This window comes from Lacrimispora sp. (assembly GCF_046972725.1).
In the GTDB taxonomy this organism is placed as follows: Bacteria; Bacillota; Clostridia; order Lachnospirales; family Lachnospiraceae; genus Lacrimispora.
The window spans coordinates 173,015-230,685 of record NZ_JBKVXF010000002.1 but is presented as its reverse complement, the minus strand read 5'-3'; the positions used below and the strand labels follow the sequence as shown (position 1 = coordinate 230,685).

57 protein-coding genes and 1 riboswitch (1 of these 58 cut by a window edge) are annotated in these 57,671 nt (G+C 45.1%); of the genes, 3 read left to right on the top strand and 54 right to left on the bottom strand.

Translation table 11 applies throughout. The features are described 5' to 3' along the window. The 3 genes from ACLTWA_RS09260 to ACLTWA_RS09250 form a co-directional block, all read right to left on the bottom strand. A protein-coding gene (locus ACLTWA_RS09260) for a glutamine--tRNA ligase/YqeY domain fusion protein (RefSeq protein WP_412327416.1) crosses the window boundary here: on the bottom strand, positions 1–1,118 show its 5' portion. The gene continues 556 nt to the left of window position 1, outside the view; 1,118 of the gene's 1,674 nt are visible here — the first part of the coding sequence; it begins with the start codon at positions 1,116–1,118; its stop codon lies beyond the left edge, outside the window. Positions 1,119–1,191: 73 nt separating this feature from the next. After that, positions 1,192–1,467, bottom strand: coding sequence for a GNAT family acetyltransferase (locus ACLTWA_RS09255; protein ID WP_412327415.1), 276 nt, complete (start codon positions 1,465–1,467; stop codon positions 1,192–1,194). A 156-nt stretch (positions 1,468–1,623) separates the two neighbouring features. Then, positions 1,624–3,330: a L,D-transpeptidase family protein gene (locus ACLTWA_RS09250; protein ID WP_412327414.1), complete on the bottom strand. Its 1,707-nt coding sequence runs from the start codon at positions 3,328–3,330 to the stop codon at positions 1,624–1,626. 193 nt (positions 3,331–3,523) lie between these two features. Here ACLTWA_RS09250 and ACLTWA_RS09245 point away from each other — a divergent pair, with 193 nt between their 5' ends. After that, positions 3,524–4,024 (top strand): hypothetical protein, encoded by a 501-nt coding sequence (locus ACLTWA_RS09245; RefSeq protein ID WP_412327413.1) that lies wholly within the window; start codon positions 3,524–3,526, stop codon positions 4,022–4,024. 62 nt (positions 4,025–4,086) lie between these two features. Here ACLTWA_RS09245 and ACLTWA_RS09240 read toward each other — a convergent pair whose 3' ends face one another. The 26 genes from ACLTWA_RS09240 to ACLTWA_RS09115 form a co-directional block, all read right to left on the bottom strand. Beyond that, positions 4,087–4,608, bottom strand: coding sequence for a transcription repressor NadR (locus ACLTWA_RS09240; RefSeq protein ID WP_412327412.1), 522 nt, complete (start codon positions 4,606–4,608; stop codon positions 4,087–4,089). A gap of 131 nt (positions 4,609–4,739) precedes the next feature. Further along, entirely contained in the window at positions 4,740–6,149 is a 1,410-nt protein-coding gene (locus ACLTWA_RS09235; protein WP_412327411.1) for a L,D-transpeptidase family protein, read from the bottom strand. Between the two features lie 212 nt (positions 6,150–6,361). Beyond that, the gene (locus ACLTWA_RS09230) at positions 6,362–7,105 is read right to left on the bottom strand and encodes an ABC transporter ATP-binding protein (protein WP_412327410.1); all 744 of its coding nucleotides are present in this window, start codon (positions 7,103–7,105) and stop codon (positions 6,362–6,364) included. 17 nt (positions 7,106–7,122) lie between these two features. Further along, the gene (locus tag ACLTWA_RS09225) at positions 7,123–8,133 is read right to left on the bottom strand and encodes an ABC transporter substrate-binding protein (protein ID WP_412327409.1); all 1,011 of its coding nucleotides are present in this window, start codon (positions 8,131–8,133) and stop codon (positions 7,123–7,125) included. Between the two features lie 15 nt (positions 8,134–8,148). Continuing rightward, positions 8,149–8,934 carry an ABC transporter permease gene (locus ACLTWA_RS09220; protein WP_412327408.1) on the bottom strand — a complete coding sequence of 262 codons (786 nt, stop codon included), beginning with the start codon at positions 8,932–8,934 and terminating at the stop codon, positions 8,149–8,151. Continuing rightward, complete coding sequence (locus ACLTWA_RS09215) at positions 8,903–9,199, bottom strand: thiamine-binding protein (protein ID WP_412327407.1); 297 nt, start codon at positions 9,197–9,199, stop codon at positions 8,903–8,905. The genes ACLTWA_RS09220 and ACLTWA_RS09215 overlap by 32 nt, the downstream gene beginning before the upstream one ends. A gap of 59 nt (positions 9,200–9,258) precedes the next feature. Then, positions 9,259–9,370, bottom strand: a riboswitch (TPP riboswitch). Positions 9,371–9,415: 45 nt separating this feature from the next. After that, a complete protein-coding gene (locus ACLTWA_RS09210) occupies positions 9,416–11,494 on the bottom strand; it encodes a heavy metal translocating P-type ATPase (RefSeq protein WP_412327406.1) in 2,079 nt (692 codons plus the stop codon). Between the two features lie 86 nt (positions 11,495–11,580). Further along, positions 11,581–11,853 carry a DUF6110 family protein gene (locus ACLTWA_RS09205; RefSeq protein ID WP_412327405.1) on the bottom strand — a complete coding sequence of 91 codons (273 nt, stop codon included), beginning with the start codon at positions 11,851–11,853 and terminating at the stop codon, positions 11,581–11,583. An 82-nt stretch (positions 11,854–11,935) separates the two neighbouring features. After that, the gene (locus ACLTWA_RS09200; protein ID WP_412327404.1) at positions 11,936–12,571 is read right to left on the bottom strand and encodes an HD-GYP domain-containing protein; all 636 of its coding nucleotides are present in this window, start codon (positions 12,569–12,571) and stop codon (positions 11,936–11,938) included. A 53-nt stretch (positions 12,572–12,624) separates the two neighbouring features. Continuing rightward, on the bottom strand, positions 12,625–13,116 hold the full coding sequence (locus tag ACLTWA_RS09195; RefSeq protein WP_412327403.1) for a transcriptional repressor: 492 nt from the start codon (positions 13,114–13,116) through the stop codon (positions 12,625–12,627). Positions 13,117–13,174: 58 nt separating this feature from the next. Beyond that, positions 13,175–13,315 carry a FeoB-associated Cys-rich membrane protein gene (locus ACLTWA_RS09190; protein ID WP_412327402.1) on the bottom strand — a complete coding sequence of 47 codons (141 nt, stop codon included), beginning with the start codon at positions 13,313–13,315 and terminating at the stop codon, positions 13,175–13,177. A 65-nt stretch (positions 13,316–13,380) separates the two neighbouring features. Continuing rightward, a complete protein-coding gene (gene feoB, locus ACLTWA_RS09185) occupies positions 13,381–15,561 on the bottom strand; it encodes a ferrous iron transport protein B (protein WP_412327401.1) in 2,181 nt (726 codons plus the stop codon). A 73-nt stretch (positions 15,562–15,634) separates the two neighbouring features. Continuing rightward, complete coding sequence (locus ACLTWA_RS09180) at positions 15,635–15,853, bottom strand: FeoA family protein (RefSeq protein WP_412327400.1); 219 nt, start codon at positions 15,851–15,853, stop codon at positions 15,635–15,637. Positions 15,854–15,868: 15 nt separating this feature from the next. After that, a complete protein-coding gene (locus ACLTWA_RS09175) occupies positions 15,869–16,084 on the bottom strand; it encodes a FeoA family protein (protein ID WP_412327399.1) in 216 nt (71 codons plus the stop codon). Between the two features lie 196 nt (positions 16,085–16,280). Next, positions 16,281–18,341: a M13 family metallopeptidase gene (locus ACLTWA_RS09170; RefSeq protein WP_412327398.1), complete on the bottom strand. Its 2,061-nt coding sequence runs from the start codon at positions 18,339–18,341 to the stop codon at positions 16,281–16,283. A gap of 83 nt (positions 18,342–18,424) precedes the next feature. Next, entirely contained in the window at positions 18,425–19,519 is a 1,095-nt protein-coding gene (rpsA, locus tag ACLTWA_RS09165) for a 30S ribosomal protein S1 (protein WP_412327397.1), read from the bottom strand. Further along, a complete protein-coding gene (gene ispH / locus ACLTWA_RS09160) occupies positions 19,500–20,351 on the bottom strand; it encodes a 4-hydroxy-3-methylbut-2-enyl diphosphate reductase (protein WP_412327396.1) in 852 nt (283 codons plus the stop codon). Before ispH ends, rpsA begins: the two co-directional genes overlap by 20 nt. Before the next feature lie 2 nt (positions 20,352–20,353). Next, positions 20,354–21,040 (bottom strand): (d)CMP kinase, encoded by a 687-nt coding sequence (gene cmk, locus ACLTWA_RS09155; protein ID WP_412327395.1) that lies wholly within the window; start codon positions 21,038–21,040, stop codon positions 20,354–20,356. Then, the gene (locus tag ACLTWA_RS09150; protein ID WP_412327394.1) at positions 21,024–22,292 is read right to left on the bottom strand and encodes an NAD(P)/FAD-dependent oxidoreductase; all 1,269 of its coding nucleotides are present in this window, start codon (positions 22,290–22,292) and stop codon (positions 21,024–21,026) included. The genes cmk and ACLTWA_RS09150 overlap by 17 nt, the downstream gene beginning before the upstream one ends. A gap of 66 nt (positions 22,293–22,358) precedes the next feature. Next, on the bottom strand, positions 22,359–23,858 hold the full coding sequence (pap, locus tag ACLTWA_RS09145) for a polyphosphate:AMP phosphotransferase (RefSeq protein ID WP_412327393.1): 1,500 nt from the start codon (positions 23,856–23,858) through the stop codon (positions 22,359–22,361). 25 nt (positions 23,859–23,883) lie between these two features. Continuing rightward, positions 23,884–25,005 carry an aldo/keto reductase gene (locus ACLTWA_RS09140; RefSeq protein WP_412327392.1) on the bottom strand — a complete coding sequence of 374 codons (1,122 nt, stop codon included), beginning with the start codon at positions 25,003–25,005 and terminating at the stop codon, positions 23,884–23,886. 127 nt (positions 25,006–25,132) lie between these two features. Continuing rightward, entirely contained in the window at positions 25,133–26,452 is a 1,320-nt protein-coding gene (locus ACLTWA_RS09135) for an aspartate kinase (protein ID WP_412327391.1), read from the bottom strand. Positions 26,453–26,621: 169 nt separating this feature from the next. After that, the gene (locus ACLTWA_RS09130) at positions 26,622–27,209 is read right to left on the bottom strand and encodes an HD domain-containing protein (protein WP_412327390.1); all 588 of its coding nucleotides are present in this window, start codon (positions 27,207–27,209) and stop codon (positions 26,622–26,624) included. A 26-nt stretch (positions 27,210–27,235) separates the two neighbouring features. Beyond that, entirely contained in the window at positions 27,236–27,694 is a 459-nt protein-coding gene (locus ACLTWA_RS09125) for a DUF523 domain-containing protein (protein ID WP_412327389.1), read from the bottom strand. Positions 27,695–27,781: 87 nt separating this feature from the next. After that, on the bottom strand, positions 27,782–28,369 hold the full coding sequence (locus tag ACLTWA_RS09120) for an ATP-dependent Clp protease proteolytic subunit (protein WP_412327388.1): 588 nt from the start codon (positions 28,367–28,369) through the stop codon (positions 27,782–27,784). Then, the gene (locus tag ACLTWA_RS09115; protein ID WP_412327387.1) at positions 28,366–28,767 is read right to left on the bottom strand and encodes a helix-turn-helix domain-containing protein; all 402 of its coding nucleotides are present in this window, start codon (positions 28,765–28,767) and stop codon (positions 28,366–28,368) included. The genes ACLTWA_RS09120 and ACLTWA_RS09115 overlap by 4 nt, the downstream gene beginning before the upstream one ends. 266 nt (positions 28,768–29,033) lie before the next feature. Here ACLTWA_RS09115 and ACLTWA_RS09110 point away from each other — a divergent pair, with 266 nt between their 5' ends. Further along, on the top strand, positions 29,034–30,233 hold the full coding sequence (locus ACLTWA_RS09110) for an FprA family A-type flavoprotein (RefSeq protein WP_412327386.1): 1,200 nt from the start codon (positions 29,034–29,036) through the stop codon (positions 30,231–30,233). A gap of 152 nt (positions 30,234–30,385) precedes the next feature. On the opposite strand, the gene ACLTWA_RS09105 is transcribed toward ACLTWA_RS09110, so the two are convergent. From ACLTWA_RS09105 to ACLTWA_RS08985, 25 genes are all read right to left on the bottom strand, one after another. Further along, entirely contained in the window at positions 30,386–31,042 is a 657-nt protein-coding gene (locus ACLTWA_RS09105; RefSeq protein ID WP_412327385.1) for a 3-oxoacid CoA-transferase subunit B, read from the bottom strand. Between the two features lie 5 nt (positions 31,043–31,047). Beyond that, positions 31,048–31,704, bottom strand: coding sequence for a CoA transferase subunit A (locus tag ACLTWA_RS09100; protein WP_412327384.1), 657 nt, complete (start codon positions 31,702–31,704; stop codon positions 31,048–31,050). Beyond that, the gene (locus tag ACLTWA_RS09095; protein ID WP_412327383.1) at positions 31,694–32,464 is read right to left on the bottom strand and encodes an acetoacetate decarboxylase; all 771 of its coding nucleotides are present in this window, start codon (positions 32,462–32,464) and stop codon (positions 31,694–31,696) included. Before ACLTWA_RS09095 ends, ACLTWA_RS09100 begins: the two co-directional genes overlap by 11 nt. 27 nt (positions 32,465–32,491) lie before the next feature. Further along, positions 32,492–33,676, bottom strand: coding sequence for a thiolase family protein (locus ACLTWA_RS09090; protein ID WP_412327382.1), 1,185 nt, complete (start codon positions 33,674–33,676; stop codon positions 32,492–32,494). A 227-nt stretch (positions 33,677–33,903) separates the two neighbouring features. Next, a complete protein-coding gene (locus ACLTWA_RS09085) occupies positions 33,904–35,229 on the bottom strand; it encodes an ATP-binding protein (RefSeq protein WP_412327381.1) in 1,326 nt (441 codons plus the stop codon). Positions 35,230–35,237: 8 nt separating this feature from the next. Continuing rightward, positions 35,238–35,981 (bottom strand): LytR/AlgR family response regulator transcription factor, encoded by a 744-nt coding sequence (locus tag ACLTWA_RS09080; protein WP_412327380.1) that lies wholly within the window; start codon positions 35,979–35,981, stop codon positions 35,238–35,240. Between the two features lie 431 nt (positions 35,982–36,412). After that, the gene (locus tag ACLTWA_RS09075) at positions 36,413–37,168 is read right to left on the bottom strand and encodes a LamB/YcsF family protein (RefSeq protein WP_412327379.1); all 756 of its coding nucleotides are present in this window, start codon (positions 37,166–37,168) and stop codon (positions 36,413–36,415) included. A 27-nt stretch (positions 37,169–37,195) separates the two neighbouring features. Beyond that, positions 37,196–38,002 carry a putative hydro-lyase gene (locus ACLTWA_RS09070; RefSeq protein ID WP_412327378.1) on the bottom strand — a complete coding sequence of 269 codons (807 nt, stop codon included), beginning with the start codon at positions 38,000–38,002 and terminating at the stop codon, positions 37,196–37,198. A 20-nt stretch (positions 38,003–38,022) separates the two neighbouring features. Then, positions 38,023–39,063 carry a biotin-dependent carboxyltransferase family protein gene (locus ACLTWA_RS09065; RefSeq protein ID WP_412327377.1) on the bottom strand — a complete coding sequence of 347 codons (1,041 nt, stop codon included), beginning with the start codon at positions 39,061–39,063 and terminating at the stop codon, positions 38,023–38,025. A 4-nt stretch (positions 39,064–39,067) separates the two neighbouring features. Further along, positions 39,068–39,754, bottom strand: coding sequence for a 5-oxoprolinase subunit PxpB (gene pxpB, locus ACLTWA_RS09060; RefSeq protein WP_412327376.1), 687 nt, complete (start codon positions 39,752–39,754; stop codon positions 39,068–39,070). A gap of 5 nt (positions 39,755–39,759) precedes the next feature. Beyond that, entirely contained in the window at positions 39,760–40,833 is a 1,074-nt protein-coding gene (locus tag ACLTWA_RS09055) for a DUF4392 domain-containing protein (RefSeq protein ID WP_412327375.1), read from the bottom strand. Between the two features lie 37 nt (positions 40,834–40,870). Then, positions 40,871–41,728 (bottom strand): aminotransferase class IV, encoded by an 858-nt coding sequence (locus ACLTWA_RS09050; protein ID WP_412327374.1) that lies wholly within the window; start codon positions 41,726–41,728, stop codon positions 40,871–40,873. 12 nt (positions 41,729–41,740) lie between these two features. After that, positions 41,741–42,439, bottom strand: coding sequence for an ABC transporter ATP-binding protein (locus tag ACLTWA_RS09045; RefSeq protein WP_412327373.1), 699 nt, complete (start codon positions 42,437–42,439; stop codon positions 41,741–41,743). Next, positions 42,432–43,235 carry an ABC transporter ATP-binding protein gene (locus ACLTWA_RS09040; RefSeq protein WP_412327372.1) on the bottom strand — a complete coding sequence of 268 codons (804 nt, stop codon included), beginning with the start codon at positions 43,233–43,235 and terminating at the stop codon, positions 42,432–42,434. Before ACLTWA_RS09040 ends, ACLTWA_RS09045 begins: the two co-directional genes overlap by 8 nt. 2 nt (positions 43,236–43,237) lie before the next feature. Continuing rightward, positions 43,238–44,263, bottom strand: a complete 1,026-nt coding sequence (locus tag ACLTWA_RS09035) for a branched-chain amino acid ABC transporter permease (RefSeq protein WP_412327371.1) — start codon at positions 44,261–44,263, stop codon at positions 43,238–43,240. A gap of 10 nt (positions 44,264–44,273) precedes the next feature. Further along, positions 44,274–45,164 carry a branched-chain amino acid ABC transporter permease gene (locus ACLTWA_RS09030; protein WP_412327370.1) on the bottom strand — a complete coding sequence of 297 codons (891 nt, stop codon included), beginning with the start codon at positions 45,162–45,164 and terminating at the stop codon, positions 44,274–44,276. A gap of 87 nt (positions 45,165–45,251) precedes the next feature. Beyond that, positions 45,252–46,454: an ABC transporter substrate-binding protein gene (locus ACLTWA_RS09025; protein ID WP_412327369.1), complete on the bottom strand. Its 1,203-nt coding sequence runs from the start codon at positions 46,452–46,454 to the stop codon at positions 45,252–45,254. Positions 46,455–47,025: 571 nt separating this feature from the next. After that, complete coding sequence (locus tag ACLTWA_RS09020) at positions 47,026–48,672, bottom strand: ABC transporter substrate-binding protein (protein ID WP_412327368.1); 1,647 nt, start codon at positions 48,670–48,672, stop codon at positions 47,026–47,028. 36 nt (positions 48,673–48,708) lie between these two features. Next, positions 48,709–49,704 carry an ABC transporter ATP-binding protein gene (locus ACLTWA_RS09015; protein WP_412327367.1) on the bottom strand — a complete coding sequence of 332 codons (996 nt, stop codon included), beginning with the start codon at positions 49,702–49,704 and terminating at the stop codon, positions 48,709–48,711. A 26-nt stretch (positions 49,705–49,730) separates the two neighbouring features. Continuing rightward, complete coding sequence (locus tag ACLTWA_RS09010) at positions 49,731–50,699, bottom strand: ABC transporter ATP-binding protein (RefSeq protein ID WP_412327366.1); 969 nt, start codon at positions 50,697–50,699, stop codon at positions 49,731–49,733. Positions 50,700–50,712: 13 nt separating this feature from the next. After that, positions 50,713–51,561: an ABC transporter permease gene (locus ACLTWA_RS09005; protein ID WP_412327365.1), complete on the bottom strand. Its 849-nt coding sequence runs from the start codon at positions 51,559–51,561 to the stop codon at positions 50,713–50,715. A 15-nt stretch (positions 51,562–51,576) separates the two neighbouring features. After that, entirely contained in the window at positions 51,577–52,530 is a 954-nt protein-coding gene (locus tag ACLTWA_RS09000) for an ABC transporter permease (protein ID WP_412327364.1), read from the bottom strand. Positions 52,531–52,558: 28 nt separating this feature from the next. Then, complete coding sequence (locus ACLTWA_RS08995) at positions 52,559–53,998, bottom strand: amidohydrolase (protein ID WP_412327363.1); 1,440 nt, start codon at positions 53,996–53,998, stop codon at positions 52,559–52,561. 39 nt (positions 53,999–54,037) lie between these two features. Further along, a complete protein-coding gene (locus ACLTWA_RS08990) occupies positions 54,038–55,447 on the bottom strand; it encodes an amidohydrolase (protein WP_412327362.1) in 1,410 nt (469 codons plus the stop codon). Continuing rightward, entirely contained in the window at positions 55,434–56,087 is a 654-nt protein-coding gene (locus tag ACLTWA_RS08985; RefSeq protein WP_412327361.1) for an AAA family ATPase, read from the bottom strand. Before ACLTWA_RS08985 ends, ACLTWA_RS08990 begins: the two co-directional genes overlap by 14 nt. Positions 56,088–56,546: 459 nt before the next feature. Between ACLTWA_RS08985 and ACLTWA_RS08980 the strand changes: the two genes are divergently transcribed. After that, positions 56,547–57,482, top strand: a complete 936-nt coding sequence (locus ACLTWA_RS08980) for a LysR family transcriptional regulator (protein WP_412327360.1) — start codon at positions 56,547–56,549, stop codon at positions 57,480–57,482. Positions 57,483–57,671 lie beyond the last annotated feature (189 nt).

The window sequence follows — 57,671 nt, the reverse complement described above, 5'->3', positions numbered from 1 at the left end:
AGATTGTTGGCAGCATCTAAATACTCAATGGTATCTTCCGGATAGTTGTCGATTACCAGCTTGACCGGATCCAGAACCGCCATCATTCTCGGCCTTTTTAATTTTAAATCTTCCCGGATACAGTATTCAAGCATGGCATAATCCACGGAACTGTTGGCTTTTGAAACGCCTACCAGATCCACGAACATCCGGAGGGCTTCCGGAGTATAACCTCTTCTTCTTAACGCTGCAATGGATACAAGACGGGGATCGTCCCAGCCGTCCACAATATTGTCCTCCACCAGCTTCTTGATATACCGTTTTCCAGTTATTACATTGGTCAGATACAGCTTTGCAAATTCAATCTGACGGGGAGGATTGACAAATTCGCATTCCCTTACCACCCAGTCATACAGCGGTCTGTGATCTTCAAACTCCAAAGTGCAGATGGAGTGAGTAATTCCTTCAATGGCATCTTCAATCGGATGGGCAAAGTCATACATGGGATAGATGCACCAGGCATCTTTCGTGTTATGATGGGTCATATGGGCAACACGGTAAATGACCGGATCACGCATATTGATGTTTGGTGATGCCATATCGATCTTCGCACGAAGAACCTTTTCCCCATCCTTATATTTGCCTTCCTTCATCTCTTTAAACAGCGTTAAGTTTTCTTCCACGCTGCGGTTCCGGTATGGGCTTTCTTTTCCCGGTGTCTTAAAATCACCGCGGTATTCCCGGATCTCTTCTGCAGTCAGATCGCAGACAAATGCCTTTCCTTTTTTTATTAAAAGAACGGCACGGTCGTACATCTCCTGAAAATAATTGGAGGCAAAGAACAGGCGGTCTCCAAAATCAGCGCCCAGCCACTTCACATCTTCTATAATGGATTCTACGAATTCTGTCTTTTCTTTTGTCGGGTTTGTATCATCAAAACGGAGGTTGAACTTTCCACCATACTTTTGCGCCAGGCCATAGTTGAGTAATATGGACTTTGCATGTCCAATGTGCAGATAGCCGTTTGGCTCCGGTGGAAATCTGGTCTGTACATGATTATAAACACCCTCTGCAAGATCCTTGTCTATCTCCTGTTCGATAAAGTTTTTAGAAACCACTTCTTCCTTGTTCTCTTCCATTTCTCTTCCTCCATGTCAGTATTTCCAATAATACATTATCATACCATACTTCATCCATTTAGAAAAGGGGGGATTATTTTCTTGAAGAAGATTTCCAAATTGACAACTTTTCTTCATACTGCTGATTGATCCAGTCCACGGCCTGTTGTCTGCCTTCCTCGGAAAAAGGAAATATCATTTTTATCTTCTGCTCATCGGGAGTTGCTTCATAGCAGTACGGCTCCGGATATACGGCAGCCTCCAATCCTTCTTCCACCTTATTGATCCGGTAACGCATTCCATTCATGCTTCCGGTATAAGCTTCCTTTTTAAAAAACTGTATAGGTACAAAGGTTTCTTTGTTCAACATAAGCAAATCTCCTTTTCTATGAAACACTTTTTTCTATATTGTTTCATCGGCTCATCTTCCCGTAAGTTTAAGGCTGCTGCATCAGTTTATTTAATGTCTGATGCAGCAGCCTCTATGGTCTTGCTAATTTATATTTCTTTCTCTTGCCAGAACCGATTACATGCCAGGGCCGATTTTATTCTTTCCTGTGCTTTTGGCAGCACCAGGACCGTCTGCCTGCTCCTCAGAAGCAGCGGTCGTGGAAGGTTCCTTCACAGTCTCCCTGACAGGAGGTGCTGTGGTTGGTGCCGCCGTCGTTGGTACCGCCGTCGTGGCCGGAGCAGTCGTTGCCGGTACCGCTGTAGTTGGTGCCGCCGTAGCCGGTGCGGTTGTGGGAGCCGTTGTCTCCTCCGGCTTTCCTGTGGCCCCTGAAGCTGTCTTTGATTCGGTTCCCGGCAGATGATAGCAGAGAACCGGGACTCCGGCACTGATATTTTCAAAAATGGTTTTAGCCACTGCAGGAGGCAGATTGATACAGCCGTGAGAACCTCCGGTCTTATAAATAGAACCTCCAAAGCTGCTTCTCCACTTGGCATCATGAAGCCCGATATTGCCGTTAAACGGCATCCAGTAGGAAACCGGAGTCCGGTAATTTTCTCCTTTCAGTGTGGCGTCTCTTTCTTTATAGGTAAGAGAGAAAGCTCCTGCCGGTGTTGACCAGCCCTTTGATTCATTCCCGGATACAAAATCTGATTCCACCACCAGTTTTCCGTCTTTATAGAAATACAGATGCTGAGCCGTCAGATTGATCTCCACATAGGTGTTTCCGTAGTCTGCCGTACCGTGACTGGCCGCCTTCTGCTTGTAGACCGGTTCTCTTGTCTGGCTGGTTCCGGTCCGGATCAGTTCCGCCAGTTCATCTGCTTCGGCACCCTGATTAATTCTCCAGCCATAGCTTCCGCCAGTAATCTTCACATTCTTCCCATAGGAGGTCTTTAAGTTCTTTGCCTTATATGCCGTGTCATACTGGTCTGCCAGCTCTTTTACGAAGGCGCTGACCGATTTGCTGTCCAGATAGACCTTGCCGCTTTCATCCGTTTTGATCCATTTTGAAATGGTATCTCCGGTTAAAACCTTTTTTGCATCTCCGAATTTATAAGTGATGGTGGTGCTGACATATTTGTTCATGGTCTGAACCTTACTTATCAGTTCAGGGTCATCCGTTGGAATCCTGGGGGTTATGTAGGCACCTGCCTCATCAAGAGAAAGCTCAGGCTTTAAATTCATAACAGCGTCTGAAATCACTGTCTTTACTTTTTCAGGATCTAATTCTCTGCCTTCTTTTGCTGGTATTATGTGATACCCCTGCCCGGAAACGTAATCCGACACGGCAGCATCCTGTGCCTTTTCTTCCGGTTCCTTCGCAAGAAAGGATAAGGCAGAAACAGCTGTATTAAATCTATCCTCATCGTACTTGATCATGGTACCGAGTTCAAAGGATTGAGACTTCTTTAAGTGCTTTCCCCAGGAAAGGGGCTTCTGCTCTGCCAGTAACTTCTCAAGAGTTCCGTCAAACACTGCTTCAAGACCGATATCGCTGCCTTTTAATTCTTCCGTGTTTCCTCCCCGTTCCTGAATGGTCAGCTTATAATCGCCAATACTTGAAGCAATCATATTCTTTACATCCTCCACGGACTTTTTGGATACATTCATCTCATTGATGGTGGTATTAGGGAAAAACACCTTCTCATATGCTCTGCTCATCTGGATATATGCCAAAGCAGTAATTAACCCTGCCGCTGCAACAGCTGCGCCTCCGGCGACTGCCCATCTTTTTAATCCAAAGGACCTTTTCTTTCTGCTGCGCTGTCTTTGTTTTTCCATTTATTTCCTACCTCTTTACCAGCCTTTACTTTCAGGATTAATTATAACTGAAAACCACGAATTATGTCTAAATTTTTCCGGTATATTTCTTAACTTTTTTATTACGATTTCTCATTAAGGAACTTTAAGTTATTTCACAACCGGCCCCTTTCCTTCATAAACTGGAAATAAGAATGTTCCAAAGGACACCTTCATGACACGTTTTTCTCCTATCTACGGAACGGTCATTTCCGTTAATCCATTAGAAACCTCTACCCCCTCCCCCAGATGTTCCCTGCTTATTTCCGTTATGAGCCAAAGCCTTGGTGAGGTAAATTTTGTGGTCAATCCCGATACTTATGTTTTAGACCAGCATACCTTTGAAAGAGGGGATTCAATTACTGCTATTTATGATACAGATGCACCCGTTTTGCTCATTTATCCGCCTCAGTTTGCCCCTTTGATACTTGCGGAAGATGACGACGGATACTTAGCCATGTTTGATTATTTTGATGAGAACCTTTTAAATACCGACGGAACCCTAAGGCTCAATGTCCCATCAGACCCTTCGGATCTTCTGCTTCCCAACGGTCAGATGTTCTTTGATACGCCGGGAGGCCATTACCTGTTTATTTTATACAATTTTACTACCAGAAGCATCCCTGCGGTCACCACACCGGATAAAATAATTGTATTCTGTTCCTCAGAACAATAGTCTCTGACGCAAAAATACCTCCATATAAGACTTTTTATTTCATCGTCCTATATGGAGGTATCTTATTTTGCAAGGTACCCTTTCTTTTTTAATTCCTGCTCAATCCTGTCTAAGTTTTTTTTGGAATCTGCCGCAACCGTATGATAGTGGCAGCCATTGGTGAGAATCTTAAGGGGCTGGTCTCCGGAATGTTTCAGGGCTTCCATGAATTCTTCCGCATCCAGACGGTTATTGATGATTAAATCCACATGGATCTGGCCATAAACTTCATGCTCGATAAACACGTCCAGAAGTCTGCCGCCATAATCCACGATGGTATAAAGCTCGTTTAATGTATCTTCCGTCGTGTGACTGGCACAAAAAACCCTTATACAGTCTGCCTCTTCCTGGGCCGACTGGCGGCGAAGGACATATCCTTTGTTCGTTGAAAGGATTTCTTCCTGCTCCGCCCTCATAAGTGCCACATCCTGAACCACAACCTGTCTGCTTACCCCTACTCTTTTTGCCAGCTCTGCGCCTGAAACAGGCCCTTTTTCCTGATTTAAAATCTCTATAATTTTCTTTCTGCGTTTATTTCCATCCAATTCAGTTTTCCCCGCCTTTTTTTAATGTCTTCGGCCAGTGTCCACACACTTTTTTCACTATCAATGTAACACAAAGAGACTGTCTGGTCAATGAATGATCAGGTGACGAGCCAGCCTCTTTTTCCTTTTATTTAATAATGGCAGATAACCGGAATGCCAGCATAGACAAGACTGTATAAATCCTTTGCCTTTTTCGGGGGAAGGTTGACACAGCCGTGGCTTCCGTTATTTTGATAGATGGTTCCGCCAAACCTATTTCTCCAATCTGCATCGTGGAAACCAATTCCTCCATTGAAAGGCATCCAGTAATCCACATGACTTTCATATTCATAGGTTCCATCTGCCTGTTTGGCACCCCGAAGAATCCGGTCTGTCTGTTTATAGGACAGGGTATAGATTCCCTCCGGAGTGGTGTGATTCTTTGACACATTGCCAGTTACACAAGGGGCATCCCATACAAGAACGCCATCTTTATACATATAGACATGCTGGGCTGCCAGGTCTGCCTCCACATAGGTTCCGCCCCAGTCATTGTTGCGGTCAGCCGCTGCCTTTGCATAAACCGGTTCCCTGGTCTGGCTCTGGCCTGTACGAATGACCGCAACCAGTTCTGCAATCTCCGCAGGCTGATTGATCTGCCAGCCGTAAGCGCCGGAAAGAGTTACGTCCCTTCCGCTTGCCGTGTGGAAATTCCTTCCTCTTCCTGCCGTATCGTACTTGTCCGCCAAAGATTTCACATAAGCTGCCGCTTTGTCTGTGTTTACCTGAATGACTCCGTCTGAAATGCCGGTAATCCAGGAACAGATCTCTTCCCCGCCCAGCACCTCGGACCTGCTGCCAAAGGCATAGGTAATCTGCATTTCTCTTACCCGGTTGAGTGCATCACACTGGGCCTTAAGTCCTTCATCATCCTTTGTAACGGTTACAATGTCATAGCAGCCGGATTCTTCTAAGTTCACTTCTTTCAGTTCCTGGGTCAAGGCACTTTTTACTGCCTCTTCCAGCTTGCCTGCATTCACGCTGTTTCCCTGCACTTCCGGAATAATGGTAAATGGCTCTCCCTGCTTCCAGTCAGATACTCTGGCATTCACTGTGGATACAACACTTTGTCCGCTTACAAAGGATAACCCGTTGAGTTTTTCTTTTAATTTCTGCTCATCAAAAGATACTGTGCTTTTTAACGAATGGCTGTTATCCTCTGCCGGACCTGCCACACGTCCGGAGGCGTTCTGATCTTCCAGAACCTTCTTTAAACCGTCTGTGATCACCACCTGATATCCGATATCCGTTCCTTTGATTACTTCTGTTTTGCTTCCTTTTCCCTTGATGGTAAGGTTGTATTCCCTGCCATAAAACCCCTCTATTTGTACTTTTGCTTCATCGATTGTCATTCCACCCACCAGGACACCGTTGATCTTGGTTCCCGGCACAAACTTTGAAGCATCATCTGCCAGTGCAATCGTAGCTCCTGCCAGCATAAATAATACTGCCAGAAACATAATTTTTCCTATCGTACCTGCATGATTTCGTTTCCTGTTCATTTCCTTCAAATCCTTTGCTGTTTTTTATGGAAATTACTCCCATATTACTTAGATTAACATGATTCAGACGGAATAACAAGCATAATAATCACCTAAATTTAATGACCGGATACCAGATGATTATATTCCCTTAGAAGAAAAACTTCTTTCCGTTCCATTTATGCAGCCATGGAATAAGCAGCAAAAAGCGGGCCTGAAAAGCCCGCCTGTTATTAACTCTGTTCCATATGCCTTATAATCTCTCTCTTATATTCCAGAAATTCTTCTGAGACATGGAAGTCTTTGTTCCTGGGTTTTGCTTCTTTTATGATGATTTCCTTCGTAATATTTCCCGGAGTTCCTGTAAGTATACAGATCCGGTCAGAGAGTAGAACCGCTTCGTCTATATCATGAGTAATAAACAGAGTGGAAAGCCGGATCTCTTCCATCACTTTTAAGTACCATTCATGCATGGTATGCCTGGTCAGCATGTCAATAGCAGAAAATGGTTCATCAAGAAGAGCAATGGGCCTGGAAAATAAATAAGTCCTTAAAAGGGCCGCCCTCTGCCGCATGCCGCCGGAAAGCTGGGAGGGATATTTTTTCTCCGTCCCCTCTAGACCAAACATCTCAAAATACCCGGAAGCTTTTTTTCTGGCTTCTGCTTTTTTCATTCCTGACAGCAGCAGCGGCAGGGCAACATTATCTTCCACCGTGCGGTATGGAAGGAGCAAATCCTTTTGCAGCATGTAGCTGATCTTTCCCGGCTTGCCGGTGACTTCTTCTTCATTTATATATACATGCCCTTCGTCAGGCAGGCTAAGACCCGCAAGAATCTGAAACAGCGTGGTCTTTCCGCCGCCGCTGGCACCGAGAAGCGAAACCAGTTCCCCTTCCCGAAGATTCAGAGAAACTCCCTCCAGTACGGTTCTTCCGTCAAAGGACTTTTTTATGCCTTCCGCCTTTAATTGTACCATTGGCTCCTCCTAACCTTTTACTGGGGCAGATAATCGTTTGAAAAACCGGTATTTTCCGGAATCTCAGCTTTTGAAAGCCCATTTTCATTGAGCCAGTTATAGAACCGGTTCCAACGCTCCGGATCGATATATCCCCAGACATCCACATCATCCTGATATTTGTCCGCCAGATATTTCTGACTTTCCATTACAAGGGCTTCATCAAGCTCCGGTGCTGCCTTAAGTAAAATCCCTGCCGCTTCCTCCGGATTATTTACTGCATCTTCATATCCCCTGCTTAATGCACCAAGGAAGGCTCTTGCCGTCTCAGGATCATTCTTTAAAAAGTCATTGCCGGAGATAATGACAGGTGTGTAATAATCAAATACAGGGTTTAAATCTGCAAATGCAAAATAGTCCGTATCCAGGCCTTCCTGTTCCATCTTTATGCCGGCCCAGGCATAAAAGATCCATATGGCGTCCACGGATTTTGTTTTCAGAGCAGAAACTTCATCGGTCACTGTACTTGGAATCATCTCAATCTTTGAGAAGTCGCCTCCATCGGCCTCTACCACGTCTTTGATCATGGCTTTCTCCACCGGATTGTCCCAGGTCGCATATTTTTTTCCTTCCATCCCTTTGGGCGATGCCATGCCTTCCCCTTTTCGGGATATGATTCCGGAGGAATTATGCTGGATCACCGCAGCCACTGCTGTGATGGGAAGTGCCTGATCCCCTGCCAGAGCCGGTGCCATGGTGTCCTGGAAAGACATGCCAAAGTCCGCTTTTCCTGAAGCGACCAGCACTTCTGCTCCATCCTCCGGCGGCTGGACGATCTCCACGGAAAGTCCTGCTTCTTTGAAATATCCCTTTTCCTGTGCCACATAAAGGCCGGTATGATTGGTGTTAGGCGTCCAGTCAAGGACAAAGGTAACCTTTTTTAACTCTTCTGTTTTTGTTTCTGCTGCCTGTTTTTCAAGCTTCTGGCATCCGGTCAGTGATGCGGTAAAAGCCGCTGCAATTAAAATTGCCAAACCTGTTCTTTTCATTCTTTCCTCCAAAGTTTAGGGCGTATTTGAAAACTGCCTTTTATGGTTATCCCACGGCATACATTTTTTTGCGAGCATGTCCACCCCTTTCATAAGCAGCAGACTGATTACGGATATAAGAAAAATAACTGCAAACATTTTATCAAAGGCATAGGCTTTCCTTACCCGGGTCATATATACCCCCAGTCCCCCAAAGCCTCCCAGCCATTCGGAGATAACCGCCCCCACCACGGCATAGGAAGCAGAGATGCGAAGGCTGGAAAAAAAATGCCCCATGGCTCCCGGCAGCTTGATGTAACGGAATATGCCGATGGTTCCGGCCCCCATGGACCTTAAAAGATTCACAGCATCCGGATCTGCGGATTGAAAGCCGTTTAAGAGGCCAATGGTGACAGGGAAAAATGTGGTCAATACAATTAGAATTACCTTTGGTGTCATCTCATACCCGAACCATAATACCAGAAGCGGAGCCAGGGCCACCGCAGGTATGGTCTGGGTCAAAACAATCAGAGGATAAAATGCCCGGTATAGTCCGTTAAAATGATCCATCAATACGGCAATGAAAAAACCGGTGGCCACACCCAGAAAAAGTCCTGTAAATGCCTCTGTCAGCGTTATCTTCGCATGCTCCATGAGTGCCGGGAATTCGGTTATAAATGCATTCCCCACGCTTATAGGCGATGGCAGCAGATAAGACCCCACCAGTCCAAAGGAAGATATCCCCTGCCATAAGAAAAGAACCCCCAATACCGCAGAACATGACCACAGCTTATTGGTGATGCTTTGTGACTTTCTTCTCAATCGTTAATACCTCTCCTTCCGGCCGGTAAGTAACTTTAATATAAGCGGCCACAGAGGGAGCGCCTGCACGAATGGCTATATGCTGGCATTCCTTTACGATATCCATCAGTTCGTCATAATCTCCCTCTATGGCTGTCTCAAAGGGTCCCACATAATAATTAAGTCCGGTGCTTTTGATATAATCGATGACCTGATCTACAATACGGATCAATTCCTCATCATTTGCTGCCTCCGGAAGTGATTGAATCGCTACGCTTGCATTCATATATTATTCTCTCCTTTTCTTAAATACAGAAAACCCGTCCGGATATCCGGGCGGGTCTACAGGCTGTGCCTTAAAGTCTCCTACGCTGGCATTATCCAGATCAGGTTACAGGGTTCAAAACAATACTGTTTTATCTCAGCCGGACTTCTTCCAGCACCCCTTTTTATTTTCATTGCAAGTATACATCGAACCAGCAGGAAAGTCAAGCTGCTCCATTCACTCCTCTAACAGGTTCTGCATCCCTAAAAGACTGATTCCAAGCGTCGACAGATTGTGTAAAAGGGCAGAAGTCGTTGGAGATATGATCCCTGTTACCCCCAAAAGAATCAGGCTGGTATTGATTCCGACAATATTCCGGTAGTTGCTGTGGATCCGTTTCATCAGGCTGTCACTCAACAGCTTTAAGGTGACAATCTCATAGAGATTGTCCGCAGCAATGGTAATATCTGCAATCTCTCTTGCTATCTCCGCCCCGTCACTGATGGCAATTCCCACATCTGCGGCTGACAGGGCCGGGGAATCATTGATTCCGTCTCCCACCATAATGACTGCGTTGCCTGCCGCTTTCTCCTGCTCAATGAAACGTGCCTTCTGCTCCGGCAGGACCTCCGAGTAATATTCATCCACACCAACCCTGGCTGCTACTGCACTGGCCGTCCGTTCGCTGTCTCCGGTCATCATGACCACCTTGCAAATCCCTGCCTTTTTCAGGGAATTGATTACAGCTCCGGCCTCTTCCCGAAGAGGATCTTCCACACAGATCACAGCTGCCAGCTTCTGGTCCATGGCAAGGTAGAGATGGCTGCAGTCTGAGGGAAGCTGATGAAACGCTTCCTGATAAGCCTGGTCAACCGTACATGCTTCATCCTCAAATACGAAATGATAGCTGCCAATGACCACCTTTCTCCCCTCAATAGAAGAAGCAATGCCATGGGCCACGATATAATCCACCTTAGAATGCATTTCCTCATGCTCTAACCCCATTTCCCTGGCAGCATTTACCACAGCCTTTGCCATGGAATGGGGGAAATGTTCCTCCAGACAGGCTGCAATTCTAAGCATTTCTTCCTTGCTTTCCCTGCCGAACGTTACCACTTCCTTTACCGTTGGTTTGGCCTTTGTAAGGGTTCCTGTCTTATCAAAAACCACCACCGTCGCATCAGCCACTGCTTCCAGGTACTTGCCGCCTTTTACGGTCATGTGATACAGACTGGCTTCACGAATAGCAGAAAGCACAGAAACAGGCATGGCAAGTTTTAAGGCACAGGAAAAATCCACCATAAGAACAGAAAGGGCTCTGGTTACATTTCTGGTGATCAGCCAGGTCAGACCGGTCCCTAAAAGAGTATAAGGGACCAGACGGTCTGCCAGATGTCCGGCCTTGCTTTCCAGGGAAGACTTTAGTTTCTCTGACTCTTCTATCATAGTAACAATCTTTTCAAACCGGGTGGAACCGGATACTTCCCGGACCGCAATGACAAGCTCGCCTTCCTCCACCACAGTTCCGGCATATACATAACCTCCGGCTTCTTTTTTCACCGGAAGGGATTCTCCGGTAAGGGAAGCCTGGTTGACCATTGCCACACCGGAAACCACCGTGCCGTCAAATGGAATTACATTCCCCATATGAACCACGACCTGATCGTTCTGTCTTATGGAGGCTGCTTCTACAAGCACCTCCTGAGAACCACTCAAAAGCCACACCCGGCCCACATGCAGGGACATGCTTCTGGCCAGATCTCCTACCGACTTTTTATGGGTCCATTCTTCTAACAGTTCCCCAATTCCCAGCAGAAACATGACAGAACCGGCGGTTTCAGCTTCTCCCCTTATGAGGGAAACACCTATGGCGATGGCATCTAAAACTGCTACTTCCACCTTTTTTAGCAAAAGGCATTTCAGTCCTCTTATGATATATTTTATCGATCGTATGCCACTGTAAAGGGGCCTTATGGGGGCTGGGATAAACAGCTTTCCTGCTGCTCTGAAAAGTACCTTTAAGACCAGCTTTTCCTGATAGGCTGCATTGAGCTGCCGTCCGGAATGCTCCAGAACCGCTGACGGCACCTTCACCCCATCATAATCAAACTGCTTCAGGGCTTCAATCACTTCATCCCGGCTGCCTGCATAGCGTATGACCGCATCTGCCGTCCGTTCGCGAACCTTTACGGCTGTTATTGTTTTTATTCCATGCAGATAATAAAGCAATGTATCGGCTTCCCGGTAAGTCATCCTTGTCTGAATAAGATGGATCCTTAGCCGCCCTGGTATATCATGTTTTATGATAAATTTCACGTATGCTCCTCCATACAGAAAACGGGGCCACGATTCACCGGCCCCGCTCTGTCATATTCTTTTGTATTCTGGCGGTCTTAACCTTTTTATGCTTCTGCACCCTCAGATACTTCTGCAGCAGCCTCTTTTAATTCACGTTCTTCATTGATCTGCTTTGCTTCCGCAAGAATATCTTCTGCGTTTTCCTGAACGACAGTTGCCGTTTTCATCACACAATCCTTTGCCCGAAGAACCGCTGCGGTGCAATTGGTATATACCTTTTTTGCGTCCTTGCTGGAAAGAAGCTTTATACCGGCTGTTCCAAACAGGATCCCTCCAACAAAAATTCCTGTGTTTTTAATTTTAGTAATATCCCACATCTTTTGTATCCTCCTATTAATTACCAACTTTTCAGTTTATATCATCATATCAACCGTGTTTTCAGTTAGTCAAAGGTAATCTTTATAATTGATAAATTTTATCAATTTTGCGTGCAGCAACTGTCACTTCAGACCAACGCAGCAGCGCCAGAGCTCCGATATCCGGGTCATACATCAGTCCCAGATTCTTTTTGATTTCTTCATAACAGTGGTCTAAGGAATAAGCACCCCGGTAACCCCGGTCAGACGTCATGGCATCAATGGAATCACAGATGGCTATGATTCTGGCACCCACAGGAATTTCTTTTCCTTTTAAGCCGTCTGGATAGCCTTTGCCGTCATAGCGTTCATGATGATATAGAACAATTTCTTTCAGTTCATTCAGATGTCTGGATTTGCTTAAAATTTCGGCACCGATCCTGGGATGCTTTTTCATGGCTTCCCATTCTTCGCCGGAAAGCCTGTCCGGTTTATTAAGAACCGCATCGGGAACACCGATTTTACCGATGTCATGAAGATGAGCCGCAATATGGATCCTCTCCACCTCTGCCTGAGGAAGTTCCAATAACGCAGAAAGGGTCAGCGCCATATCGCTGACCCTTTGAGAATGCCCCGCCGTATAAGGGTCCTTTGCATCCAGCGCACTTACGATGCACTCGATGATTTCATGGTAATCAATACCATTATTGCATAACTCAAATCCTGTTCCTGTATTCATATTCTATATGCTCATTCTATGGGTTAGGAATGACTAACCTCAAATTAATAAAATTAATAGCAACCAGCCTGCTCACATTCGCATGGCTTTACTGATATGGATGAAATCTTCTGGTCATGCAAATAACCGCATGCAGAAAGTCCTGCCCTTACAACCGTATTCCAGCTCTTTGCAGACAGATGATAGGTGGTCTCATCATCCAGTACCACAGTACACGCATCTTCCATGGAACAAGTCTCTGAATAAGCGATCTTATACATGTTCTTGCGGCTGATTGCACCGATTTCTTCCAGGACATTTACCATCCGGTAAACGGTTGCGGCACCGATGCTCTCGTCAACTTTTGATGCTTTATAATATATCTCCTTACAGCTGGAGCATTCATGTTCCAGAATAATATCCAGCAGCGTAAGGCGCTGTTTTGTTATTCTGCATCCTCTTTCCTTCAGCTTTTCAATAATAAGCTCTTTCTGCATTCTTGATCTGTGATAGCTTCTGGAATCAGTCACTTTTCTTTTTTCACTGATAATATTGCGATCTTCCATTTAGGCACCTCCATTTTCCGTAATAGAAATCTTACCATTTACCTTCCGGCTGCAGTCTTTAGTGACTGCAATGCCCTCCACAATGTTCACATGATACGCCGCATTGAATGGATTTCCCGTTCTTTTTGTCTCGAATCATACCCTTAATGATCAATGCCACCACACCGATGACAACCATCAGCACAACAAATGTTCCCATAGAAGTACCTCCTTATATTTCGAGCCTGCACATTCATGCAGGCTCTTGTCTACGTGTTCTGCAGCTTATCTTGCACGTGCTACACCCTTTAAGTTTGCTTTTGTTGCATTCGCTTCTTTTCCAGGTCTCACAAGCATATAAATAAGTCCTGCAAGCAAAGCAAAGGCTACGAAGGTAAAGAACCCGAATGTACCAGTTGTAATCAGCATACCAAACTGATAAACACATAATGAAATCACATATGCGAGGATCGTCTGATAACCGATTGCAAACCAGAACCAGCCAATGTTATTCATCTCTCTCTTGATTGCACCCATAGCGGCAAAACATGGGGCACAAAGAAGATTAAATACCAGGAAGGAATAAGCGGCAATGGTTGTCATGCTTCCTGCAAGAGTTCCCCATATTTCGCTTCCATCTTCCGCTACTTCTGCAAATCCGTAAAGAACACCAAAGGTTCCTACGACGTTCTCTTTGGCAATCAGTCCGGTAATTGCAGCAACTGCAGACTTCCAGTCACCCCAGCCCAGAGGAGCGAATATCCAGCTGACCGCACCGCCTAACGCTGCCAGTATGCTATGGTCAAGCTCCATAGTGTCTAACAATCTGAACTGTCCGTCTACCCAGCCGAAGTAAGAGGTAAACCAAACAAAAATAGTTGCTAAAAGAATAATGGTTCCTGCCTTCTTAATAAAGGACCAGCCCCGCTCCCACATGCTTCTTAAAATATTTCCTACCGTAGGAATATGATATGCCGGAAGCTCCATAACGAAAGGAGCTGGCTCACCTGCAAATCTGCTTGTCTTTTTCAGAAGAATACCGGAGCAGACAATCGCAGCGATTCCTACAAAATAAGCACTCGGTGCAACCCAGGAAGCTCCGCCAAACAGTGCGCCTGAAATCAGGGCAATGATCGGAAGCTTTGCCCCACATGGAATAAATGTGGTAGTCATAACGGTCATCTTACGGTCACGGTCATTCTCAATGGTACGGGAAGCCATAACACCAGGAACGCCGCAGCCGGTACCGATCAGTATCGGAATAAATGATTTACCGGAAAGTCCGAACTTACGGAACACCCGGTCCATGATAAATGCAACTCTCGCCATATATCCGCAGCTCTCAAGAAAGGCGAGGAAAATGAAAAGAACCAGCATCTGAGGCACAAAGCCTAATACTGCACCAACACCAGCCACGATTCCGTCAAGAATCAGGCCCTGGAGCCAGTCTGCGCATCCTACTGCTGTCAAAATGTTTCCGATAACAACAGGAACACCGGGAACATCAATGCCAAAGAAGCTGAAGCCTTCACCAAACACTCCATCATTGGCCCAGTCCGTTGCCCAGGTACCTACGGTTGTTACAGATACATAATACACAAGATACATAATCACTGCAAAGATCGGAAGCGCCAGGAAACGGTTCGTGACAATACGGTCAATCTTATCTGACACCGTAATCGCATTCTTTTTATTCTTTGTATAGCATTCTTTTATAATAGACGAAATATACACATACCGTTCATTGGTGATAATACTTTCCGTATCATCATCCATCTCCCGTTCAATCAGGCTGATCTCTTCGGATACATCAGGAACCTTTTTCAGCTGGCTTTCAATCTTCTGATCTTTTTCCAAAAGTTTGATTGCAAAGAAACGCTTCTGATCTTCCGGAACATCATTTCCTAATTTTTCTTCAATGGATTCCAATACGCTTTCAAGCTCCGGCTGGAACTTGTGAACCGAAACGTTCTTTTTCTGGCTGGCAAGAGCAACCGCTTTCTCAGCCGCCTGCTTAATACCTGTTCCCTTTAATGCGGAGATTTCCACAACTTCACAGCCAAGTTTCTGGCTCAGCTTATTGATATGTATCTTGTCTCCGTTCTTCTCAACAACATCCATCATATTGACGGCCATGATCACCGGAATCCCAAGCTCCATTAACTGGGTGGACAAATAGAGGTTACGTTCGATATTTGTACCATCCACAATATTCAAAATCACATCCGGCCGTTCTCCGATCAGATAATTTCTGGCAACCACTTCTTCCAGGGTATAGGGAGAAAGGGAATAAATACCAGGAAGATCCATGATGATTACATCCTTATGGCCTTTTAACTTTCCTTCTTTTTTCTCAACTGTAACGCCCGGCCAGTTCCCCACAAACTGATTCGATCCCGTAAGCGCATTAAACAGCGTCGTCTTTCCGCAGTTTGGATTACCTGCTAATGCAATTTTAATTGACATACTCTACCTCTTTCTGCCTGTCAGCACTAATTTGTTTGGCATTAGTTTTACCTAACTCTTATGTAAAAAAAAACTACTCCACAACAATCATTTCCGCATCCGCTTTCCGAAGGGATAATTCATAACCTCTCACCGTAACCTCAACAGGATCACCAAGGGGGGCTACTTTTCTTACGAAAACGTCTACGCCTTTCGTGATTCCCATATCCATAATCCTTCTTTTCACCGGACCCTCACCGGTCAGTTTGGTTACCTTAACTGTTTTTCCGCATGGAACTTCCTTTAATGTCATCTTTTTTCTCCTTCTTTACCCTACCATGATTTTATTGGCCATATCTTTACCAATCGCTACTCTGGAATCTTTCACATTCACAATCATGTTTCCTCCGATTTCAGAGACAACAGTAACGATCCCGCCGGTAACAAATCCCAGGTTTTCCAAAAAACGTCTTGTTTCTTCTTTTCCTCCTATTTTTCGGATCACATTAGGCTCACCAGATTTCACCATTGTTAAAGGCATCATTCGTCATCTTCTTTCTTTTTTAAACTATTGATAATCATTTCCATTTCCTGTAGGTTAGTATATGCTAACTTAAGGAAGTTGTCAAGATTTTTATAAAACTTTTTCAAAAATTTTTTATTTGTCACGGCCGGTAAGCTGGTTTTGAAAAAAACCGTATCCCGGTATTTCTTCCGGGTACGGCTTTTTCGATCTTATTTTACCATATCTTCACCCGTTTCCCGGGCACTTCATACATGCCATCTCCCTCCTTTATGTCAGGATAGGCTTTGTAAAAAGCATCCGTGGAGCGGAGAACCGCATTGACTCTCACCTTTGCCGGTGAATGAACATCGGTGTTCAGTCTCTTAATCATGGCTTCCGGCGTATATTTGGATGCCCATATGGTAGCATACTGACGGAACAAAAGCCTTAAGGCTTCCTTATCATCACCTGCAATTGCAGTAATGCATGCCAGGGCGCCAAGATCTGCAATATTTTCATCAAGGGTCTGCAGACCGTTTACCTTGCGCCCCTCAAACCCTTCCTGTTCACTGTAATAAGCCACCACCCGATCCGCCCGTTCCTTAAATTTTGTCCGGTCTTCTTCTGACCACCATACATGAAAATTCCCGTTTTCATCGTACTGGGAACCGGAAGAATCAAAAGCATGGCTGACTTCATGAGCGATGACCATTCCGATCCCTCCAAGATTTGATGCAGCATCTGCATTGGGATCATAAAATGGGGGCTGAAGAATTGCTGCCGGAAAAACGATCTCATTGCCTGTAGGATTATAATAAGCATTGACGGTCTGAGGGGTCATGGCCCACTCTCCTTTATCCACCGGCCTGCGTACTTTCTCCTTTTGCACTGCATTCCTGGCTTTTACAAGGGAAAGGGTATTGTCAATGAAATTTCCGCCCTGTTCTGCCGGAACAACGGATGCAGCTGCATAATCATCGGGCCATATATCCGGGTACCCGATTTTCAGTGTCATGTGATCCAGCTTCCGGATGGCAGCTTCCTTGGTTTCAGCTCCCATCCAGTCCAGGGCCATGATCTGGCTTTTATAGGCATTTAAAATCTGCTGCACCATTTCTTCAATGGCCTTTTTATCTTCTTTTGAAAACTGCTTTTCCACATAAAGCTGTCCAAATTCAAACCCCAGCATATCCTGAGTCATTTCACTTGCCATTTTTTCATCGGATTTTCTTTCTTTGATTCCGTTTTGAAGATTATGCCAGTCTCTGTAATTATCACGGATTTCCGGCGTCAGATAGATTCCGAAATCATTCATCAGACAGAAGATGGTGTAATTTTTAAGAAGGGGCAGAGAATCTTCCGTAAGATAGCTGCTGATGGTTTTCATCTGCTCTTCCTGGCTGACCACATAAGTGTCAAGCCCTGAAAGTCCGGCTGCCTGAATGAAACGGTCCATGGTTCCAGACGGGAAGAGCTTATTCAATTCTTCCAGTCTATAAGGATTATAAATCATTCCCGGATCATTTCTCTGGCTCAAGGGAAGGGCGGTTTTTGCTAAATCTTTCTGAAATGCCAGAATCTCTGCTGCTGCCTTTTTTGCTTCCTTTGGCTCCATGCCGGAATATTCCATGGTTCTTCCAATATACGCCTCATAGCTTTTTATTAAATCCGCCTGTGACTCATCCTCCAGTGTTTCTTTTCCCGGTCCTAAGTCCGCTCCTGCAAAGTACAAGGCGTACCGGGTGGAATCCTTCAAATCCTCCTGCCACTGAGGAAGAATAATGCTTCCAAAGCCGATCTCCGAATAGATGGTTCCGGCAGCATCGAAATACTCGTTAAGACTGGAAGCATCTCTGATGCTTTCTATATAAGGCTTTAACTGTGAAAGACCGGCGGATTCTCTTCCATTCTTATCCAAAGCGGTAAGATATAAATCTGCAATTTTCTGCTGGAGAGATCCAGGCTTTGCACTGCTTCGGTTTTTGACGGCTTCGCTCAGTGTCTCATGAAGAACCTCATACGCCTTTTTGTCCAGATCATAAAAATAACTCCAGTTATTGGAATCCTTTGGTATCTCTTTTTCCTTTAAAACCTTCTCATTCACATAATCATAGTAATCCTCTGCCAATTCTGCCTTGCCTGCCGCCTGTTTTCTCTCATTCTTTGCTTCTCCCTGCACATTGACCGGCTGCGCAGCAGTCTCCTCCGGCAGAACTTCCTTCTGATTGTTACAGCCTGCCATCAGAAGAGACAGTATCCCCAAAATCGTCAGGCAGACACTGGTTTTCCTTTTCATAATTTCCCCTTTCCTGGTTTTTTGTATTCAAAAAGGAAGTGGATCGCTCCACTTCCTTATCTGTAATATATATCTTATTATGTTTAAGCTTCGTCAGAATATGCAGAAGAATCTTCCATATCATCCTGCGCCTGCAGCGCTTTGATGCTTAAACTGATCTTTTTATCATCTTCGTTGAAATCAACGACTCTTGCTTCAATTTCCTGACCGATAGAAAGCACATCGGAAGGTTTCTCTACATGCTCTCTGGAAATCTGGGATACATGAAGAAGTGCGTCCACACCTGGTTCCAGTTCTACGAAAGCACCGAAATCTGTCATACGTGCAACTCTTCCGTTTACAATATTACCTACTGCATACTTCTCAGAAGCATCTTTCCATGGATTGGTCTCAGGGAACTTTAAGCTTAATGCGATCTTATCGCCATTGATGTCCTTAATTAAAACTTTAACTTTTTCTCCGGCCTTGAATGCTTTCTTCGGGCTTTCCACTCTGCCCCAGCTCATCTCAGAGATATGAAGCAAACCATCTGCGCCGCCAAGATCGATGAATGCACCGAAATCTGTTACGTTCTTGATCGTACCTTCTACAACATCTCCTGCATGGATTCTGCTGAATAATTCTTTCTGCAGCTCTGCTCTCTTGGCAACCATGAGCTGTTTTCTGTCGCCGATGATTCTTCTTCTCTTAGGATTGAATTCTGTAATAATGAAATCAATTTCCTTATCTGCATATTTGGATAGATCCTTCTCGTAAGTATCGGATACCAGACTTGCAGGAATAAAGACTCTTGCGCCCTCTACAACAACACTTAAACCGCCGTCAAGCACCTGTGCAACCTTTGCAGTAAGTACTTCGTGGTTTTCAAATGCTTCTTCCAGCTTTTTATTGCCTCTGTCTGCTGCCAGTCTCTTGTAAGACAGAGCAACCTGACCTTCGCCATCGTTTACCTTGATGACTTTGGCTTCCATCTCTTCACCAACCTGTACAACAGTTGTAAGATCAAAATTCTGGACATCCGTGTACTCGCTACGCGGAATAATGCCGTCAGACTTGTAACCTATATTCAAGACTATTTCATCTTCTTTTACGTCGATGACTTTACCAGTGACGATCTCTCCTGTACGTATGGTTTTTAATGATTCTTCTAACATTTGTTCAAAACTTAACTCTGACATTAGTATGAACCTCCTCGATAATATGATTCGGGGTTGAAGCCCCGGCTGTAATACCTACGCTGCGCACAGAATTTACACAATCAGGATCTAAATCACCTAGTGTCTGGATATAGTAAGTATTCTTACATTCCCTTCGGCATATCTCGTACAGCTTCTGGGTATTAGAACTGCTCTTTCCGCCAATGACAATCATGGCATCCACTTCTGAAGCTATCCGCTTTGCTTCCACCTGTCTTTCCTGTGTTGCATTGCAAATCGTATTTAAAACAAGTATATCATACCTCGTTTCAGAAATTTTTTCAACTAAATCTTGAAATTTCTTGTAATTAAATGTCGTCTGTGATACAATACACAGCCTATCTCCTTCTGACAAAGGTAATCTTTCCACTTGTTCGGGTGTTTCCAATACTAAAGTATTGGCATTTCCCCAGCCTTTAATACCTTGTACTTCCGGATGCTTTTCGTTTCCAATGATGACCAGGCGTCTTCCGTCCTTACACTGTTCTTCTGCTATCCTGTGAATCTTGCGCACATAAGGACAGGTGGCATCGATAATTTCGATTCCGTTTTCTTTCATAATTTCGTAAACCTGTCTGCCGACTCCATGGGATCTTATGACGACCACAGCGTCCATGATCTGCCTTAATTCCTCTTCCGTATGGATGACCTTTACTCCCTTTTCTTCCAGATCCTTTACCACTTCTTCGTTATGGATAATGGGTCCATAGGTATAGATGGGCTTATCGTTTCTTTCCAGCTGTTCATAGACCTGCTCTACGGCCCGTTTCACACCAAAGCAGAATCCTGCTGACTTTGCAATCACCACTTCCATGTCTACTTCTCCCCTTTCTCTGTCTTTTGCCTGAATAATTCCACGATCTGTTCTTCCACCTGTCTGGCTGTCATGTTGGATGAATCCACCAGGAACGCATCGTCTGCCTTCTTTAAAGGGGCAATTGACCGGTTCATATCCTGGTTATCCCTCTCGATAATGTCTCTTTCAATGTCCTCCAGAGTGTATTCCCTTCCGCTGTTTTTCAGCTGTCCAAACCGCCTTCTGGCACGCACCTTGCTGCTTGCAGTCAGATAGATCTTAAGATCTGCATCCGGAAGGACACAGGTTCCGATATCTCTGCCATCCATGATGACATTTTCTTTTTCTGCAAGCTTTTTTTGAAGCTCCATCAGTTTTTTGCGTACCGGCAGATAGACCGAAGTTGCGGAAGCCATGGCGCTGACTTCTCCCGTCCGGATGAAACCGGACACATTCTCTCCGTTTAAAAGCACCTGCTGCTCCCCGTTTTTGTAGGAAATGGTCACATCCACATCCTCGGCAGCCCGGGAAATGGCGGCTTCATCGGAAGAAGAAATTCCATTCCTCAAAAAATGGAGCGCCATGGCGCGGTACATGGCACCTGTATCTACATATACGAAATGAAGCTTTCTGGCAACGGATCTGGCAATGGTGCTTTTTCCTGCTCCTGCAGGCCCGTCGATTGCTATATTATAAACCTTTTTCATCTTTCGTTTTCTCCTCTCCTGCAGCACTTCCGGCCGCCCAGCCGGTAGACCAGGCGATCTGCAGATTAAAACCTCCTGTGACAGCATCTAAATCAAGGACTTCCCCTGCAAAATAAAGGCAGGAGACAAGCTTTGATTCCATGGTGGAGGGATTGACCTCCTTGACAGAGATGCCTCCCTGAGTAATGATGGCCTCGTTATAGGCCCGGAGTCCGGTAAGCGTAAGGGTAAATTCCTTGGTCAGCTGAACGATCCGCTGCCGCTCTTCTTTTGTGATCTCATTGACCTTTTTTTCCGGAGATATGCCGCTTCGGTCTACCATGACCGGAACCAGCTTGGCCGGATATAAGTTATTTAAAGAATTCTTAAACTGTTTGTTGATGGACTCTTCAAATTCACGCAGAAGTCTGGCATCCAGCTGTTCTTTAGAAAGAGCCGGCTTTAAATCGATGGAAAGGGTCAGAGGACCTTTTTTTAACTCCTTTGCCGCATAACTGCTGGCACTTAAGAGCACAGGGCCGCTGACACCGTAATGGGTAAAGAGCATTTCTCCGAATTCCCTGTAGATGATTTTCTTTCCTCTGGAAACCGTGGCTTCCACATTGCGCAGAGACAATCCCTGAAGTTCTTTTACCACCGGCTCCTCTGCAACAAAGGGAACCAGGGCAGGAGACAGTGGCGTGACGGTATGGCCTGCTTCTTTTGCCAGCTCATAGCCATCTCCGGTAGAACCGGTGGCCTGATAGGAAAAGCCGCCGCAGGCAACGATTACCGCATCTGCAAGAACCGTTTCTTTTTTTCCCCCGTTCTTTATGACAAGACCGGTCACTGCACCGTTTTCTATGAGAAGATGTTCTGCCTCAGACCGGTAGTGAATGGAAACTCCAAGATCCAGAAGTCTCTGGGTCAATGCCCTGATCACATCCGAGGATTTGTCCGATACCGGAAATACCCGGCTGCCACGCTCTGTTTTTAACGGACAGCCAAGATTCTCTAAAAGCTCCATCATATCAAAATTGGTAAATCCATAAAAACTGCTATATAAAAATTTGGCATTGGTCACTACATGTCCGAATAATTCTTCTGTGTCACAGGCATTGGTCACGTTGCAGCGTCCTTTTCCTGTAATGTAGACTTTCTTGCCAAGCTTTTCATTTTTCTCAAAAATATGGACGGTACTGCCCTTCATGGCTGCTGCTATACCAGCCAGCATCCCTGCAGCGCCCCCGCCCACGACTAAAACCGTATTCATACCGTTTCCTCCTGGTTCATTCACTCTTTTCCTACTTTACACGAAAAAAGATGAAAATACAAGCAGTCACGGATTTTTCTTTGTCTCCCTGATCTTTGCTTCCAGAACATCGACTACCGTTCTTAATATCTTTACCCTGGCATAATACTTGCAGTTTCCTTCCACTACAATCCATGGAGCATAGGTGGTTGAGGTGCGCACCAGCATCTCGTTGACCGCCTCCTCATACTGGTCCCACTTTTCCCGGTTTCTCCAGTCTTCTTCCGTTATCTTCCACTGCTTTTGCGGATTTTCCTGGCGTGCAAGAAAACGGCGTTCCTGCTCGTCTTTATCGATGTGGAGCCAGAACTTTAAGACTACAGCGCCGGCATTGGCCATATGATCCTCCATCTCATTGATCTCCTGGTATGCCTGCTTCCACTCTTCTTCACTGCAAAAGCCTTCGATCCGCTCCACCAGCACGCGGCCATACCAGGTACGGTCAAAGATGGCAATGTGCCCGGCCTTTGGCACATGATTCCAAAAACGCCACAGATAATGATGAACCCGTTCCAGATCGTTGGGGGCTGACGTGGGAAAGACCTTATATCCTCTTGGATCCAGATGGCTGGTCAGGCGTTTGATGGCCCCGCCTTTTCCGGCTGCATCCCAGCCCTCAAACCCAAGAACCACCGGGATTTTACGCAGATATATCTGGCTGTGGAGCCGCTCAAGACGTTTTTGTAAATAACCAATCTCTTTTTTGTAATCCTCCCTTGATAAGGATTTGGTCAAATCCACACCGGAGAGAACTCCGTTTTGATACTGTATGGAACGGACCGGAATTTCTTTTTCCTTACGCTCTCCCCGAATCTCCCGCTGTCTTAACGCTTCCTCTAAGCAGTCCGTCACAAGAGTCATGATCTTTACCGAGGCATACCTCCGGTCCGTAGCTTCAATGATGTTCCATGGGGCATAGTCCATATCCGTCTTTTCAAGCATCTCTTCACAAATGCTTATAAACCGGCTGTAGTCTTTATTCCTCCGCCAGTCATCTTTGGATACCCGCCAGCTGGTATCTTTGGAGCTTTCCAGCTTTTTAAACCGTTGTTTCTGTTCTTTTTCTGAAATATAGAGAAACAGTTTAATTATGACCATTCCGTCATCCGTCAACTGCCGTTCAAAGGACTGGATATCACGCAATGCTCCCGGCATGGCGGCTTCCGGTATTTTGCCGTCGAACCGTTCCATGGTCACCTGCCGGTACCAGCTTCTGTCAAAAAGAGCGATCCTGCCCTGGGCCGGAAGCTTGGTCCAGAAACGCCATAAAAACGGGTGCAGACGCTCCTCTCTGGTTGATTTATCATTGGCATACACATCAAAGCCTCTGGGATCCAGTGCCTGTATCAGGTGATTGATCTGAGTTCCTTTTCCGGATGCTCCCAGACCTTCAAACACGATCATGACGGGAATTCCTGCCTCCTTGCATCTTCGCTGCAATTCTCCCAGCTTTTCACTTTGTTCCCTGATTCTTTCTTTATAGGCATCCTTACCGATCCTTTTTGATAAATCTATTTTTTCCAGCATAAACAGTTCCTCCTTATTAAAGTGATCAGGCTTCCAGTTTTGCAAACACCTTTGCCACCTCCGGCATGACCTGGCTGATCTTTATCATCTGCGGGCATTCCTTTTCACAGTGGTGGCAGGCCCTGCATTCCCTGGCATTGACGGAAATGGAACGGTATCTCTCTTTTGCTTCTTCCTCCTTGTGTGCGGCAGTCATGTTGTAAAGAGTAAAGATATCCGGAATCGGAAGTCCAAAGGGGCAGGGAATGCAGTAACGGCAGCCGGTACAGCCCACCAATGCCATGGAATCATATACTTCCTTTGCCTTTTTGTATATCTCCTTTTCCTCTTCTGTTACCATGTGGACATGGCTTCTGTCTGCATATTGGAGATTGTCCTCTAACTGGGCTTCGTCGCTCATTCCGCTAAGAAGCAGGCTTACCTCCGGCTGATCCCATAAAAAGTCAAGAGCATACTCTACGCAGGACTTATCCTTAGGAAATATCTTTTTTACATGATCCGCCGGATTTGCCAGCTTTCCCCCAAGAAGAGGCTCCATGATTACCACAGCAAGCCCTTTTGCTGCCGCTTCCTTTAATCCTTTTGCTCCTGCCTGATGAGTCAGATCCACATAGTTATACTGGATCTGGCAAAAATCCCATCCATCATAATAATCTAGGATATCCTGAAATACGTCATATGAATCATGGAAGGAAAATCCAAGATATCTGATTTTTCCATCCTTTCTTGCTTTTTCCATCTGCTTTACAAGTTCAAATTTTTTGACCTTCTCTTCAAAGCGTTCCCTGCTCAAAGCATGAAGCAGATAAAAATCCACATGGTCTGTCTGGAGCTTTTCCAGCTGTTCATTGAGAAGAATCTCAAAATCTTCTGCTTTTTCCAGCTTCCATACCGGACACTTGGTGGCAAGATAGGTTTTCTCCCGGTAGCCGTCTGACAGTGCCTTTCCTACGATCCGTTCACTTTCTCCCTGATGATAGGGATATGCCGTATCCACATAGTTGACTCCCTCGTCAATGGCATGACGGATCATGGCAATTGCCCGCGCTTCATCGACCCGGTTGTCTTCCAATACCGGAAGTCTCATGGCTCCAAACCCTAAAGCTGATACGCTCAGTCCTGTTTTTCCAAATTTACGATACTGCATAATTACCTCCGCATGATGTATTTAATACTAAGATTGTACCATAATCTGCAGCAGTTCCATAGACTTTTATCCGTAAAAAATCAAAAGACAGGATAGAAAGCGTCTGCTTTTTACCCTGCCTTATTTTTTATACTTCTGTCATGATGAATATATCATAGATCGCCTTAATAGCTTCTTCAAAATCTGCATTCTTGACACCGATGATGATGTTGAGTTCACTGGAGCCCTGGTCAATCATCTTTACGTTCACTCTGGAATGGGCAAGCGCGGAGAAAATCCTTCCGGCAGTCCCTCTGGTGGCCTTCATTCCTCTTCCTACTACTGCAATCAAGGCAAGATCGGATTCCAGCTCCACAAAATCCGGTTCCACTGCCCGGTGGATCCCGGCGATCACAGCCTGTTCAAATTCTTCAAATTCCGATTGATGGACAAACACGGTCATGGTATCGATGCCAGACGGCATATGTTCAAAGGAAACCCCGTACTTTTCAAATACCTCCAGCACCTTTCTCCCAAAACCGACCTCAGCATTCATCATGGCCTTTTCAATATTGATAGAGCAGAACCCTTTCTTTCCTGCGATTCCCGTAATGGTATAATTGGGCTTTCTGCAGGTGCTCTCCACGATGAGAGTTCCTTTGTCTTCCGGCTTATTGGTATTTCTGATATTGATTGGGATTCCTTCTTTTCTTACGGGGAATATGGCATCCTCGTGAAGAACACTGGCACCCATATATGCCAGTTCCCTGAGTTCCCTGTATGTAATGGTCTCGATCACTTCCGGATTCTTAATGATCCTTGGATCTGCAACCAGAAATCCGGACACATCGGTCCAGTTCTCATACATGTCGGCATGAATGGCCTTGGCAACAATGGAACCGGTTATATCTGAACCGCCTCTTGAAAATGTCTTGATGGTTCCGTCATGCTTTGCACCGTAAAAGCCTGGAATAACCGCTTTTTCCACATGTTCCAGACGTTCTCCAAGTTCCTGGTTTGTTAAATCTGCCTCAAAGTTTCCGTCTGCATCAAAGAAGATCACTTCCGCTGCGTCAATGAATTCAAAGCCTAAATACTCCGCCATCACCATACCGTTTAAGTATTCGCCTCTGGAGGCTGCATAATCCCGGCCGGCTTTTTTGAGAAAATTTTCTTCAATCACGGAAAATTCAAAGTCCAGATTCAGGTTTATATTAAGACCGTCTATGATCTCCTCATACCGTTCTCTGATCTTTTCCAAAATCTTCTTGTAGCTTTTTCCGCCGGAGGCTGCTTCATAACATTGATACAGCAAATCCGTCACCTTCTCATCCTTGTCATTTCTCTTTCCCGGTGCGGATGGAACCACATACCGTCTTGATTTATCGCCGCGGATGATATCGCCTACCTTTTTAAACTGCTTTGCGCTGGCTAAAGAGCTGCCCCCGAATTTCACAACTTTTTTCATAGCGTCTTTCTCCTCTGATACAGGTTATTGTCTGGATATTTAACGGAAATGATATCCCAATTACTACGTGCTGTCAAGTATTTTTGAAAAAGAATGCATAATTTTTCATTTTCATGCATATTTAAACTTTCGTGCAGCAAGGTTTATAATCTTTCTGTTCCGCTCATTTCTACACAAGCGTTTCCAGTTCCTGATTTACGGATTCTTCACAGGAGCGCATGGCAAGAATTGTTTTTTCCATCAATTCCTCCAGGGTCCAGCCCAGATTTTCTGCTCCGGAAGAGATCACGTCTCTGGAACATCCTGCCGCAAATTTTTTATCCTTGTATTTTTTCTTTAAACTGGAAACTTCCATGTCCATAACACTTTTAGAAGGACGCATTTTTGCCGCAGCACCGATGAGTCCGGTCAGTTCATCGGCTGCAAACAGAACTTTTTCCATTTCATGTTCCGGCTTGATATCCACACAGATTCCATAGCCATGGCTGCATATGGCATGAACCAGTTCTTCCTCTGCTCCGATTTCAGAAAGAAGCTCCGGCGCCTTTTTGCAGTGCTCCTCCGGAAATTTCTCAAAATCCACGTCATGAAGAAGCCCGGCCAGGCCCCAGAAATCTTCTTCCTCTTTGTACCCCAGTTCCTTTGCATACCAGCGCATTACCCCTTCCACAGTAAGACCATGGAGCAGATGAAAGGGTTCCTGGTTGTATTTCATCAGTAACTGAAGTGCCTGTTGTCTTTTAATTGCTGTTTTCATGGTGATTCGTCTCCTTATCCGTATGATCAACTCTCTGTTTCAAACTGTTCTTTGACTCCGCTCTCTCCCGTTACGGTAATTCCGTTTTCCTCCAAAAGACCGGCTGTAATCCCGTTTCCAGGAACCTTTGTACCTGAAAATGTTCCGTCATAAATGACCCCATGTCCGCAGGATGGGCTTCGTTCCTTTAGTATGGCCCGCCTGCAGCCGTAAAGTTCTGCTATTTTTAATGTTTCCTTCGCGCCTCTGATAAAGTACTCCGTTACGTCCCTGCCGTTTTTGTCTGTCACAGAGCCTGTCTCCTGTCTCTCCGCCGGTTCCCTTGGGGTCTGAAGACCGCCAAGCTGTTCGGGGCAGACCGGAATTAAGTTGTACCGGTCCATCAGAGAAACCACCCATTCCCTTCTGCCGTTTCCGCCGTCATAACGGCAGTTGACTCCCAGCAGACAGGCGCTTACCAGAATGTTCTCCCTTGTCTGGTCCACTGATCCCGCCTCCTTTCATAAAATCTACTGTACCAAAAATAAGAAAAGGGTTCAATCCCTTTTTCGGATTGAACCCTGAAACCAGTCTTAATTTCTCCGTTCCAATATGTCATCGATGATCCCGTAAGTCTTTGCTTCTGCTGCCGACATATAATTATCACGGTCTGTATCCCGGTCGATCTCTTCGACGGTATGGCCGGTATTTTCAGCCATGATCCGGTTTAACCGCAGCTTATCTGCCTGCATCTTATTGGATAAAATGGAGATATCCGCAGCCTTGCCTCCAATGCTCTGAACCCCGACCTGATGAATCATGACTTCCGAATTAGGAAGGGCAAACCGCTTTCCCCTTGTTCCTCCGGCCAGTAAAAAGGCCCCGAAGCTGGCTGCCAGTCCAAGGCAGATGGTGGAGACATCACATTTGATAAACTGCATCGTGTCATATATGGCCAGCCCTGCGGTTATGGAGCCGCCCGGACTGTTGATGTAAAAGGAGATATCCTTTGAAGGATCTTCCGATTCCAGAAACAAAAGCTGGGCAATAAGAAGCCTGGCGGATTCATCATTTACCTCGTCTCCAAGAAAGATGATCCGTTCCTTCATCAGGCGGGAAAAAAGATCATAGCTGCGTTCGCCTGCTGCCGTCTGCTCAATGACATGAGGAATAAAATTCATGCGGCGCACCTCCTTTGTTCTGTCCGTTTTATGATTTCTTCCATGGTTCTTAATTCCTTGCAGATTCCTTCTTCTCTGTACGTCTTAGGCGTACAGCCATAGGCTTTTTTAAAGGCATAGGTAAATGCCTGCTGCGACTGGTACGAGGCTTCCTGAGCAATCTCTGCGATGGAAGATTCTTCTTGTTTTATGAGCCTTTTTGCGGCTTCTGTAAGCCTTCTCTCTTTGACATACCGGTAAAGCGTACAACCGGTCACTTCGGAAAATATCCGGTTCAAATGAAATCTTGAATAACCGGCATAATTGGCGATTGCCTCAAGATTCAGTCCTTCCTCCAAAGACAGCCGTTCTTCCACATATCCAATAATATCTTTTACCACTTTTTTCTTCTCATCCATGTTCCGTCCTCCATGATCTGTCCCTATTATAACAACTTCCGTTTCAATTGTCTTAATAAAAAAAGCGGTTATTTTTCGTCATTGTCCATATGATATTGTCACAGGCCTGATGATTGGGAAGCAGTATAGAGATAAAATTATTCAAGAAGGCTTATAATACCCGGAAATCCTACTATTTTTGTAGAAAAAACAATGACATTTCCTTAAAAATATAGTATACTTCATAACGATAGGATAGAACGAACGAAAGAAAGGAAGGCTGCAACATGTATTGTGTAAAAAAAATCAAAGACGACTTATTCTGGGTTGGGGGAAGTGACCGCCGTCTCGCTCTGTTCGAAAACGCTTACCCAATTCCGAGAGGGATTTCTTATAATTCTTACGTCCTGCTTGATGAAAAAACCGTTCTTTTTGATACTGTTGACCGGGCAATTGCCGGACAGTTTATCGAGAATGTGGAAGCGGTCCTTGGCGGACGGGACTTAGATTATATCGTTGTCAACCATATGGAACCGGACCACTGTGCCACTTTGGGAGACATGGTAAGCAGATATCCGAATGTAAAGGTTGTCTGCAATGCCAAGACAGTCCCCATCATCAATCAGTTTTATGAATTTGGCGTCGATTCCAGAGCCATTGTCATAAAAGAAGGGGATACCTTTAATACCGGCAAGCATACCTTTACCTTCTACATGGCTCCAATGGTCCACTGGCCGGAAGTTATGGTTACTTATGATATGACAGACAAGATTCTTTTTTCCGCTGATGCATTTGGTACCTTTGGCGCAATGAACGGAAACTTATTTGCAGACGAAGTGAACTTTGAGCGTGACTGGCTTGACGATTCCAGAAGATATTATTCCAATATCGTAGGAAAATACGGGCCGTCCACACAGACTCTTCTTAAAAAGGTGACTCCGCTGGATATACAGATTCTTTGTCCTCTCCACGGCCCGGTATGGCGCTCTGATATTTGCTGGTACGTGGATAAATATCAGACCTGGAGCAGCTATGTACCGGAAGAACAGGCGGTTATGATCGCATACGGCTCCATTTACGGAAATACAGAAAACGCTGCCAATATCCTTGCCGGACACCTTTCTGAGCGGGGCATACGAAACATTGCCATGTATGACGTATCCGTAACCCATCCGTCCGTAATCATTTCAGAAGCATTCCGCTGCAGTCATCTGGTATTTGCTTCCGCCACCTACAATGGCGGCGTGTTCAGCAGCATGGAGCATCTGCTCAATGATATGAAGTCTCACAATGTACAAAACCGTACGGTTGCCCTGATGGAAAATGGCTCCTGGGGCGTTTTAGCCGGTAAGAAGATGACCGAAATCATCTCTGAAATGAAGAACATGACCATACTTGATCATATGGTCACCATCAAATCTTCTGTGAAAAAAGACCAGCTTGCGGATATTATCGCTCTGGCTGATGCCATTGCAGAAACCATGTAATCCTCGGCTGCAAAGATGAAAGCCCTTTTGCGGCTTCACTTGATAAGTGAAACCCACAAAAGGGCTTTTTATCATATTACCTTGGAATTTCCGTGATTTTTTGCATTTTCCGGTAATCCGCTGATATCCATAATAATTGCTTCTTTACTTTTCTAAACTTCAATTACCTTTAGATCCGATGCAATGGAAAGCCGGGCATCGGTTGCTTTTTGAACGTCATCTACCGAAAGACCAGGAGCGATTTCTTTTACCACCAGCCCTTTTTCCGGAACCACATCAATGACAGCCATATCCGTTACGATGGTCTTTACCACATTTACTGCGGTCAGAGGCAGCTTACACCGTTTTACGATCTTTGGTGCTCCGTTCTTATTTACATGCTCCATGGCCAGGATCACCTTTCTTGCTCCTACTACCAGATCCATGGCTCCCCCCATTCCCGGAACCTTTTTCCCCGGTACCATCCAGTTTGCCACATTGCCTTCCTCGTCAACCTCCAGAGCCCCCAAAACGGTTATATCTACATGTCCGCCACGTATGATGGAAAAGGAAAGGGAACTGTCAAAAAAGCTGGCTCCTTTCACCGTAGTAACATAATTTCCTCCTGCATCAATGCAATCCAGTGTTTTTTCTTCAGGACCTGCATTCGGACCTACACCAAGTATCCCGTTTTCGGCCTGCAGCATGATATCAATTCCTTCCGGTATGTAGTTTGCGACCATTGTAGGCAATCCAATGCCAAGATTTACAACATCGCCGTCTTTCAGTTCCTTCGCTATCCTTTTTGCTATAAATTCTCTCTTATTCATCTCCATCATCCCACCTTTACAATAGCGTCTACAAAGATACCAGGTACGTTGACATGATTTGGATCAATTTCCCCTGTTTTCACACATTCATCAACCTCTGCAATCACATAGTCGGCAGCGGTTGCCATAACCATATTAAAATTGCGGGATGAGCCATTGATTATGAGATTGCCTGTTTCATCTGCTTGATTGGCCCTGATCAGGGCTACATTTGCTTTGAGAGGCAGTTCGAGCAAATACTCCTTCTGGTCAATCTTTAATTTCTGCTTTCCTTCTTCTATAACAGTACCGATTCCCACAGGAGTCAAAATACCGCCAAGGCCTGCACCTCCTGCACGTATTTTTTCAGCCAGGGTTCCCTGGGGAAACAACTGGACCTTTGCTTCTTTCGTCATTAACAGCCTTCCGGTTTCCGGATTTGAACCGATATAAGAGGCAATGATATGTTTTACTCTGCCGCTTTTCACCAATTGATAGATGGACAGCTCCGTGGTACCGGTATCATTGGAAATAATAGTCAGGCCAGAAGAAGAATTTGTATTTAAAAGAGCATTTACCAGATGTTCGGGATGGCCTCCTGCCAAAAAGCCGCCAATCATGACCGTATCCCCATCTTTTACCCGTTTTACTGCTTCCCGGGCCGATATCTGTTTATTTATCATCTTTTATATATCCTCCGTCTTCCTTTAGATAATCATGGATCACCCTTGCGTATGGCAATGTTAAATCTGCAATGAAATGCATTCCTTCGATACAGGTTCTTACAGGCAAATCTGCCACAGGAGCATTTGCATGAGGAATCAGGCTCAACCGGGCCGGACCGGACCATGCTCCCTTTACGGTAATGTTGTCCAGATTGTAAGCAGCCAGCTGTGCAATTTTAAGACTTCCATCAACATCAGGGATTAATTTTAAATTCACCTGTGTTTTTGCTATGGTCTTTGCAATGTCATTTCCATCCAGCGTATTGTACTTAAAGGGCATGGTTCCCATTGCCACCAGCATGTTATTATAATATAGGGTTCCGGTTAAGGTTTCCGTTTCTTCCACTCTGAGCGCAGGATGGCCCCACTTTTTTGGAAATCCCCAGATTTCACGTCCTCCAAGAATGGCAGGGCCGTTATTTAAGTACATCTGGGCGGTAAAATTACAGGGTTCTCCATTGAAGGTACAGGGAATTACGTTTCCGCTTTCTTCATAATCACCAAAGCCTGACGAATCGGGCATTTTAATCCATTCATAGAGAACTATATTGCTTCCGTCAGGCTCCAGGGGTTCCGGAACTGCCTGACGGATCGCATCCGGGTCAGATATGTAGCGAATTGTAAAATATTCCCGGTTGTTGAACCGGCATGGAGGACGGCCATAGCTTGGACTGGCTGCGGGCATGGATTGCAATGACAGTATTTCTTTTTGTTTCATAATCATCTTCCTTTCCCTGAAACTTTATTAAACGAGTGCATTTTCCACCAGCATGGCAATTCCCATTCCTCCCCCAATGCATAAGGATGCGACTCCATAATGTGCGGATCTTTCCCTCATTTCGTGTAACAGCGTGACAAGTATCCGTGCTCCGCTTGCTCCCAATGGATGGCCGATTGCAATGGCCCCGCCATTTACATTGAGCTTTTTATTGTCCACTCCAAGTTCTTTTGATACGGCCAGTGCCTGTGCGGCAAAGGCTTCATTTATTTCAAAAAGGTCAATTTGATCTATGGATAATCCCTGTTTTTTAAGAAGGGTCGCAATTGCTTTTAACGGGCCGATTCCCATGTATGCAGGGTCCACACCAACCAGAGAATACCCCTTGATATAAGCAGACGGTTTTAAATCATGCTCCCTGCATTTTTCTTCGGAGGCCACAAGCATTGCTGCTGCACCATCGGTAATGGGAGATGCATTTCCAGCGGTGACGGTTCCATTCTGTTTGAAAACGGTCCTTAATTTGGATAGCTTTTCTATTGAGGTATCTGATTTGACGTGTTCGTCCCTGGAAAAACAGATTTCTTCTTTTTTCTTTTTGACGGTTACAGGAACAATTTCCTTTTCAAATGCATTCCGATTCTGGGCATCCGCTGCCTTTTTATGGCTGATATAGGAGAATTCATCCTGCTCCTGCCTGGTGATATTATATTTTTCTGCAACATTCTCTGCAGTAATCCCCATATGGATATGATTGACCGCGCAGGTAAGACCGTCACTTAACATACTGTCTAACAGTTCTCCATGCCCCAGGCGGTAACCATTTCTGGCATTCTTTAAAAGATAAGGTGCTCCTGACATGTTTTCCATACCACCGGCCAGCACAAGATTTCCCTGCTCTGCCAAAATGGAATCGTATGCCAATGCAACGGCATGAAGTCCGGAACCGCAGAGAGTATTAATGGTTGATGCAGGCGTTTCAATGGGTACACCTGCATTTAATGCAGCCTGCCTGGCAGGATTCTGTCCGTTCCCTGCCTGGAGAACATTCCCCAAAAAAACTTCATCAATGAATGAACTCTCTAATTTACTTTGATCAAGACATGCTTTGATTACGGCTGCTCCCATAGCCGGAGCATCTAAAGATGAGAGAGTTCCGTTAAACGAACCGACAGCGGTTCTTAAAGGGCTTACCAATGCTACTTTCTTCATAGTCGATCATCCTTTCTTTTCGTTATCAGCTGCCTTACATCCTCTTCTTTTTGTAATTCCTGTGTCATATCATTTGCTCCTTTCTGCCTGCACTTTGTTTACAGTTGTATTTTCCTACTGCAGATATTTAATTTCAATATAGGGGAGCATAACTTACAGTTTTCTGTGTCTGATTTACAGAAAAAGGAGCTAATACAAGTATTAGCTCCTCAATTGCAGGCTTCCTTTTACAGGGAATTCTCTGCCTTATTAAAGATGATCTTGCAGCTGAATTCCTGATCGTGCTCTTCCAAAACCATGCTCCCATGATACTTTTTAATTACATTTTCTACATTTATCAGACCGATTCCATGATTTCTGCCTTTTTTTGAAACCGGCTTTCCCATATGCCATTTATCAATGGGCATTGTGCTGTTACTGATTTTAATAACTATAAAATCATGATATTTATCCAGCTTTATTTTAATATATTTATTTTTTTCCACGGATTCACAGGCTTCCATTGCGTTATCCAGTAAATTACCGAAAATGGTGGTAACTTCAATGGGTTCCATAAAGCTTAAATCAACAATGCCGATGTCCAGCTTGAATGCAATGTTACGGAGAACTGCGATTTTCTTTTTATCGTTTAATATGACATTTAAAATCGGGTTGTTTGTATATTCCTCCAAAGTTAAGGGCAGCAGCATCTGGCTGATTTCCTGTGTATAGGTGATTGCCAGATCCTTTTGGTTTGTCTGATAGATGTTTTCTATCATTTTCAGATGCTTATTAACATCATGAAGTATTTGAATGGATTCATTGTATTTTGCCTCCTGCGCTTCGTAAAATTCATACTGGAGCAAGGACTGCTGTTCCAAAAGTTTCAGTTTCACCTTTAACTGGTTGTTTTCTTCCGCAAACCTGGCAAAATATAAAAAATACAAATCTGCGCCCAGCATGCAGCCCATATTCACAAGTATCCATACATGCTCTGCTTTACTGGTCATCTTAGAAATAACCAGAAGAATCACTGCTAAATTGGCACTGCTGAACAAAACGATGATCAGTTCGATCAGGCATTGGGTCCTGGTAAATCTTACGTTAAAATCTTCTCTCCAAATCTTTGTAATTACCAGATAATAAAACACCAGAACTATTAATTTGGAAAATGTTATCTTTATACTTTCAGCCATTATGGTATGGATATCTGATATATGTAATTTATAGAATAAAAAGTTCAATAGCTCCACGCCGGCAGCTTCGGCGATAGCCAATAATAATATTAAAATAATCACTTCCACCAGCCGGTATCGGATTGTTTTGCTTTTATTATTAAAGGCGGAAAGATTCATAATGCTGATCACTGCCATCCAGGTGATTATATTGAGAACTGGCTGTTTAAAAAGGTTTATGCAGACACAGACCAGAAAGACACCTGCTTTTATAAAAAAATACAGCCAGTGACTTTGGTATGACCTTTGATTTCTTTCTTCCACAAATTGAAACGTCACCACACAATCAATCAGGCACGAAACCACAATTCCACATACAAAAAAAATATAATTTTCCATAGTCTCACCTAAATATAACTCAGAATGAACTGATTGAGTTTTTTTCTGAAACTGGCTGACCGTTTCTGCGAAACAGGAATGATTTCATCGTTAGTAAGACAGATTTCATACCCTTTTATTCTTTTTACATGCCGTAAATTCACCAGAAAACATTGATGGCAGATCTCAAAATGATGTTCCATCATCTTTTCTGCAAGATCTTTCATCTGATCTTTAAAAAAATACTCTTTATTTTCCAGCTTTATTTTGATCTTCCGGTCAAAATATTCAAAATAAAAAATTTCCCTTACTTCAAAATCCCTGATTCTGGTTTCCACTTCTCCTTCTGCAGTAATTTCCATTATTTCAAATTTAACTGTTTCTGACTGTTCATGTTCTTCCTGGATATATTGTAAAATCTCGTCAAGCTGCTTTTCTGCCTTATCCCGTGTCACTGGTTTTTCCAGATATGCAAATGCATGCACATGATTGACTGCCTGCTTGCAGAACTGCTTATAGCTGGTAGTATAAATCACTTTCACATTCCGGTTCTCTTCCCGTATCTTTTTCCCAACGATAATCCCATTGATTCCACTTAAACCAATATCAAGAAATATCAAATCAAAAACTTTATGTATCCCCAGCAGTTCTTCTCCCGACTGAAAGGTATCCACTTGACAGGGAATCCGCCTGGCATTCATATAATCTTTAATCAGAGCCACCATTTTTAAAGTATCCTTTTTGTCATCATCGCAAATAGCTATGGAAAACATTCATATCCTCCTGTTGTCTCTTATTATGCTTCGTTTAAGTAAGGGTAGCAGTACTATCTTTTTAAAATCTTTTATAGCTGTACTCTTATTCTAACACTAATTAAGACAAAATTTTAACAACGTAAAAATCAACCGTTTCCATGTAAGTTTTTATTAAAAATACAAATACTAATTACCGTTCGGGGCATGAAAGAACAAAGACAGAACGAATCCTGCGTATGGATAGAAAAACAGAAAGATGAGAAACGAAAGAGCTTTAAAAAATTTTATATGAGTGGATATTTTTATATACCGGAAACATGGGAGTAAAGATTTTTATGAAACAGATATTCAGAAGATGAAAATAGAAATGGTTGATACAAAAGGATCATAAGGGCAAGGCTGGCTGGCAGCCTTTATGGCTGCATCGCCAGCAAACCATTATGCTTCCATTAAAATCCTGACACTTCGATTCCTTTCACCGCCAGACCTTCCCGTATCTTTCTTACAAAAGCAAGGGCTTTTTTCCCATCTCCGTGGACACAGACGGAATCGGCTTCCATGGAAATATCATTTCCATCGATGGCCTTTACCTTTCCCTCCTTTGCCATGCGGATCGCCCGGCTGACGGCTTTTTCCTCATCCTCAATCATCGCACCCTTCTGGCTTCTTGGAACCAGTGTGCCGTCGCTCTGATAAGCCCGGTCTGCAAACACTTCACTGGCATATGTAAGCTCATAATCTTTTGCAGCACGGATCATCTCACTGCCGCTTAAGGCTAAAAGAACCAGGTTTTTGTCAACTTCCCTGACTGCCTGGCAGACAGCCGCTGCCAGCTTGTAATCCTTCGCCGCCATGTTATACAGGGCGCCATGAGGTTTTACATGGTACAGTTTTATGGAAGCACTGCTGCAGAATGCCTGCAATGCTCCGATCTGATAAGTCACACAGGCCTTTACCTCTTTGGGGGAAAGACTCATATTTCTTCTTCCAAACCCGGAAAGATCGGGAAATCCTGGATGGGCTCCCGCTCTCACTCCATGTACCTTGCATAAGGCCACCGTCCGCTCCATCACCAAAGGATCCCCGCCATGGAAGCCGCAGGCAATGTTGGCTGAGGTTATAAGCGGAAGGATTTCTTCATCCATTCCAATCTTATATGCACCAAAGCTTTCTCCCAAATCACAGTTTAAATCAATGGACCCCATAATCCATCTCCTTTCCTCACAGATGCATCAGCTATATTTTAACTTTACATTTTTGACATCCGTGATAAACATATGTCCCGGAGCATGAGTAATCACAAAGGGCGGGCGGCTGTTCATGACGACTGCCTGAGGCGTTACTCCGCAAGGCCAGAACACAGGTACTTCTCCCTCCTTTATGGTGACAGGATCCCCGTAATCCGGCTGCTCCAGATGATTGATGCCAATGGTCTCCGGATAGCCGATCTGTATTGGAGCACCATGTACTTTCGGCATTGCAGCGGTAATGGCAACCGCCATGGGTACCTGGCTGTGGGGAACGGGCCTCATACTTACCACCATATTACCGGAAAATACTCCAGCCGATGCACAGGTAATGTTGGTATTGTACATAGGAACATTTACCCCTTCCTCAATCTGCCTGACCGGTATTCCGGCTTCCAAAAGCTCGGCTTCAAAAGAAAAGCTGCATCCAATCAGAAAACTTACCAGCTTTCCCCTGGTTTTCTGGTATTTTTCAAAGAGTTCGGATACATCTTCCGATTCCCCTGTAAGAACACCGTCTTCATAGATCCGGTAACCGGGAATATCTTTTGTAATGTCACTACCTTCTGCAGTCAGAGGGAAGCTCCTGCTGCCTGCATCCGAGACTTCTAAGAGCGGACAGGCACGGGGATTCCTCTGGCAGAACAGCAAAAAGTCCCATGCCAGCGCTTCGGGAAGAATGACCAGATTCCCCTGGGCATAACCGGCGCACATTCCAGTGGTAGGCCCATTGATGATACCTTCCCGAATGAGTGTTCTTACCTCTGCAGGTTTATGATTCTTATAATCCATATGGCGTTCCTTCCCTTCTGTTAAGTGTTTATCAAGCTGGGGACCAAGTCTGTGAGCCGTTCTTTTAAGAATAAAAGCTTTTTTTCTTCTCTGCGGCAGGCAGCCACCCCTTCCTTTGGTGTCACAAAGCAAAACGTCACAAAATCACCCGGCCGCTGCTGAGCCAGCGCCGGAATGTCTGCGCTGATCACCGTGGCAATCTTTGCATACCCTCCGGTCGTCTGGTGATCTGCCATCATGACCATCGGAAGTCCGGAGGCGGATACCTGGACGGAACCTTCTGCAATTCCGTCTGAAATAATATCTGCCCCGTTCCCCATCTCAATGACCGGACCTTCCAGTCTGCAGGCCATTCGGTCACAATCGTTTGACAGGCGGTAGGGGGTCCTTAAAAAGGTCTTTTTCCCTTCCTCTGTAAATGCCTCATCCTGAGGTCCTTTTACCGCCCTTAAAAGGACAAACCGTTCCTTTCCATAAAACCGCCAGGGGGTGTAAGTCCTTTTCAGCCACGGCTCCTCTTGTCTGATGGATAATTCATTTTCTTTCCCTTTTATAAGTTCCGTAAGCGATCCAATCTGCTCCGCCGTTTTTCCTGTAGGCAGAATGTCCCCGGCACGGAGCGGCCTGCCGTTCAATCCGCCCACTTTGCATTTTAAATTGGTGGAACGGCTTCCCATAATGAGTGGAACAGAAATTCCTCCATATACCCCAAGATACGCTCTGAGGCCGGATGCGGCATACCCAAAGCTTAGAATATCTCCCGCTTTTGCAAGCACCGGACGGTACATGGAAACCGGCCTGCCGTTTAAGGAAGGGCTCATATCCGCACCAGTCAAAGCAAATATCTCCGGGGATGTGAAACGGAGTTCTCCTCCGCTGTATGTAAATTCTATCACAGCAGTCTGGTCATATTCTGTCAGATTTCCTGCAAGCAGACTGGCAAGCTTCATGGAATATTTATCACATGCCCCGCTTTCCTGGAATCCCAGGCTTTGATACCCTCTTCTCCCTAAATCCTGTACGGTGGAAAGAGGCCCGGGCAATACGATTTCTAACGCCATTTTGTCACCTCATTTCCTGTGTGCGCCTGATTTCATCAAACTCCCGGAGACTGATGGGAACAAAGCGGATGGTATCCCCGGCTTCATAAAGCCTTTTCTGCCCATTTTCCGGGTCAAAAAGGCAAAAAGGGGTTCGCCCGATCAACTGCCAGCCCCCCGGGGAGTCCATGGGATAGATTCCGGTCTGTTCTCCGCCGATTCCCACAGAGCCTGCCGGAATCAGGGTTCTTGGAACGTTTAAACGGGGAGTTGCGATCCGTTCATCCATGCCTCCCAAATAGGGAAATCCGGGAAGAAAACCAAGCATATATATGCGGTAATCTCTGCCGGAATGGATTCTTATGACTTCCTCTTCCTTTAAGCCTGCATGTTCCGCTACAAAAGAAAGATCAGGTCCAAAACTGCCGCCATAGCACACGGGTATTTCCACCAGTGCGCCAGACTGCTCCCGGTTTTCTGAGCCGGAAAATGACAGATTGGATATGTAATGGAACACCGCATCGTAATCCGTAACCATGGGATCGTAATAAACCAAAAGGGAGCAAAAGGCAGGTACGGTTTCCAGAATTCCTTCCATCTCTGAGGAAAGAACCTTTTTGTTGAACTCCATGACCTTACGGTTTACGGATTCGTTGATAGAATCCCCCAGTTCGACCAATACGGCACGGTCTCCCACTGCCTTTATTCTCATAAACCTTACCCTCTTTCTCTGAAAAATCCTTTTTCCAGCACAGGACCGAACCAGTGCTCCGAATTCTTGGAATAACGGACTGCGTAAGCGGTGCACTGCCGCATCAGGCTCACGATCCCTGTGTTCATCCTGGTATTGAATCCGTCAATACCAGGGAGAAGGGATCCGGTCATATCCACAAGCCCGCTCCGGGAGGCTACCCGCATTACCTCTGCCTCCATCTCCTCCCGGTGAAGGATTTCCATGTCCCTCTTTAAATAGGCAAGGGCTGCCATCATTCCATAACAGCCCCAGTCCGAGCAGGTGGCTGTGATGATATGATCAGCGCCGCTTGCAGACAGGATTCCTCCTTTGCAGCCGCAGATACATTCTCCCGGCCCGGTAAATGGAACGTATTGAACAATATGGCCGGCGATGGCGCCCATTCCGATCTCATTTCCCAAATCCCCGATGGCAATATTTAAGACTTTTTTTTCCCGGAGCATTTCCCACAAAACATCGCTTTTTGCTTCCAGCTCCGATACATCCTTTCCCACTGCGTTATGGTAAACTCCAAAAAGGTTTGCCCCCGGGGCTTCTACCGATATCACTGCGGACGGCATAGACTCCTTAATCATCCACTCTGCTTCAATCTGTGCTCTTGCGGAATTCTTCGTAAAGGAAAATACTCCCATGCTGTAAGGCAGCTCTTTCACCACGTTTAAATCCTCATAAATATGAAGTCCCACCACTCCTGCACACTTTTTTACCGGTTCCACGCATTCCTCCGGGCACACGATCACCGGTTTTGCATTAAATGCAAGAACCAGGGACCGGGCAAGTAAAAGGGAACTCACCATCCCATCCATCTCCGGCTCTTTATGGGGCAGAAGAACAAATCCCGTAAGAATATAGACCAGATCATTTTCCTTTACGGTTTCACATAGCTTCTGGGCTGCTCTCATAGCCAAAGGTTCTCCCATCTTAGCCCGGCTTCCGGCATAGAGGATCCGGCACACCCCATAGCCTCTGGGATCCAGATTCATTAACGCATCCAGATTTTCTCCTACATTTCTTTTTTCCAGCTCCGCTCTTTCCATAATGTCCTCCAAAAGCGCATGATCTGCGCCATATCAATCAGTCAAACAGGCTTTCCTTTCCGGTGTAAGTCAGATATTCTTTAATGACCTCCTCCTGCAGCTTTTTTAATGTTACAGGGTCCTTTCCTCCTGCAGCTTTTCCGTCCACTTCATTTGCATGGAGGCAGAAATTGGAGGAGGATGTCACAATGATTTCATCTGCCTCCATCAGCTCCCCTAAGGAAAAGGGCCGTTCCAGCACCGGAATGCCCAGATGGTAGCAGGCCTCAATCATATGGGTCTTTGAAATCCCCCTCAAAATCAGATTGTCATTGGGATGGGAATAAAAGATTCCGTCTTTTAAAATGGATACATTGCTGTGGGCACATTCCGTCACAATGTCCCCCCGGTGGAAAACGGTCTCATCAGCTCCTTTTTCCCTGGCCTTTTGGGACGCCATGACAGAGGGGATGAGATTTAGGGTCTTTATGTTGCAGTGAAAAAATCTGGTATCCTCCATGGTGATCAGTTTAATGGGAGCATCGGGATCTTTCAGCTTGTTGGGACGGATCATGACCCATAGCTTCCCTTTCATTTCTTCCTCATACACATGGTTTCTGGCTCCTGCCCCCCTTGTCACCTGCCAGTAAACAAAATGAGTGTTTCCCTCCACTTTGGAAAGAAGCTCTGTCAGCAGCCGGCCAAATTCCTCCTTTTCCATAGGAATCTTAATATCCAGTGCCCTTGCACTGGAATAAAAGCGGTCCAGATGATCCTTAAGCAGATAGACCTGATGGTTTCCTCCTACGGTAGCGTCATAAACGCCGTCTCCAAAGAAATGTACCCGGTCATTAAAGGGGACCGTTAATTCATCCGGAGTTCCGATTATACCATCATAATAAGCAAGTTCTTTCATATTGGTTTCCTCCTATTGTCCCAGATATGCTTTTTTTACCCGCACATCCCGTAATAAATCTCCGGCCTTTCCTTCCATGGAGATTTTCCCCGTTTCCATTACATAGGCACGGTTTGAGATGGACAATGCCATTTTTGCATTCTGCTCTACCAAAAGTATGGTGATGCCATTTTTATTCACTTCTTTGATGATGGAAAAAATCTCTTTGACTAACAAAGGCGATAATCCCATGGACGGCTCATCCATTAAAATCATCTTAGGCTTTGCCATCAGCGCACGGCCAACGGCAAGCATCTGCTGTTCTCCGCCGGATAAGGTTCCGGCAAGCTGTCTGCGCCGTTCCTTTAACCTTGAAAAACGGTCATATACAGAGGCCATTGTGGCAGCCATATCCTTCTGATCCGTAAATGCTCCCATTTCCAGATTTTCCTCCACCGTCATCTGGGGGAAGATATGCCTTCCCTCCGGCACATGGGCAAGCTTTAAGCTGATGATCCGGCTGGGTTCTGTTTTCCTTAAGTCTGCACCGTCAAAAAGGATCTCTCCCTCATCGGCCTTTTTTAATCCGGAAATGGTTCTTAAAATCGTAGTTTTTCCTGCACCGTTGGCTCCGATAAGAGAAACAATCTCTCCGTCATGAACCTCTAAGGAAACACCATGGATGGCTTTAATGGCTCCATAGGAAACTGCCAGATTCTTAACCTCAAGCATCCTCCCCCACCTCCTCTTCTTTTCCCAGATATGCTTCTATTACCTTCTGGTTATTTGCTATTTCTTTTGGAGTTCCTGATGCAATGGTGGTGCCGAAATCAAGCACCGTGATCCGTTCACAGATCTTCATGACCAGGCTCATATCGTGCTCAATGAGAAGGACCGATATCTTAAATTCCCTGCGGATATAGTTTATGATTTCCAAAAGCTCCTCGGTCTCCGTAGGATTCATCCCTGCTGCCGGCTCATCAAGAAGAAGGAGCTTCATATTGGTCGCAAGGGCTCTTGCGATCTCTAAGCGGCGCTGTTCTCCATAAGGTAGATTACCGGCTTCACAGTCTTCCTTTCCGCTTAAATGGACAACCTTTAAAAGTTCCCCGGCCCGCTTTGTCAGCACCTCCTCCTGCTTCCAGTACCTTGGAGTACGAAATACCGCATGAACCAGCCCATAAGACAACCTGGAGCTCATAGCCGCTTTTACATTGTCAATGACTGACATCTTCTTGAATAACCGAATATTCTGGAAGGTCCTGGCAATGCCTGCTTCTACGATCTGATGGGTTTTTTTCCCATTCATACGCTGGCCGTTTAGATAAAAGGATCCTTCCGTTGGCTTATAGACTCCGGTAATCATGTTAAATACTGTAGTTTTTCCAGCCCCATTTGGCCCGATCAATCCGACCAGCTCCGATTCTCCGATCTCTAAGTCAAATCCATCCACAGCCTTTAAGCCGCCGAACCGGATTCCCAGATTCTGAGCCATTAACACAGGAGTCTTTTTTTCTGAATCCGTCATTTTTACGCACCTCCATTCGCTTTCGCTTTCTCTTTTCCGGACTTTTTATCTTTGCCCTTAATCCCGGCCAGATGCTTGAACAAGCGGGTCAGGGAAAATTCCCAGGTTCCAAAAATACCGCCCGGTTTAAAGATCATGACCAGCACCAATACCACGGAATAAGCAAGCATCCGGTATTGGGAGAACTGACGGGTCATTTCCGGCAGGGACGATAAAAATGCGGCTCCGATAATAGAACCGGTGAAAGAACCGGTTCCGCCGATAATGACCTCGGAAAGCAGCTCTGCAGAATACATAAAGTTGAAATTGGTAGGAATCATGGCAGTCATGTAATGGGCATAGATCCCTCCTCCCACTCCTGCAAAAAAGGCGGCTACCGTAAAGGTCAGCACCTTATAGTAGGTGACATTGATTCCCGAAGCGGAGGCTGCGATATAATCCTCCCGAATGGCTTTGACGGTCCTTCCAAACCGGCTTCGTACATACATAAACATCGCGCATACACAGGCCGCCATAATCCAGTAGCACCAGTAAAAGTCAGACAGCTTTAAGATTCCGCTCATGGTCTTTCCTCCTCCGGTGATGGCAAAATTGCAAAAGCAGACCCGGATGATCTCTGCAAACGCCACCGTAACGATGGCAAGATAATCCCCTCTTAAGCGGAGAGCCGGTATGCCAACCAGGATTCCGGTCACTCCGGCAGCAGCTCCCCCTGCCAAAAGTGCCACCATAAACAAAGCCAGATCCGGCAGCCCCTTTCCCGTAAGAGCATTTGATACGATGGCAGACGTATAGGCTCCTACCGATACAAATCCTGCATGGCCCAGGGAGAACTCTCCCATACAGCCAACTACCAGATTTAAAGAAGCTACCATTATAATTGTATAGCAGGCGGTGGTGCATATTCCCTTAATGTACTGGGTGGAGTCTCCGAATATCCTGGATTCAAAGAGAAGGACAAAAAGGAGGAACAAAGAGAGCACACCAAAAAAATTAAGGATATAAGACAACTTATATGATTTTCCCATGGTGCACCTCCTAAACTTTTTCGCCAACATTCTTACCCAGAATGCCGGACGGTTTTACCAACAGGATGACAATTAAAATGGCATAGGTAATGGCTTCATACCATCCGGGAGCAAACAGCTTGACAAATATCTCGATGATCCCTACTAAAACCCCTCCAAGCATGGCTCCCGGAATGATTCCGATTCCGCCCAGGACAGCAGCAATGAATGCCTTAAGCCCCATCATGGAACCCATATCATTTGTGACCCGCGGATATTTTGTGCAGTACATAAGGGCTGCGACTGCCGCTAAGGCAGAACCAATGGCAAAGGTCACGGTGATGACTTTATTGACATTGATCCCTGCCAGTATGGAAGCATCCCGGTCCTGTGGAACCGCACGCATGGCCTTTCCCATTCTGGTATTTTTAATAAAGAGCTGAAGTCCTGCCATCATGACCACACCGATCAATATAGTCAGAATCACATTTAACGGAAGAGCTGCTCCCATCACATCGATGGTGGGGAAATCAAATATCTTCTGGACATTCTGAGGCTTTGCACCAAACAGTACCATTGCCAGATTTTCCAAAAACAGACTTACGGCAAGAGCCGTGATAAGGGCTGACATGGAACCTGCTTTCCGCACTGGTTTATATGCCACCACTTCAACGATAACACCAACTGCAGCACAAACAAGAATTGCCAGGAAGACGGATAGCCAGGCGGGCATACCTGCATGAATCATTAAGGGAATGGTATAAAACAAAGTGTAAGATCCGATCATGATGAAATCGCCGTGTGCAAAATTTATCATGCGGATAATCCCGTAAACCATGGTATAACCCAGAGCGATCAAAGCATAGATGGCCCCCTGGTTCAACCCGTTAATCACGCTTTGTAAGAATAATGAAAATGTCATAGGCGGTTTCCTCTCTCTCTCAAAAGGAAAATGTGCAACAAAGACGCTGTCCGGGCCTTCATGCACATCTCCTGATTTTTTACTCTGTTAATTCTTAGTGCCTTCCGGTGACAGGGTCATAAGCCACTTCACCTTGCCGCTTTCATAGGTATTGATGGCTACGGATTTTTCCGGATCACCATTTTCATCAAGAGTAAAGGTTCCGCCCACTCCGGTAAAGGTCATTCCTGTCATTCCTTTTACCAGGGAGGCCGTATCAGCAGCGCCGCCGTTTTTCGCTGCCTCAACAAGCATGTAGATGGCATCATAGTAAAGGGCTGCACATGCATTCAAACTTTCAGCTCCGTACTTTTCTGTATACTTGGAAACAAAGTTGGAAACTGCCGGAGCCGTGTCTTCGGAGGAATAGTGATTGGTAAAATAGCAGTTAATGAATTTCTCTTCAAATCCCTTCGTATCCGCTCCATCCCAGCCGTCGCCTCCCATGATGGCTCCGTCAAAGCCGGAATCCCTTGCTGCACTTACCAAAAGCGGGACGGTATCAAGAAATGCCGGATAGAACAGGAAATCCGCTCCCTTTGCCACAACCTGAGAAGTCTGGGAGGAAAAATCCGTATCTTTCGTGGTACACTCACCCGTATAGACGATTTCGATTCCGTTTGCTTCTGCATTTTCGATGAAGGCATCTTTTAAGCCATTGGAATAATCATCATCCTTTGCATAGATGACCGCCGCCTTTTTCCAGCCCTTTTCCTTGGCAAACTGAGCCGCCATCTTGCCCTGATAGGGATCGATAAAGCAGTCACGGAAAATCGTAGGACCTTTTAATGTAATATCTTTATTGGTAGCTCCGGTTGCAATCAGGAGCATATTGTCCTTTGATGCCTGCTCCGCCATCGGAAGGGTCACGGATGAGAAAAAGCTTCCTACCACCGCATCCGGATTCTCCTTGATCAGGCTGTTGTATGCATTAATGGTCTGTTTGGCATCGCTGGCGTCATCGGCCATCTTTCCTCCGTTAATGATCTCCACCTTGTACTCCGAATCACTGGCATTAATCTCCTCGACTGCCATGGTAATGGCATTTTGGGCTCCCTCTCCATAGATTGCAGAGCCTCCGGTTACCGGCCCGATGACTCCGACCTTAATAAGTTTTTCTTCAGAAGCCTCCTTTGTCTCCCGGATGGTTTCCTTGCCCGCTGAACTTTGCTGAGCCGATGAGCTGCAGCCGGCAAGAACGGTGGCAGCCATTGTTCCTGTCAGAACGAGAGATAATAATTTCCTTTTCATATACAGTTCCTCCTCTTACTTTTGTCATATAAACGTTTTCAGGAAATAAAAAAGGAGATTTTCCCATCATGATACAGGGGAAAACCTCCTCGTTCTCCTTTTGATCCCGGTCTGAACGCAAAACCAGGCTCTGAAAAGCGAAAAAAGCCGCAACCGCACCTCCTGCGGTTGAGACTCCTTCGTTCTCTTGTTTGATATGTTGGGTGAATTATAGCACTTGTCTTTTAAAAACACAATACATTTCAAAAAATCCAATATTTTTTGTGAAATATAGATAATTTCCCACAAGGTATTTCTTCATTATCATAGTATGCTTTTAAATATCTAATTTATTACTGTTTTTTTTTATAATAACTGATATATGTTACTTAATTATCTAAACCGTTATATTTTTTATAACTATATGCGAAAAAACATTGTTCAAGAACCAGACAGCAAAATCTAATTGTACAGCTCTTACTTTTATGCTTTATTTTCATTACTTCCCCCTCACCTTTTTACATAGAAAACAGCATAGGCAAATCTACCTATGCTGCTTTCTTTTTGTAGCTGCAATCCTATAAAAATTAATTTAATTTTGTATTTTCCATGTCCACACCGGCAGATTTCCCAGTCCTATATCTTCCAGACCAATCCCATCTCCCAGCCTTTTATTGAATGCATAGTCTTCGTATGTACCAGCATAGAAAATAATCGGTTCCTGCTCTCTCCATTCTTTCTGCATATCCATAACAACCTTGACTCTGTCTTCATCGGTTTCCGCTTTCATAAATTCATTATAGTAATCATCCCAGGTCGAATCCGGCCAATTGATAAAAGAGGCGGCTTCATTGGTCAGCATGCTTTTTAGATACATTGGATTGGACTGCATCGTCATATTTACCAGGCCCATTTCGGTAGTTCCGTCATAAAAACCGGCAAACATGGTTGCCGCTTCCTCAACCTTAATCTCGGTCTTTAATCCTATGGCCTCAAAATTCTGCTGCATAATGTTAGCAACCTTTTCCCTTATACCGGAAGGGGTATGCAGCGTAATTCCCTTTATAAGATCAATCGAACCATCGGCTGCTGCAGCTTCCAATATTTTTTTTGCTTTTTCCGGATCATACTGATAGGTCATGGAAGTATCATGATACTTGGTCCCGACCATAATTGGAGACTCAAGGGGTGTAGCCTTCTGGAGCATCTTACAGATGGCATCACGGTCAATGGCCAGATCAAGTGCCTGACGGACTCTGGGGTCAGAATAAGATAAATTGTTTACCATCAGCATATAAGGCTGAGTTGCCACCTCCATATGTGCAACATTAAGGTTACCTGCACCTTCCAGAGAATTGATATCATCCACGCTCATCGGCGGGTATGCCAGATCAATGTCTCCGGCTAATAAGGAAGAGGCCATATTGGAATTAGCCATCACAGTAATCTTAAATTTTGAAAATCCGGGAGCACCCATATAATATTTCTGATTGGATGCCATCACCAGTTCACTGCCGGCAATCGTACTTTCAAACACCAGAGGGCCGCTGCCTACCGGCTGATTCCAAAGTGTATTGGATACGTAGTCCGCTGGTGCAACATCCTTTAACAGATGCTCTGGAAGGGGCTGGTACAGATACATGTACGAGGGGAATGTTACGTCCTCTGAAATCGGTCCCTGGAACGTATAGCGAAGTGTATAATCATCGATTGCTTCTGCACCTACCTCTTCTGCGGTTTTACTCTGCTTCCCGCTTTTATCCACTCCGGTGAGAATGCTATACATAAATGTATGATTGGCTGTACATGCCGGATTGGTGATCATTCTGGCTGCAAACACATAATCTTTTGCTGTGACCGGCTCCCCATCACTCCAGACAGCATTCTTATTCAGGTTAAATACTATGGAGAGTCTGTCATCTGAAATTTCCCAGCTGTCTGCATTCCTGGGCGTCACAGTTCCATCCATAGACAGGTAAAACAACCGGTCATACAAAAGCTCCAATACCAGCTGGCTGTAATATCCGCCGCTTGCCCCATTGTAAGGAATCAAATCAGCCCAGGCCGATCCCATTCCCATGGTGACCACCATATCCGATGCAGTGCCGCTTTCGGCAGTTTTTGCTGAATTTTCTGACCCTGCTGCTGCCGAATTCCCCTTACAGCCAGTCACCATAACTGAGGACAATATAACTGCCAATGCCAGGGACGCTGCTCTTACAAGCCGAATTTTTTTCATAGTTAGTTCCTCCTCTTTATTAAGCTGATTCCGTTTTTACCTGAATGAATTTGCCGCAATTTTCTCTGCATAGGGGCAGGCCGCCAAATGCCCCTTTCCCATATCTGTCAGTTGATGCTCCATACTGGAGCAAGCTTCTGCTGCAAAGGGGCATCGGTTATGGAACCTGCATCCGGAGGGCGGATACAAGGGACTGGGGACATCCCCTAACAGATTAATCCGTTTTTTCTCTCGTTCCACATCCGGCACCGGAATGGCGGATAAAAGTGCCTGGGTGTATGGATGAAGCGGCTGATGAAAGATTTGTTCTTTACTTCCGAACTCAACGATCTGCCCTAAATACATGACTGCAACTTTATCGCAGAGATACCGTACCACACTCATATCGTGAGAGATAAAAAGATAGGAAACTCCTGTTTTCCTCTGTGCCGCCTTCATCAGATTCAGTACCTGGGAGCGGACTGACACATCGAGAGCTGATACCGGTTCATCACACACGATAAACCTGGGATTTAATATCATCGCCCTTGCAATTACCACTCTTTGGCGCTGGCCTCCAGATAACTCATGAGGTAATTTGTAAAACTGATAATCCCCCATTCCTACAAACCGGAGCATTTCTTCCGTTTTCTTTACCTTTTCTTCTTCCGTTCCCATCTTATATGCATCAAGCGGAGCCTTTACCGTTTCAAAAATCGTCTTTCTCGGATTCAGGGAAGCATAAGGGTCCTGAAAAATGATCTGCATATATTGACGGTAAGGGCGAAGCTCTTTTCTGTTTTTTCCCACTATTTCACGGCCTTCAAACTGAATGCTGCCTGAGGTGGCCGGATGTAATGACAGGATCGCGCGGCCCAGAGTCGATTTCCCGCAGCCGGATTCCCCAACCAGACCAATGGTTTCTCCGGAAAGGACTTCTAAATCCACTCCATCCACAGCTTTCAAAGTCAGTTTTTTCCTTCCTGGCCCTCCCTTTACAGAAAAATACTTTTTCAAATCTTTTACAACCAGCAGTGACTTTTTTTCTGTCATGATATAACCTCCTTATTCTGTAAGGGTCAAAAAAGAAAGCATTTTACCTGATGCCCTTCCTCCAGCTCCTTAAGCACCGGTGCCTCCTGTCTGCAGCGGTCCATACAATGGCTGCAGCGGTTACTGAAACGGCATCCCTTTGGCATCTGGTCCAGGGAGGGAACCGTTCCTTCAATGGTCTGCAATTCTTCCATATCCTGATCCAGTCTGGGAATGGATCTTAAAAGTCCTATGGTGTAGGGATGCAAAGAATTTTTAAATATGGACTTCACGCTTCCATATTCAACAACCTCACCGGCATACATAACCATTACATTGTCTGCATTTTCCGCCACCACCCCCATATCATGGGTAATGAGTAAGACCGCCGTGTTCATCTGATTTTGTAAATCCCTCATCAGCTCCAATACCTGAGCCTGGATCGTCACATCAAGAGCAGTCGTCGGCTCATCTGCAATTAACAGAGCCGGCTCAGAGGATAATGCCATGGCAATCATAACTCTCTGCCGCATTCCTCCAGATAAGTTGTGAGGAAATTCGTGCATTCTCTGTTCCGGCGATGGGATTCCAACTTTTTCCAGCATCTTAGCGGACTTCTCCCATGCCTCCTTTTTGCTGATCGCATTGTTTGCCTGATACATTTCCACCAATTGATCCCCGATCCGGTATACCGGATTCAAAGACGTCATGGGCTCCTGAAAAATCATAGAAATTTTATTTCCTCTGACCGTTCTCATTTCCTTTAATGACAGCTTTGTTAAATCTTTGCCTTCAAAATGAATGCTTCCTTTGGAGATCACAGTGGTCCTTTCCGGCAATAGCCGGAGAATGGTATTTGCCGTAACACTTTTTCCACAGCCGGATTCCCCAACGATTCCAAGAGTCTCTCCTTCTTTTACAGAAAATGTTACATCCTCAATGGCTGTCAGGGTATCCGTTTTACTTACCCGGAATTTCACCTGAAGGTGCTGTACATCCAATACTGTTTCCGCCATAACCGCCGCCTCCTTACAATCTCTTCATTTTAGGATCGAGAGCATCCCGAATTCCTTCACCGATAAAATTGATACATACTATGGTAATTACCAGACAAAGACCTGCCGGAATCCATATCCACCATCTTTTTGTTAATACAATCAGGCTGGTGGCTGCCTGAATAATATTTCCCCAGGAGGCCTGGGGAGGCTGGACTCCCGCGCCCAAAAAACTTAGTGCTGATTCCGTTATCATGGCATTGGAAATACGGAATGCAAGCGTTGCCCACAAGGGGGCTATGGAATTGGGGAGTATGGTTTCAAATATTATTTTCCGGTCACTGGTTCCAATGGCATACTCTGCTTCCACATATTCTTTACTGCGTACTGACAATACATTGCTGTAAATCAATTTCCCAACCGCCGGCCAGTTTAAAACGCCTATTAGTAAAATAATAATCGGAATGGAGGAACCGAATACAGCAACAAAGACAAGAATTAATACCATAGCAGGAAAAGACATAAAGATATCTGCAAAACGCATAACCAGTGTCTCAATCTTTCCTTTGTAATATCCTGCCATCAGTCCCAGGGGAAGTCCAATGGCTACACTTACCCCGGTTGCAAGAAAGCCCATCAGGATAGACACCCTGCCGCCGCTCAGCACACGGGCCAGAATATCACGCCCAACTTCATCTGTCCCCAGCACATGCCCCGCTCCCGGCGCCTGGTTAAACGCAGCACTGTCAATCGCATTGGGGTCGATGTTCATTAACACAGGAACCAGCGCAGCAACCAGAATTTCCAATACGATGATAATCAGGCTGAGGACTGCCAGTTTGTGCTTTTGGAAATGTTTTATAAATTCACTTTTTCCTTTCACTTATAAGCACCCCCTTTAATCCAGACGGATGCGCGGATCCAAATAAGCATAAATCAGATCAATCAGCAGATTGGCAATCAAAACCGCACCTGCAATCAATATGGTAATCCCCATAATGGTATTGTAATCACGCTGGCTGATAGAAAGTATCAGAAGGCTCCCCATGCCGGGCCAGCCAAATACCTGCTCTGTTACGGTTGCTCCTCCAACCAGCAGCGGAACTGTCATACCAATGGATGCTACAATCGGTATCCATGCATTCCTGAGAATGTGTTTTACGGTAACAACTCCTTCTTTCAGACCTTTGGAACGGGCGGTTTTCACATATTCTTCATTTAACACATCAAGCATGCTTCCCCTCGTTTGTTTGATAAAATTGCCTAATATCTGTATCACCATAACAAAACAGGGAAGGATCAAATGTTTCAACAGATCAACCATGTCATTGCCTTTGTTTCCGGAATACATTCCCATTGCAGGTAAGACTCCCAGTTTCACAGAGAAAATATAAACAAGAATCAGTGCAATAAAAAAGTTTGGTGCAGCCGCTCCCATAAAAGAGAGGAAGGAAGAAATATTGTCCCATACCGAGTAGGGCTTTACTGCTGCCATGACTCCCACCGGAATGGCGATTAAAAGCGATACCCCAAGGGAAGATAATGATAAGATCAAGGTAGGTACGATACGCTCGGAAATCAGATTCCATACCGGCTGCTGAGTTCTTGTGGATATCCCAAAGTTCCCCTGGAACACTTGGGCCAGCCAGGTAACATACCGGATTACAAGCGGTCGATCCAGTCCGTACTGAGTCCTTAAAGCCGCTTCTGCTTCTTCGGTCAGCTCTCCGCCTGCTTTAATCATATCCAAAGGGCTTCCCGGCGCCATATTGGACAAGAAAAAAACAACGGCTGTTATAATTAAAAAAGTAGGAATTGCCTGCAAAAATCTTTTTAATATATATTTAGCCATAAAACCACCTCCAATCGGCTGGAATGAATCAAGAAATGAATTTAGGTGCAGCAATCCCTTTTTCTAATGGGCAATCGTAAATTCCGTTATTTCTCGTCATAAACTCTGCTTTTGCTGCTTTAAGAGTTTCAGGACTTTCCATTACAAGGACCGAAGCAAGCGCCATGGACTTTGCTGCAAATAACATTCCCTTAGTTCCGATGGAAGAATTGGCCTGCCCGGTAATCTGCCAGGAATGCCCCGGAGTCCCAAATGCAGCAGTTGCCGCACTTGCCATTACGGTCGGAGCCACATACCCCACGTCTCCCACATCGGTAGAACCAGTCACAATGATTCGGTGGTCCGGATCATATGGATGGATTGCATCATCCAGAGGATGGTCCAGTTTTTCTTCCAGCTTCTCTTTTCCAAAGTACCGCAGGAGCTGCTGCCTGGCATCCGATTTGCAGTTTTCACTGACGGAATCAGCAAACTTCTTTGCCAGCTCATAATCTTCGTCTGTCCACTTTGGTGCTCCAATGGATATCATGGCATCTGTCATCACTTTTGCCAGAACTTCATTTGGTATGTAATTGGAATAGGCCGATTCCGTTTTATAGGTTACTTCTGTTTCACACATCATTGCTGCGCCCCTGGCAATGTTGTCAATTCTTTGAGTGATTTCATTTAGCTGCCAGATATAAGGCGCCCTGATGATATATTTGATTACTGCATGATCCTGAACCACATTGGGAGCTGTGCCGCCCGCATCCAGATAGGCGTAGTGGATTCTTGCTTCCTGGATGACATGCTCCCGCAGATAATTGACACCTACATTCATAAGTTCTACAGAATCCAACGCACTTCTTCCAAGATGAGGAGAGCCTCCGGCATGGGCCGTCACACCCTTAAATTCGTATATTCTGGAATAGTTTGCTACCATATGGCAGTTTGCTGCTTCATTGGTGGTTCCGGGATGCCATGTATAAAAAAAGTCTACCTCATTAAAGACACCTTCTCTTGCCATAAATGTCTTCCCTGAACCGATTTCTTCTGCAGGTGTTCCAAAGAAAATCACAGTTCCCGGTTTTCCGGCAGCCTGTAAATATTCCTTTATGGCAATTGCCGCCGCAAGGCAGCCGGTCCCCAGCAGATTATGACCGCAGCCGTGACCTCTTCCATCGGGAACCAGCGGCTCATGTACCGGATAGCCTGCCTTCTGGCTCAATCCGGGAAGGGAATCGAACTCGCCCAACAGTCCCACCACCGGGTGGCCGCTTCCCCATACACCTTTAAACGCGGTTTCTATATCTGCAAGATTTTCAGTAACCGTAAAGCCTTCCTCTTCCAACGTCCGGCACAGCAATCCGGCCGATTGGTATTCCTGATATCCGCCTTCTGCATACTCCCAGATGGAGGCACTGACCCGTTTCATTTCCTCTTCTTTTCTATCGATACAATCCTCAATAAATTCTTTTATATCTATCATCGTCTTCCCACCCTTTCGTTTTTAAGTTTCATGGCCTCCTTATCCGTACATGGGACACTTGTAGATGCCTCCGGTCTTTTGTATCCGCTCTTCTTGTGCTCCTTTTAACAATTCCGGCTTCTGATAGACCTTAATTGCTGCCAGCCCCATAATTTTGCCTGCACATTGAAGGCCTTTTTCTCCGATGGAAGAGCCTGTCATTCCTGTCATAAACCAGGAGTGACCAGGTGCCCCAAGAGCTGCCGTAGCCACAGACAGGGATGCTGTAGGCGTTACATAACCAACATCTCCTACATCAGAGCAGCCGTAAATCATAAAATGCTTTGATTCATCAAACAGATCCATTTTCATATCCAGTGGTTTTTCTTTCATTGCTTCCAGCTGCTCTTCTCCATACCGTTTTTTTATAAGCAGTTCCATCTCGGATTTCTGCACCGGATTATACTGGTCTGTAAACGACTTTGCAAGCTTCCAGTCTTCTTCTGACCACCGGGGAGCTTTTACTTCCTGAGCTGCGTCACTCAAGATCCTTGCTGCAACATGATTCTGAAACACATCGGAATATCCCATACGCGGTTCCACTTCTACCGTTGTATCTGTCATTAATGCGGCTCCCTCTGCACACTGTATCACCCGCTTTAGAATTTCTTCTGCCTGGTAAACTCTGGGGGCCCGCACTCCATAAATCATCTTTGCATGATCCGGAACCACATTAGGCGCCGTACCTCCTGTATCCAGATAGGCATACTGAAGTCTGGCCTCCTGTATCACGTGTTCCCTTAAATAATTTACTCCTACATTCATCAGCTCACAGGCATCTAAAGCACTTCTTCCTAAATGAGGCGCCCCTCCGGCGTGTGCAGTTGTACCCTTAAAGGAAACATGAACGCTTTTTACTGCAATCATTTCGGTATTGGTAACTCCATTAACAGAAGCCGGATGCCAGGCAAAAACACAATCCGTATCATCAAATTCTCCATCTCTGGCCATGAGAGGTTTTACACCTTCTCCCTCTTCTGCAGAGCATCCATAATAAATAACTGTCCCTGTTTTTCCCGTTTTTTCTAAATACCGTTTGGCAAGAAATGCCGATGATAAGGATGCCACTCCAAGAGCACTATGTCCGCAGCCATGGCCGCAGGCGGCTCCTTCGATTGCCTTCTTGAAAGGATATCCGGCTTCCTGGCTAAGCCCGGGCAGCGCATCATACTCACCTAAAAATCCAATTACCGGATGCCCGTTTCCGTATGCTGCAATAAATGCAGTAGGCCTGTCACACACATTTTCCCGTATAGAAAATCCCTCATCTCTTAACACCTGCATTAAAAGCTTTGATGATTCAAACTCACCGCTGGAAATCTCGGCCAATTCCCATATTTTTTTATGGTTCTCCAGCATATAAGGCTCTATTTCTTCCGTAACCGTTTCAACAAATTTAAGTCCATTCATAATTTTCCGACCACTTTTCTCCCATTTTTAGTTTTAAGCATTTTTTTATTACTTCCATACAGCCGTCATCTCCCAATCTTTCACTATTTAAGGTCACATCGTAATTCACCGGATTCGTCCAATAATTTCCTCCCGTATAATATTTGTAATAATCGGCCCTGTATTTATCGGTTTTAACGATCATCTGCTCTGCTTCCTCCGGCGAAATATTCATCCGTTCCACCACTCTGGCAATGCAGTAATCCCGAGGTGCTTCTATGTATACACTCACCACATTTTTTCGTTCTTTTAAGATGTAATCGGCACATTTTCCTACAATGATACAGGACTGAGAATTTGCAAGCTCCAGAATAATCTGTTTCTGATATTCAAACAACCTTTCATTTGATACAAACGCTGACATATTGGGCCTTGGAGAAAACAATTTCGGTAATCCGGCCAGCCTGGCTGCCAGCAGAGAACCATTTAACTTTTCATCCGCTTCCTTAAAAAAATGTTCATCATACCCGCTTAGCTGAGATGCCAAAGTCAAAATCCGATTTTCATAGCTTTGGATTTTTAATTCAGCTGCCAGTCTGGAAGCTATTTCTCTTCCTCCGCTTCCGAACCCACGGGCAATGGTAATAATAAAATTCTCCATCCGCTTCCCTCCTTTTTCGGTTTCCCATGATTAAAGCACAAAAGGCGTACCAACCGATGTCAGTACGCCTTCGTTTTTCTGCAATAATCATGTAAGGAAGTATATCACACTCCATCCTGTCAATCTAATACCTTTTACATATCAATCCATTCGTTTATCATATGAATGGACTTTTTTATGCTATTTGACATTTTTCTTCCAACAATACAGAAAATAAATTATGAAATATATCTTAATATTATCAGAATGTTTACAAATTATTTTCATTGTTTTTTATCAAAATAAGTATTATAATTCCAATAACTTTTTATACTCTATCTGAAGCCCTGCTAATAAGTAATTAAAAAAGTCATGATACATTTTCAGAAAAAAAGAATATCTTTCACAGAGCCTCGTAAAATGTAAAAAACATATGTAACTATTGACCGTATAGATGGAATGGAAATGAGGAGGTACGGTATGGATATTAAACAATTAAAATACTTTCAGGTTATTGCAGAAGAAAAACACATTACGGCAGCCGCCAAAAAACTAAATATGTCTCAACCGCCTCTGTCCCAGCAACTAAAGCTGCTGGAAAACGAACTTGGCTGCTCCTTATTTATCCGTACCTCCAAAAGTATGGAACTTACGCCAGAGGGCCGTTATTTATTAGAGCAGGCCGATCAGATTTTAAAAAACCATAATTCGATTCTTCAATCCTTTATAAACATTAAAAACGGAGTAACCGGCAGCTTAACGATTGGGTCCATCTGCTCCGCCGCTACCGATTACCTGCCGAAAATCCTTCCGTTTTTTTTTGAATCCCATAAAGAAGTCCTGACTCAGGTTTTTGAAGACACAACCAGCAACATTCTGAATATGATTGATAATGAATCGGCAGAAATAGGAATTGTAAAAGAACCATTTAACTTCAACCAGTATGAGCACTATCTGATTGCAAGTTTAAACATAAAGAACCAGTTTGTTACGGTTTCCAGAACTCACTGGTTCCCCCCGGAAATCGATCACGTAAATCTCTTTGATCTTGACGATGCCCCTTTAATCCTTCACAATACCCACCGTTCTATCCTCGTCCAGGCGCTTAAAAGTGCCGGTTTAAAAGCCAGAGTTGGCTGGACTGCCAACAACATACATTCGATGCTTCGCTGGGCTGATCAGGACCTGGGAATTGCCGTCATGCCATATAGTTCTTCCTTTCTTTTTAAATACATGAACAGCAGCCAGGATATTTCTGTCAAAGTACTTGATAATCCCTGCTTTTACGCCCGTACATCATTAGTTTGGAAAAAAAATCATACTCTTTCTGCAGCAGCCAGACAATTTATCCGTTTTATTAAATCTATAGAAGAATCTCCGTCCCATAGTCTGCCCCAAAAACAGAACATAAATTAATCCCTTGGGGGAAACGCTTCTGTCCGCAGACTTAAGAATTCTGCTGCGCTTAAAGATAACACCCGTGACCAGACTTTCACCGGCCGAATGAGTGCCATGCCTGGCACTGCGAAAAGAGCCGCAACTGCTAATTCTACAGTTGCGGCTCCTTCGCTCTCTTGCCTGGTATGTCGGAGGGGCTATAGGTTC

Excerpts from the sequence above, each read along its gene's own strand:
- ACLTWA_RS09255 (WP_412327415.1), bottom strand. The coding sequence starts at position 1,467 with ATGTTGAACAAAGAAACCTTTGTACCTATACAGTTTTTTAAAAAGGAA.
- ACLTWA_RS09250 (WP_412327414.1), bottom strand. The coding sequence starts at position 3,330 with ATGGAAAAACAAAGACAGCGCAGCAGAAAGAAAAGGTCCTTTGGATTA.
- ACLTWA_RS09245 (WP_412327413.1), top strand. The coding sequence starts at position 3,524 with ATGACACGTTTTTCTCCTATCTACGGAACGGTCATTTCCGTTAATCCA.
- ACLTWA_RS09235 (WP_412327411.1), bottom strand. The coding sequence starts at position 6,149 with ATGAACAGGAAACGAAATCATGCAGGTACGATAGGAAAAATTATGTTT.
- ACLTWA_RS09230 (WP_412327410.1), bottom strand. The coding sequence starts at position 7,105 with ATGGTACAATTAAAGGCGGAAGGCATAAAAAAGTCCTTTGACGGAAGA.
- ACLTWA_RS09225 (WP_412327409.1), bottom strand. The coding sequence starts at position 8,133 with ATGAAAAGAACAGGTTTGGCAATTTTAATTGCAGCGGCTTTTACCGCA.
- ACLTWA_RS09215 (WP_412327407.1), bottom strand. The coding sequence starts at position 9,199 with ATGAATGCAAGCGTAGCGATTCAATCACTTCCGGAGGCAGCAAATGAT.
- ACLTWA_RS09205 (WP_412327405.1), bottom strand. The coding sequence starts at position 11,853 with ATGTGGGATATTACTAAAATTAAAAACACAGGAATTTTTGTTGGAGGG.
- ACLTWA_RS09200 (WP_412327404.1), bottom strand. The coding sequence starts at position 12,571 with ATGAATACAGGAACAGGATTTGAGTTATGCAATAATGGTATTGATTAC.
- ACLTWA_RS09195 (WP_412327403.1), bottom strand. The coding sequence starts at position 13,116 with ATGGAAGATCGCAATATTATCAGTGAAAAAAGAAAAGTGACTGATTCC.
- ACLTWA_RS09190 (WP_412327402.1), bottom strand. The coding sequence starts at position 13,315 with ATGGGAACATTTGTTGTGCTGATGGTTGTCATCGGTGTGGTGGCATTG.
- feoB (WP_412327401.1), bottom strand. The coding sequence starts at position 15,561 with ATGTCAATTAAAATTGCATTAGCAGGTAATCCAAACTGCGGAAAGACG.
- ACLTWA_RS09180 (WP_412327400.1), bottom strand. The coding sequence starts at position 15,853 with ATGACATTAAAGGAAGTTCCATGCGGAAAAACAGTTAAGGTAACCAAA.
- ACLTWA_RS09175 (WP_412327399.1), bottom strand. The coding sequence starts at position 16,084 with ATGATGCCTTTAACAATGGTGAAATCTGGTGAGCCTAATGTGATCCGA.
- ACLTWA_RS09170 (WP_412327398.1), bottom strand. The coding sequence starts at position 18,341 with ATGAAAAGGAAAACCAGTGTCTGCCTGACGATTTTGGGGATACTGTCT.
- rpsA (WP_412327397.1), bottom strand. The coding sequence starts at position 19,519 with ATGTCAGAGTTAAGTTTTGAACAAATGTTAGAAGAATCATTAAAAACC.
- ispH (WP_412327396.1), bottom strand. The coding sequence starts at position 20,351 with ATGGAAGTGGTGATTGCAAAGTCAGCAGGATTCTGCTTTGGTGTGAAA.
- cmk (WP_412327395.1), bottom strand. The coding sequence starts at position 21,040 with ATGAAAAAGGTTTATAATATAGCAATCGACGGGCCTGCAGGAGCAGGA.
- ACLTWA_RS09150 (WP_412327394.1), bottom strand. The coding sequence starts at position 22,292 with ATGAATACGGTTTTAGTCGTGGGCGGGGGCGCTGCAGGGATGCTGGCT.
- pap (WP_412327393.1), bottom strand. The coding sequence starts at position 23,858 with ATGCTGGAAAAAATAGATTTATCAAAAAGGATCGGTAAGGATGCCTAT.
- ACLTWA_RS09140 (WP_412327392.1), bottom strand. The coding sequence starts at position 25,005 with ATGCAGTATCGTAAATTTGGAAAAACAGGACTGAGCGTATCAGCTTTA.
- ACLTWA_RS09135 (WP_412327391.1), bottom strand. The coding sequence starts at position 26,452 with ATGAAAAAAGTTGTGAAATTCGGGGGCAGCTCTTTAGCCAGCGCAAAG.
- ACLTWA_RS09130 (WP_412327390.1), bottom strand. The coding sequence starts at position 27,209 with ATGAAAACAGCAATTAAAAGACAACAGGCACTTCAGTTACTGATGAAA.
- ACLTWA_RS09120 (WP_412327388.1), bottom strand. The coding sequence starts at position 28,369 with ATGAATTTTATTCCTCATGTCATTGAGCAGACGGCAGCAGGCGAACGC.
- ACLTWA_RS09115 (WP_412327387.1), bottom strand. The coding sequence starts at position 28,767 with ATGGATGAGAAGAAAAAAGTGGTAAAAGATATTATTGGATATGTGGAA.
- ACLTWA_RS09110 (WP_412327386.1), top strand. The coding sequence starts at position 29,034 with ATGTATTGTGTAAAAAAAATCAAAGACGACTTATTCTGGGTTGGGGGA.
- ACLTWA_RS09105 (WP_412327385.1), bottom strand. The coding sequence starts at position 31,042 with ATGAATAAGAGAGAATTTATAGCAAAAAGGATAGCGAAGGAACTGAAA.
- ACLTWA_RS09100 (WP_412327384.1), bottom strand. The coding sequence starts at position 31,704 with ATGATAAATAAACAGATATCGGCCCGGGAAGCAGTAAAACGGGTAAAA.
- ACLTWA_RS09095 (WP_412327383.1), bottom strand. The coding sequence starts at position 32,464 with ATGAAACAAAAAGAAATACTGTCATTGCAATCCATGCCCGCAGCCAGT.
- ACLTWA_RS09090 (WP_412327382.1), bottom strand. The coding sequence starts at position 33,676 with ATGAAGAAAGTAGCATTGGTAAGCCCTTTAAGAACCGCTGTCGGTTCG.
- ACLTWA_RS09085 (WP_412327381.1), bottom strand. The coding sequence starts at position 35,229 with ATGGAAAATTATATTTTTTTTGTATGTGGAATTGTGGTTTCGTGCCTG.
- ACLTWA_RS09080 (WP_412327380.1), bottom strand. The coding sequence starts at position 35,981 with ATGTTTTCCATAGCTATTTGCGATGATGACAAAAAGGATACTTTAAAA.
- ACLTWA_RS09075 (WP_412327379.1), bottom strand. The coding sequence starts at position 37,168 with ATGGGGTCCATTGATTTAAACTGTGATTTGGGAGAAAGCTTTGGTGCA.
- ACLTWA_RS09070 (WP_412327378.1), bottom strand. The coding sequence starts at position 38,002 with ATGGATTATAAGAATCATAAACCTGCAGAGGTAAGAACACTCATTCGG.
- ACLTWA_RS09065 (WP_412327377.1), bottom strand. The coding sequence starts at position 39,063 with ATGGCGTTAGAAATCGTATTGCCCGGGCCTCTTTCCACCGTACAGGAT.
- pxpB (WP_412327376.1), bottom strand. The coding sequence starts at position 39,754 with ATGAGAATAAAGGCAGTGGGAGACCGTGCCGTATTGGTCGAACTGGGG.
- ACLTWA_RS09055 (WP_412327375.1), bottom strand. The coding sequence starts at position 40,833 with ATGGAAAGAGCGGAGCTGGAAAAAAGAAATGTAGGAGAAAATCTGGAT.
- ACLTWA_RS09050 (WP_412327374.1), bottom strand. The coding sequence starts at position 41,728 with ATGAAAGAACTTGCTTATTATGATGGTATAATCGGAACTCCGGATGAA.
- ACLTWA_RS09045 (WP_412327373.1), bottom strand. The coding sequence starts at position 42,439 with ATGCTTGAGGTTAAGAATCTGGCAGTTTCCTATGGAGCCATTAAAGCC.
- ACLTWA_RS09040 (WP_412327372.1), bottom strand. The coding sequence starts at position 43,235 with ATGACGGATTCAGAAAAAAAGACTCCTGTGTTAATGGCTCAGAATCTG.
- ACLTWA_RS09035 (WP_412327371.1), bottom strand. The coding sequence starts at position 44,263 with ATGGGAAAATCATATAAGTTGTCTTATATCCTTAATTTTTTTGGTGTG.
- ACLTWA_RS09030 (WP_412327370.1), bottom strand. The coding sequence starts at position 45,164 with ATGACATTTTCATTATTCTTACAAAGCGTGATTAACGGGTTGAACCAG.
- ACLTWA_RS09025 (WP_412327369.1), bottom strand. The coding sequence starts at position 46,454 with ATGAAAAGGAAATTATTATCTCTCGTTCTGACAGGAACAATGGCTGCC.
- ACLTWA_RS09020 (WP_412327368.1), bottom strand. The coding sequence starts at position 48,672 with ATGAAAAAAATTCGGCTTGTAAGAGCAGCGTCCCTGGCATTGGCAGTT.
- ACLTWA_RS09015 (WP_412327367.1), bottom strand. The coding sequence starts at position 49,704 with ATGACAGAAAAAAAGTCACTGCTGGTTGTAAAAGATTTGAAAAAGTAT.
- ACLTWA_RS09010 (WP_412327366.1), bottom strand. The coding sequence starts at position 50,699 with ATGGCGGAAACAGTATTGGATGTACAGCACCTTCAGGTGAAATTCCGG.
- ACLTWA_RS09000 (WP_412327364.1), bottom strand. The coding sequence starts at position 52,530 with ATGGCTAAATATATATTAAAAAGATTTTTGCAGGCAATTCCTACTTTT.
- ACLTWA_RS08995 (WP_412327363.1), bottom strand. The coding sequence starts at position 53,998 with ATGATAGATATAAAAGAATTTATTGAGGATTGTATCGATAGAAAAGAA.
- ACLTWA_RS08990 (WP_412327362.1), bottom strand. The coding sequence starts at position 55,447 with ATGAATGGACTTAAATTTGTTGAAACGGTTACGGAAGAAATAGAGCCT.
- ACLTWA_RS08985 (WP_412327361.1), bottom strand. The coding sequence starts at position 56,087 with ATGGAGAATTTTATTATTACCATTGCCCGTGGGTTCGGAAGCGGAGGA.
- ACLTWA_RS08980 (WP_412327360.1), top strand. The coding sequence starts at position 56,547 with ATGGATATTAAACAATTAAAATACTTTCAGGTTATTGCAGAAGAAAAA.